General features: G+C 41.7%; 46 protein-coding genes (1 of these 46 running past the window's edge). 16 read left to right on the top strand and 30 right to left on the bottom strand.

From position 1 onward, the window contains the following. Positions 1-488, top strand: partial view of an MlaD family protein gene (locus KFV02_RS07110; RefSeq protein ID WP_252380849.1) — the 3' portion only. The gene continues 1027 nt to the left of window position 1, outside the view; the window shows 488 of its 1515 coding nt (coding positions 1028-1515); its start codon lies beyond the left edge, outside the window; its stop codon occupies positions 486-488. A gap of 605 nt (positions 489-1093) precedes the next feature. Here the strand turns inward: KFV02_RS07110 and rnr are convergent. From rnr to KFV02_RS07095, 3 genes are all read right to left on the bottom strand, one after another. Further along, a complete protein-coding gene (gene rnr, locus KFV02_RS07105; protein ID WP_252380848.1) occupies positions 1094-3208 on the bottom strand; it encodes a ribonuclease R in 2115 nt (704 codons plus the stop codon). A 369-nt stretch (positions 3209-3577) separates the two neighbouring features. Further along, positions 3578-4648 carry a tetraacyldisaccharide 4'-kinase gene (lpxK, locus tag KFV02_RS07100; protein WP_252380847.1) on the bottom strand — a complete coding sequence of 357 codons (1071 nt, stop codon included), beginning with the start codon at positions 4646-4648 and terminating at the stop codon, positions 3578-3580. 47 nt (positions 4649-4695) lie between these two features. Continuing rightward, positions 4696-5403, bottom strand: a complete 708-nt coding sequence (locus KFV02_RS07095; RefSeq protein WP_252380846.1) for a Bax inhibitor-1/YccA family protein — start codon at positions 5401-5403, stop codon at positions 4696-4698. Between the two features lie 124 nt (positions 5404-5527). On the opposite strand from KFV02_RS07095, the gene KFV02_RS07090 reads away from it, so the two are divergent. Next, positions 5528-6520 carry a hypothetical protein gene (locus KFV02_RS07090; RefSeq protein WP_252380845.1) on the top strand — a complete coding sequence of 331 codons (993 nt, stop codon included), beginning with the start codon at positions 5528-5530 and terminating at the stop codon, positions 6518-6520. A 122-nt stretch (positions 6521-6642) separates the two neighbouring features. Here the strand turns inward: KFV02_RS07090 and KFV02_RS07085 are convergent, their stop codons facing one another. The 7 genes from KFV02_RS07085 to KFV02_RS07055 form a co-directional block, all read right to left on the bottom strand. Beyond that, positions 6643-8538, bottom strand: coding sequence for a SurA N-terminal domain-containing protein (locus tag KFV02_RS07085; RefSeq protein WP_252380844.1), 1896 nt, complete (start codon positions 8536-8538; stop codon positions 6643-6645). Between the two features lie 793 nt (positions 8539-9331). After that, the gene (locus tag KFV02_RS07080; RefSeq protein WP_252380843.1) at positions 9332-10756 is read right to left on the bottom strand and encodes a PAS domain-containing protein; all 1425 of its coding nucleotides are present in this window, start codon (positions 10754-10756) and stop codon (positions 9332-9334) included. 78 nt (positions 10757-10834) lie between these two features. Continuing rightward, positions 10835-11083: a hypothetical protein gene (locus tag KFV02_RS07075; protein ID WP_252380842.1), complete on the bottom strand. Its 249-nt coding sequence runs from the start codon at positions 11081-11083 to the stop codon at positions 10835-10837. Further along, positions 11046-12641: a carboxyvinyltransferase gene (locus KFV02_RS07070; RefSeq protein ID WP_252380841.1), complete on the bottom strand. Its 1596-nt coding sequence runs from the start codon at positions 12639-12641 to the stop codon at positions 11046-11048. The genes KFV02_RS07075 and KFV02_RS07070 overlap by 38 nt, the downstream gene beginning before the upstream one ends. Positions 12642-12757: 116 nt before the next feature. Further along, positions 12758-13897, bottom strand: a complete 1140-nt coding sequence (locus tag KFV02_RS07065) for a M20 family metallopeptidase (protein ID WP_252380840.1) — start codon at positions 13895-13897, stop codon at positions 12758-12760. Positions 13898-13954: 57 nt separating this feature from the next. After that, on the bottom strand, positions 13955-15538 hold the full coding sequence (locus tag KFV02_RS07060; RefSeq protein WP_252380839.1) for a KamA family radical SAM protein: 1584 nt from the start codon (positions 15536-15538) through the stop codon (positions 13955-13957). Positions 15539-15782: 244 nt separating this feature from the next. After that, the gene (locus tag KFV02_RS07055; protein ID WP_252380838.1) at positions 15783-17168 is read right to left on the bottom strand and encodes an ATP-grasp domain-containing protein; all 1386 of its coding nucleotides are present in this window, start codon (positions 17166-17168) and stop codon (positions 15783-15785) included. Between the two features lie 700 nt (positions 17169-17868). Between KFV02_RS07055 and KFV02_RS07050 the strand changes: the two genes are divergently transcribed. Then, positions 17869-18312, top strand: coding sequence for a universal stress protein (locus tag KFV02_RS07050; protein ID WP_252380837.1), 444 nt, complete (start codon positions 17869-17871; stop codon positions 18310-18312). A 141-nt stretch (positions 18313-18453) separates the two neighbouring features. Here KFV02_RS07050 and KFV02_RS07045 read toward each other — a convergent pair whose 3' ends face one another. Together KFV02_RS07045 and fdnG are read right to left on the bottom strand one after the other, a co-directional pair. After that, positions 18454-19182, bottom strand: coding sequence for a 4Fe-4S dicluster domain-containing protein (locus tag KFV02_RS07045; RefSeq protein ID WP_252380836.1), 729 nt, complete (start codon positions 19180-19182; stop codon positions 18454-18456). A gap of 11 nt (positions 19183-19193) precedes the next feature. After that, positions 19194-22214 carry a formate dehydrogenase-N subunit alpha gene (fdnG, locus tag KFV02_RS07040; protein ID WP_252380835.1) on the bottom strand — a complete coding sequence of 1007 codons (3021 nt, stop codon included), beginning with the start codon at positions 22212-22214 and terminating at the stop codon, positions 19194-19196. A 693-nt stretch (positions 22215-22907) separates the two neighbouring features. Here fdnG and KFV02_RS07035 point away from each other — a divergent pair. The 8 genes from KFV02_RS07035 (at position 22908) to KFV02_RS06995 (ending at position 33835) form a co-directional block, all read left to right on the top strand. Next, positions 22908-24137 (top strand): ABC transporter substrate-binding protein, encoded by a 1230-nt coding sequence (locus tag KFV02_RS07035; RefSeq protein WP_434800286.1) that lies wholly within the window; start codon positions 22908-22910, stop codon positions 24135-24137. Between the two features lie 43 nt (positions 24138-24180). Further along, positions 24181-26169 carry an ATP-binding protein gene (locus tag KFV02_RS07030; protein WP_252380834.1) on the top strand — a complete coding sequence of 663 codons (1989 nt, stop codon included), beginning with the start codon at positions 24181-24183 and terminating at the stop codon, positions 26167-26169. Between the two features lie 444 nt (positions 26170-26613). Beyond that, the gene (locus KFV02_RS07025; protein WP_252380833.1) at positions 26614-27339 is read left to right on the top strand and encodes a response regulator; all 726 of its coding nucleotides are present in this window, start codon (positions 26614-26616) and stop codon (positions 27337-27339) included. A 116-nt stretch (positions 27340-27455) separates the two neighbouring features. Continuing rightward, a complete protein-coding gene (locus tag KFV02_RS07020) occupies positions 27456-29690 on the top strand; it encodes a vitamin B12-dependent ribonucleotide reductase (RefSeq protein WP_252380832.1) in 2235 nt (744 codons plus the stop codon). Positions 29691-29699: 9 nt separating this feature from the next. Continuing rightward, the gene (locus KFV02_RS07015; RefSeq protein WP_252380831.1) at positions 29700-31022 is read left to right on the top strand and encodes a GAF domain-containing sensor histidine kinase; all 1323 of its coding nucleotides are present in this window, start codon (positions 29700-29702) and stop codon (positions 31020-31022) included. Further along, entirely contained in the window at positions 31012-32160 is a 1149-nt protein-coding gene (locus KFV02_RS11445) for a tetratricopeptide repeat protein (RefSeq protein WP_289510109.1), read from the top strand. Before KFV02_RS07015 ends, KFV02_RS11445 begins: the two co-directional genes overlap by 11 nt. 77 nt (positions 32161-32237) lie before the next feature. Further along, positions 32238-32918 carry a cell division ATP-binding protein FtsE gene (ftsE, locus tag KFV02_RS07000; protein WP_252380830.1) on the top strand — a complete coding sequence of 227 codons (681 nt, stop codon included), beginning with the start codon at positions 32238-32240 and terminating at the stop codon, positions 32916-32918. After that, positions 32918-33835 carry a cell division protein FtsX gene (locus KFV02_RS06995; protein ID WP_252380829.1) on the top strand — a complete coding sequence of 306 codons (918 nt, stop codon included), beginning with the start codon at positions 32918-32920 and terminating at the stop codon, positions 33833-33835. Before ftsE ends, KFV02_RS06995 begins: the two co-directional genes overlap by 1 nt. Positions 33836-33948: 113 nt before the next feature. Here KFV02_RS06995 and KFV02_RS06990 read toward each other — a convergent pair whose 3' ends face one another. Together KFV02_RS06990 and KFV02_RS06985 are read right to left on the bottom strand one after the other, a co-directional pair. Continuing rightward, positions 33949-34299: a DsrE family protein gene (locus tag KFV02_RS06990; protein WP_252380828.1), complete on the bottom strand. Its 351-nt coding sequence runs from the start codon at positions 34297-34299 to the stop codon at positions 33949-33951. A gap of 248 nt (positions 34300-34547) precedes the next feature. Then, positions 34548-35582, bottom strand: a complete 1035-nt coding sequence (locus tag KFV02_RS06985) for a YeiH family protein (RefSeq protein WP_252380827.1) — start codon at positions 35580-35582, stop codon at positions 34548-34550. Between the two features lie 548 nt (positions 35583-36130). On the opposite strand from KFV02_RS06985, the gene KFV02_RS06980 reads away from it, so the two are divergent. Then, positions 36131-37033: a LysR family transcriptional regulator gene (locus tag KFV02_RS06980; RefSeq protein WP_252380826.1), complete on the top strand. Its 903-nt coding sequence runs from the start codon at positions 36131-36133 to the stop codon at positions 37031-37033. 91 nt (positions 37034-37124) lie between these two features. On the opposite strand, the gene KFV02_RS06975 is transcribed toward KFV02_RS06980, so the two are convergent. The 16 genes from KFV02_RS06975 to KFV02_RS06900 form a co-directional block, all read right to left on the bottom strand. Then, on the bottom strand, positions 37125-37766 hold the full coding sequence (locus KFV02_RS06975; protein ID WP_252380825.1) for a DUF599 domain-containing protein: 642 nt from the start codon (positions 37764-37766) through the stop codon (positions 37125-37127). Positions 37767-37994: 228 nt separating this feature from the next. Then, positions 37995-39407 carry an NADH-quinone oxidoreductase subunit N gene (locus tag KFV02_RS06970; RefSeq protein ID WP_252380824.1) on the bottom strand — a complete coding sequence of 471 codons (1413 nt, stop codon included), beginning with the start codon at positions 39405-39407 and terminating at the stop codon, positions 37995-37997. 94 nt (positions 39408-39501) lie between these two features. Then, positions 39502-40965, bottom strand: a complete 1464-nt coding sequence (locus KFV02_RS06965; protein ID WP_252380823.1) for a complex I subunit 4 family protein — start codon at positions 40963-40965, stop codon at positions 39502-39504. Positions 40966-41046: 81 nt separating this feature from the next. Beyond that, entirely contained in the window at positions 41047-42813 is a 1767-nt protein-coding gene (locus tag KFV02_RS06960) for a Na(+)/H(+) antiporter subunit D (protein ID WP_252380822.1), read from the bottom strand. After that, positions 42800-43057: a hypothetical protein gene (locus tag KFV02_RS06955; RefSeq protein ID WP_252380821.1), complete on the bottom strand. Its 258-nt coding sequence runs from the start codon at positions 43055-43057 to the stop codon at positions 42800-42802. The genes KFV02_RS06960 and KFV02_RS06955 overlap by 14 nt, the downstream gene beginning before the upstream one ends. 102 nt (positions 43058-43159) lie before the next feature. Beyond that, a complete protein-coding gene (locus tag KFV02_RS06950; protein ID WP_252380820.1) occupies positions 43160-44644 on the bottom strand; it encodes a monovalent cation/H+ antiporter subunit D family protein in 1485 nt (494 codons plus the stop codon). Between the two features lies 1 nt (position 44645). Continuing rightward, entirely contained in the window at positions 44646-44954 is a 309-nt protein-coding gene (gene nuoK, locus KFV02_RS06945) for an NADH-quinone oxidoreductase subunit NuoK (protein ID WP_252380819.1), read from the bottom strand. 67 nt (positions 44955-45021) lie between these two features. Then, on the bottom strand, positions 45022-45552 hold the full coding sequence (locus tag KFV02_RS06940) for an NADH-quinone oxidoreductase subunit J family protein (protein WP_252380818.1): 531 nt from the start codon (positions 45550-45552) through the stop codon (positions 45022-45024). Between the two features lie 2 nt (positions 45553-45554). After that, positions 45555-46106 (bottom strand): 4Fe-4S dicluster domain-containing protein, encoded by a 552-nt coding sequence (locus tag KFV02_RS06935; protein ID WP_252380817.1) that lies wholly within the window; start codon positions 46104-46106, stop codon positions 45555-45557. 126 nt (positions 46107-46232) lie between these two features. Further along, positions 46233-47201 carry an NADH-quinone oxidoreductase subunit NuoH gene (gene nuoH, locus KFV02_RS06930; protein WP_252380816.1) on the bottom strand — a complete coding sequence of 323 codons (969 nt, stop codon included), beginning with the start codon at positions 47199-47201 and terminating at the stop codon, positions 46233-46235. After that, positions 47198-48355, bottom strand: coding sequence for an NADH-quinone oxidoreductase subunit D (locus KFV02_RS06925; protein WP_252380815.1), 1158 nt, complete (start codon positions 48353-48355; stop codon positions 47198-47200). The genes nuoH and KFV02_RS06925 overlap by 4 nt, the downstream gene beginning before the upstream one ends. 2 nt (positions 48356-48357) lie before the next feature. Continuing rightward, entirely contained in the window at positions 48358-48900 is a 543-nt protein-coding gene (locus tag KFV02_RS06920; RefSeq protein WP_252380814.1) for an NADH-quinone oxidoreductase subunit C, read from the bottom strand. A gap of 2 nt (positions 48901-48902) precedes the next feature. Then, on the bottom strand, positions 48903-49427 hold the full coding sequence (locus KFV02_RS06915; RefSeq protein WP_252380813.1) for an NADH-quinone oxidoreductase subunit B: 525 nt from the start codon (positions 49425-49427) through the stop codon (positions 48903-48905). After that, the gene (locus KFV02_RS06910; RefSeq protein WP_252380812.1) at positions 49403-49783 is read right to left on the bottom strand and encodes an NADH-quinone oxidoreductase subunit A; all 381 of its coding nucleotides are present in this window, start codon (positions 49781-49783) and stop codon (positions 49403-49405) included. Before KFV02_RS06910 ends, KFV02_RS06915 begins: the two co-directional genes overlap by 25 nt. A gap of 487 nt (positions 49784-50270) precedes the next feature. Then, positions 50271-50957, bottom strand: coding sequence for a hypothetical protein (locus KFV02_RS06905; protein WP_252380811.1), 687 nt, complete (start codon positions 50955-50957; stop codon positions 50271-50273). Positions 50958-51057: 100 nt separating this feature from the next. Then, on the bottom strand, positions 51058-52254 hold the full coding sequence (locus KFV02_RS06900; protein ID WP_289510108.1) for a sulfite exporter TauE/SafE family protein: 1197 nt from the start codon (positions 52252-52254) through the stop codon (positions 51058-51060). A 483-nt stretch (positions 52255-52737) separates the two neighbouring features. Between KFV02_RS06900 and KFV02_RS06895 the strand changes: the two genes are divergently transcribed. From KFV02_RS06895 to KFV02_RS06880, 4 genes are all read left to right on the top strand, one after another. Further along, a complete protein-coding gene (locus tag KFV02_RS06895; RefSeq protein ID WP_252380810.1) occupies positions 52738-53511 on the top strand; it encodes a DUF169 domain-containing protein in 774 nt (257 codons plus the stop codon). Positions 53512-53756: 245 nt separating this feature from the next. Then, positions 53757-54233, top strand: a complete 477-nt coding sequence (locus KFV02_RS06890; RefSeq protein ID WP_252380809.1) for a hypothetical protein — start codon at positions 53757-53759, stop codon at positions 54231-54233. Then, complete coding sequence (locus KFV02_RS06885) at positions 54230-55738, top strand: two-component system sensor histidine kinase NtrB (protein WP_252380808.1); 1509 nt, start codon at positions 54230-54232, stop codon at positions 55736-55738. The genes KFV02_RS06890 and KFV02_RS06885 overlap by 4 nt, the downstream gene beginning before the upstream one ends. A gap of 3 nt (positions 55739-55741) precedes the next feature. Then, a complete protein-coding gene (locus tag KFV02_RS06880; RefSeq protein ID WP_252380807.1) occupies positions 55742-57148 on the top strand; it encodes a sigma-54-dependent transcriptional regulator in 1407 nt (468 codons plus the stop codon). Positions 57149-57671 lie beyond the last annotated feature (523 nt).

Below are 57671 nucleotides of genomic sequence, written 5' to 3'. Positions count from 1 at the left end.
AATTGCAGCCGGGAGAGGACAAGTACTATCTATTGTCCATTGTGGATGATCCCAAAGGACGAACCAAGACCACTGATACCTACCGCCGATATCGGGATGATGGTGGTGTCTGGCATACTTATGAGGAAGAAGAAAGTATCACTGAAAAGGATGGGCTGAAATTTTCCGTTCAGATTGCCAAGAGGTGGCATGACCTGGTTATAAGGGGCGGGATTATCGAGTCGTCTGGCGGCTTAGGTCTGGACTATTATCTCTGGGATGACCGTATTCAGCTTTTTATGGATGCCTTTGATTTTTCATCCGATGCTCCGCCTCATCTCAAGGCAGGGGGAAAGCTTTTTTTCTTAAAGAATTTTTACGCTATTGCCGGCATGGATGATTTTATAAGCGATACAGGCGATAGTTCCTTTTTTGCTGGTCTAGGTCTTTACTTTACAGATGAGGATATAAAGTACTTACTATCATCGGTTCCTATACCCCAGAAATAGGGCTGAGTGGATGGGTTGGGACTTAGTGAAACTAAAGCCCGGCCCCCAAACACTAAACTCAAAAAAAAAAGCCTTTAGAGTTTGTTGCCAAACTATACTTAAGAGGGCAAGTTTTCATGATTATTTTCAGTTCTGGTTTCTTTCATGCTGGTGCAAACTCCTGGATCCATCTATAGCTTGCTTGCGGGCAGAGCATAATGGGGGATTTTGGTTAACAAATATTTTATAATGCCTTATTGAGCGATTTTTGATTTAGTTTTGCGTTAAACACATTGGGATAAAAGTAGATTTTGAGCCAGCGATTTTCATTCAATGGGTGAGATTGCCACGGGCAGCTTCGCAGCCCTCGCAATGACAATTTCGCCCCTGTCATTGCGAGCGGAGCAAAGTGGAGCGAAGCAATCTCAAAGTTTGGTCTGCAAAAAATTCGCTCAATTTAGGTTATATAGAATTATGATAAGATTCGCCAAATATCTAGCCGTATCGCCCTAATGCTCTGCTTGTCCTCAAACTTCGCTAAGATAGGTTAGCCAGTCCTTTGCAAGGCATTCAAGTAACCAGAACTTTCAATTGGCGGCCAAAATAGGGTTTGGCTACAAGGCTCTTTAGTCTAGGATGCTTAAGTCCAGTTCCAAGCGGTCAAGGCTGGCTTTTTGCAGGATGACCTCCACTTTCTGACCCAGAGAAAAAGTTTTACCGGTGCGCCTGCCAACAATTTTTTGTTGATCAGGCCAGAAGGTATAATAGTCATCCGCGAGCGAGGACAGCCTGACCAGGCCATCGGCCAGTACGTCTTCCAGTTCCACCCAAAAACCAAAATCAGTCAAGGAAGAGATCACGCCGGTAAAACTTTCCCCCACCCTTGTCATAAGGCTTAAAATAGTTGCTCTTTTCAAGATTTCCCGCTCTGCCTCCATGGCCTTGCGTTCCAGAATACTTAATGATTCTCCCAGTTTTTTTAACTTTTTAGGTTTTTGCTTGGCCGGGATCTGTGAGTTCAGGACTTTTTTAAGGGCCCTGTGTACAGTAAGGTCTGCATAGCGCCTGATGGGAGATGTAAAATGGCAATAGCTTGTAGAGGCCAATCCAAAATGCCCTTCATTGAAGGGAGAATATTTGGCCTGCATCATGGAACGAAGCAGTAGGCGGTTGACCAGAAATTCCAAGTCTGTGTCCTTGGCCTCCTTGAGCAAAATTTGCAAGCTCTTAGGGTCTTTTTCCTTTGGCAGTTTTTGTCCGAGCTGTGTTGAGGCCAGAAGTTTGAATAGGGAATCCAGCTTGTCTTCATCTGGCTGAGGATGAATTCGATATAGAAATAAAATCCCCTTTTCTTCCAAAAAACTGGCCACGGCCTCATTGGCGGCAATCATAAACTCTTCGATGATTTGGTGAGCAAAATTTCTCACCCGCGGCCTGACCTGCAACTGACCGTCCCGAATATTGAAAAGAACTTCCGGTTCAGGTAGGTCAAAATCAATACTCCCCCGTTCTTTCCTGTTTTGAAGAAGAAGACGTGCCAGTTTGGAAGCCTCGTTCAACATAGGTAGAACAGAGGTAATTTCTTTTTGCACTTTTTTGTTCCCCAGTTCCACGGCCTCATGCACCTGAGAGTAAGTCAGCCGGTATTTGCTTTTGATAACCGCTGGATAAAACCGGGCTTTTTTACGTAAGCCTTTTGCAGAAAAGGTCATTTCCGCAACCATGACCAGTCGGGGAACGCGGGGTTTGAGACTGCACAGCCCATTGGAAAGCTTTTCTGGAAACATGGGTTCCACAGAGAGAGGGAAATAATAAGAATTACCTCTTTCCTGGGCTTCTCTGTCCAGAGATGAGCCCAACTGCACATAGTGGGCAACGTCAGCTATGGCTACAAATAGTCTGAATTGACCTCCTTTTTTTTCCACAAAGATTGCATCGTCAAAGTCTTTGGCCTTAGCACCGTCAATGGTTACAAAATCAAGTTGTGTCAGGTCTTGCCGGCCATTAAAATCGTCGTGCACAGGGGAAGAGGGGAGAGCCTCAATTTCATTAATCACCGAAGAGTCAAACTTGGAGGGGATGAGATGGTTTTTTTTGACCAGCTCTTCTTGTACCTTGAGGTCTAATTCCGGCCCTAACTTTTCCGTAAAGATGCCCGACCAAAGTCTTGCTTCCAGTTGTTTGTCCGGCCTGACAACGATTATATCTCCTGGGTTTAATCGCAAATCAGGCTTTGTAATCTCCACAATCAAGGAAAGCTGAAGTTTTAAATCTGTTGGCCGGGTCAGATAGATATTTGGTCCTATTTGCTCTGTAACTTTGACTGTCAATTCCTGAAATTGCCTTTCAAGAATACGTACTACCCTGCCTTCAGGACTTTTACCTTTTTTTTGAGGCAGCAAAGCCACAAGCACCGTGTCTCCATGCCAGGCTCCTTCAAAGTTATTCGGGTGGATATAAACGTCTTTGCGTCTTTTGTCTTCAGGCAAAACAAAGGCTATTCCAGATTTTTGCATTTCAAATTTGCCTTTGATCACAGGTAATTTGTTCACCAAACAATAGGCTCGTCCGGTTTGGATGAGTTTACCCTGATTTACAAGTTCATTCAAAATGGCCCGAATCTTTTTTTTGTCCTGTTTTCTGAAGGCTAAGGTTTTATAGAGTTCATTGCGGGTCAGAGGTTTGTCTGATTTTTTAAAAAGTTTAATGATGCTACGAAAATCAATTTTGTTTTTGGCCATATTTAAGTATCCTTTATTTTAAAGTTTGAAAGAGTATGTCTTTTTTGTCATACTGTAAAATATACAACTGCAAGAAATCAATTTTTTCAGCTTGTGTCTGCCACGAGAACGGGAGTTAATTTTTGTAAGTGTATATTTACAAGATGTTTCTTAAGTTTTTTCAATAAGATAATATTTTTCTTAATCATGATAACACAATTTTGTTTAAATTTTTGCCATTTGATTCTTATTTAATTTTCAATACGTCCTTTCGCTAACCTGAGCGACCTAATGGTAGGTACTCTCTATATTTTTTTTGTTCAACTAATATTATGCTTCAACACTACATTTAAATCTTCTTCTCCCTTAACCTTTTGTCCTTTTTATCTTTTAATCCTGCCTTGATATTTTTTTTAGTAAAATTTGTTCAAAACGTTGCTCGTCTTCTGTATCAAACTGGACTTCTATTTCCAGGGCAAGGAGGTGTGGGTAGGTGAATTTTTTCAACTTAAGTGCGTCTTTTGTAGTACAAACTATGTGTTTGATTTTGTCGTTGTGAGCTAGCTGAAGAATATGCTCAAAGTCTTTTTTTTCAAAATGATGGTGGTCTGGAAAAAAAAGATGGTTCTTGGGTGGATAACCTAGGAAATGAGTGATGGTGGATAGGACTTTTTTTGGATTGGCAATGCCAGTGACCAGGATATATGGCTCGTTGTTTAAATGAGGATGTCTTGTCTGTGTATTTAAGTTGATAAGTGCACGGGGACAAATGCGGAAGTAGAAAATAGGCTTGTTAAAAGGGGTCAGTTTCCGGGCTACATAAGTTGCCAGTGTCTGCCTATCTCTGTTCCAGGTATTGATCAAAAATATATCCGCCCGGTTAAGAGCTGTTTTTGGTTCTCGCCAGGGACCGGCCGGTATGACTTTATTCCAGTGAATCAAGAAATCATTAGGGGAAAAAAGAACCAGATTCAGATGCCGGTGAAGCTTCTGGTGTTGAAAACCGTCATCCAGTATGAATAGGTCAGGGTCTAGATTCGCAATAGCCCATTTACCTGCTCTGGTTCGGTTTGGATCGACCACAACCTTAGCCTGGGCATGAGACGCGGCAAGAAGTAGTGGTTCATCTCCGCAGGTTTTAGGGTCATCATTTACCTGGACCAGATGTGGATAGACCGGGGGGCTAGCTTTATAGCCGCGAGTGAGGATGACGGGACGCAGATTATACTTGAGAGATAATTTAAGGAGATATTGACAAAAAGGAGTCTTTCCTGTCCCGCCCCAGGAGATATTTCCCACAGAAATGCAGGGTATAGGAGGGTTCCAAGTATGGGTGGAGTGGGCCCAATAAGTAGACCTTAGGCGCATACCAAGCCCATAAAGTAGACTGATGGGCCATAAAGCAGGACAGAGTTTTTTTTGCCAGGAAATCAAGTCAGACATGATTATAAGCCAGGCCACGAGCCCATCCTGGTAGGATAAGGATGCGTGACCTGGCTCCAAAAAAGTTAGTCGCGGGATTGCCCAAAAAAGCGGAGAAGCATGAGAAAAAGGTTGATAAAATCAAGATAGAGTGTCAGTGCACCCAGGATTGTGCCCCTGCGCATGGCCAGTGAATCATCCAGGGGGGCGCTTTCACCCATCACTTTTAATTTTTGAGTGTCATAGGCAGTTAGGCCAACAAAGATAATGACGCCGATACCGCTGATGACAAAGTGTACTGCCGGGCTCTTTAAAAAGATATTTACGATGGAAGTCAGAATGATGCCCACCAGTCCCATGAATAAAAAGCTGCCCCACGAGGTAAGGTCTTTTTTAGTGGTCAATCCATAAATACTCATGGCTGCAAACATACCGGCACAAACCACAAAAGTTGAAGCAATGGATGTGGCCGTGTAAATTAAAAGAACAGCTGAAAGAGTAATTCCATTAAGACCACTGTAGACGAGAAATAAAGATGTGGCGGCTGATGCTGACAAGCGGGTAATTCCTCCGCTGATGCCGACTACAAGCAGGAGTTCCCCAATAATCAACCCCCAAAAGAGCAGGGGATTGCCAAAAATAGCCTGAATAAGAATTGGGGATGAGGCTACGAAATAGGCTACCAGGGCTGTTAGCCCCAAACCTATGGCCATCCATTGGTAAACCCCGCGCATGAATACATTGAGCACTTCAGTCCGCACTTTAGGGGTGGAATAGGTGCGAAAATCTGCCATTGTTTCCTCCTAAATTAAAGGTTGTTGCCTGATTTATTTTTTACTATGTACATTTATAGCTGACCTGTCAAATTGTAAATAAAGTGCAAATAAATTCAATTTGTTAGTAAAGGGTGGTAGTATAATGTCAAATATCTCTGTGCAAAAGTTTAGTTTGAAGCAACTTTTGGTCCAATTCCCACCGGCAATAGCCGCATTGGTTTTAAGTGTGGATACATGGCTTAAGCACAGCCAAAAAACAAGTCTGTGTACTTCCCAATCCTGTCAGATAGTGAGTGAGTATGTTCGTTTTGGCGATACTTTTTTGATCGTGCTCGGCGCCTTGTTTTTTTGGTTATTGTGGCTTCTCCTTTTTTTTGCCTGCCGTTATGATAAAAAATGGTTGTGGGGCGCAAGTTTTACTTTATTGCTCGGTAGTTTGGCTTTTGATGGAGGTCTGCTCGGCTTTCAATTTATGGCGCTTAAGGAGCGCTGTGCTTTGTGTATCGGCGTGGGCCTGGCACTATTTTTTTGCCTGGTATTTTTCGCCTGGTTCAGACGTTCACTGGCTATCGCTGTTTTGGGATTTGCTGTGTGGGTCGGAGGGTTTACAGCTAACTCGGTACTCAAGTTTTCTCCCAAAACTCCGCAATTGAGTGAACTTACGGTTTTTTCTTGGCCTGGCAAAGAAACCAGAGATTGGCCTAAATTTTATTTGTTTTTTAGTCTGCACTGTGATCATTGTAGCAAATTAATGGCTAATCTTGCTATTAATAACCCAACTGCCTTTAAATGGCATTTAAATCCTCTGGATGCTAAACCGTCAGATCTGCAAAGAATCGCACATATTCTAGCTGCGGAAAAAGAGACTAAGAATCTATTTCTGGAGATACTGCGTATAGAAAGCTTAGAGCAGGTTGAACCAATTTCAGTCCCTGAAGGTCTTGAGGAAAAGATTAAGAATGTACGAGATTATTTTAGGGGCCATGGTTATAAGGGTGTGCCGCTGTTGATCATTGATGAGAATCCGGGCAGGAGAGTAGTACTGAGCGGTGAAAGATACATCCTAAATTACCTGAAGAAAAAGGGTATTGTCGTAACAAGCATTGTGTTTCCAAGAAAAGAGTTAAGTGACTAGACAATGGCCAGGCAGTATTTTTTATCTAGACACAAAAAAAGGGGCATATTTATGCCCCTTTTTTTGTGTCTAGATAATGTTATTCTTTATTTTACCCCGCGCATGGCGGGACAAAGTATGACTTAGTATTCCAGGATTTTTGGGTTAACAATTTCAATTTTTGCCTTATTGCGAAGGTCGGTTATGAAGGCTTGGAAAAGTTGTTGTTCCTGGATACGGGCATAAGATGCCAGCCAGAATTTCTTTTCCTTGGCAAAGTCCTCCTCTTTGGGGAGGATATGTTCTTTGGCCTGGGCCAGTATATAGCCACTTGGCAATTCATAGGCTTTGGACAACCAAGTACCAGGTTCGACCTGAAAGAGGTCTTCTACCAGTTCAGGATTAAAGCCCAGTTTAGGAATAAAGCCTCTCCGGCCAAAAGGTTCACTTGTTTTAATTTTATCTTTGAAACCCGGAGCAGGCTTGTCTTTGGCTGCCAGAATTTTAGCGAGGGCATCCTCAGCTTCTTGTTTGGCAAGAGCCATGGCCCCTTGTTTAGTCAGAAGCTGGACAATTTCGTCCTTTACTTGCTCCAGAGGTTTTGCCTGGGCAGGTTTCTCATCTAATTTTTGGGCCAGGACATAGCCATCTTCAAGCATGATCGGGGTCTGGGTAACTTCGCCTGTCTGAAGCTTAAAGAGCTTATCTATAGCAGATGGAGGTAAACCTAGGCCCAGAGGCCCTTGCTTACGGGTAAAGAAACCTGATTCCTCGACGCTCAGGTTGAATTTCTTGGCAGCAGTTTTAAGGTCGGAACCGGTGACCACCAGTTCCAAAACATTGTCCAAAAGGTCTGCAATCTTATCGGCTGCCTTTTCCTGGCCAATAGTCTCCTTAATTTCTGCTTTAACCTCTTCCAGAGGCTTAGTCCCGGGAGCTTTATAGTCATCCACTTTAATCAAGTGCAGGCCAAACCTGGTGCGTACCGGTTCACTGATCTGACCTGGTTTTAAGTCAAAAGCGGCCTCCTCAAATTTTTTAACCATCTGACCTCGGCCAAACCAACCCAGCTCTCCTCCGCGTACACTGCTTGGTCCCTGAGAATATTTTTTTGCCAGTTCCTCAAATGTTTTCCCTTTTTTTAACTCAGCCTGAATGCGAGCAATTTTTTTCTTTGCAGCCTGGACTTTTTCTTCTGGAGCATCGGGGTTCAATTTTATCAAAATATGCTTGGCCTTGACCATCTCTTCTTGTTTAAACTGCTCTTTGTGTGCCTGGTAATAATTTTTTACTTCCTGATCAGAGATATTTTCTTTATCAGCCAAGGCATTTGGGGTTAATTCCAGATAGGCGATTTTAATCTTTGCCGGCTCCATAAACTCGTTTTTGTGCTGGTCATAGTAAGTTTCCACGGCTTTTTGTTCCGGCTTGACCTTGTCCTTAAAGTCCAGCCAGTTGAACTGAATGTAGTTTATAGTCATTTGCTCGCGGGCAAAATTAAAAAATTCGCGTACCTCCTCATCGGACGGAGTGGTGGGCAGGGCAATATAGTCCTGAACTTTTTGCATGAGCAGATTGTGAGCGTAGTCCTCTTCAAACTGGGCCGGTGTCAGGCTGTTGGCCTTTAGAACCTCCTGATAACGGCTAGGATCAAATTGTTTGTTTTCATTCAAAAAGACCGGAATTTGACTGATTTCATATCTTAGTTCTGCCGGGGTGATAGTTAATCCCCATTCTTTAGCCTTTTGAGTCAGCAGTTCAGCATTGATGAGTTGATTCAACACTTGTTCTTTGAAGCGCATGTTTTTCAAAGCTTCATCTGTTAAGTTGGGATTTTGCTGGCGCATGGCCCGGACACTGCTTTCATAAGCCCGGACGAAATCTTGAACGAGGATGGGTTTATCGTTGACCAAGGCCAAGGTGGAAGCTCTGTTGCTGCGAAAACTACCCACTCCCCAAAAAATAAATACGACCACAATTAACCCAAAAAGTAATTTTATAGCCCAGGACTGAGCATTTTGACGTATCTTATCTAACATTGCTACTCCTTTTTTTGTATATCTTTTGATAAGTATGGACCTGTATAAGGTTCAATTTTGTCCTGCTTTAACCAGGACTTAAATTGTGCATTTTTTTGCAGGCTAAAGTTTGAGATTGCTTCGCCGCTTCGTTCAGGCTCGCTTCTCGCAATCTCAGCAGTTGGATGAAAATCGTTAGTAAAAATGTATTTATTTCTATGTGTTTAACGTAAAACTAACTTAAAAATCTTAAAAATCGTTCAATTTAGTCAAGGCTAAATGCTAAACAATAAATGTCAAACTTTTAAACATGTTAAGGTCTAAAAAAAATCAGAAGTGTAATCGTATCTTTTTATTACGCGTTTTTGTTTGCTTGAACCTTAAAGTTCACGAATTAATGGGCAGTAAACTAATTTTTAAATTCCAGCAAGTCAGAGTTTCCCATGTTTCATGGTCTAGTCTAACTCGGACTGTATGGTGACAGTCAAACCCCTCCTTAGGCGAGCTCAGTGACACTTGTTGAAAGAGATGAGTAAGTTTTTATGACCTCAACTTTCTAAGTTAATTTGCGAGCGCATTTTCTTCCATTGTGTAGTAATTTGAGGATGTTAATCGTGTCAGAGTTGAGTTTATGATATCAAAATATGTAACGGTGAATAACTTGGCCATACCTTTGTGGGGTGTTAAATGTGAAGTATCCAGGACGATTTTATGAGTCTGTGGCCAAACCCCATTTTGACTACCAGATTAGAAATCAGGAGTAGGAAAAAATTATGAAAATTTGTCCCCTTAAGTAAGGATTGGCTACAATCTCTTATTCAATTTGTTTGGTTTCGAAACTTGAAAGATCATCTGAGGATTCTTCCAAGTCCAAAATTTGGGTATCCAAATATTTTTGGACTTTGAATTGGGTAATATTTTGTAGTTTACGGTAAATTTTGAAGACACGTTCACTTTCGGTGGTAATTATCTTCTGGTGACGCCTGATACGTTCTACATCAGTCGCTTCGGTGCGCGCTAGGAGTTGGGCGGAGTTAACTATAGCTGTTAGAGGTTGAGCCAGTTCGTGACTGATAGCTCCGGACATGGCCAGGGCAGCATTGAGTCTATCCCGTGTTTCTTCAGCACTGATATTACGCAGAATCCAGATCAAGCCACTGTTTTTATTTTGTTCATCCGGTATGATAATACAGGTTACATCCCATTGTTTACTGTTTAGGTCTAGTGTAAATTTTTGGGCGAGATCGCGTGTTAATACGTCTTTCTGAAGGGTGGAAAGATGTTCGGATATCTGATTTTTGGCTTCCGGGATGAGGTCAAAGACATTCTCAGCCTTCTCATTGCCAGTAAACGGAATAAAATCATTTTCCGCGGCCTTGTTGGTAAAAAAGATATCTCCTTTGAGATTGGTGTGGATAAGAGGAAAAGGCAACCTGAGCAGGATATTTTGCATGATTTCTTGTTGATTGCGCAGCTGATTTTTTAAAAGAACCAGGGAATTAACATCATGGATCAGCTGGAAAGCCCCCAACACCTTGTCGTTTCTCACTATGCGCATGGCAGTGATCTGATAATAGCCTTGAATGCGGGAACGGAGAGGGATAAACCCCGATACTTGGATGCCATTGGGGAAGGATTTAATATTTGTATCCTGTTCGTTGAAAATTTGGCGGATTACATCGGGATCAAGACTTTCTAAAATCAATTGACCAACCAAGGGGCGATGATAAGGATAAAATATAATGCCGACCTTTTTTTTACCCAAAACATCCTTGGCCTTGACCCCTGTCATTTGTTCACAATGTTCGTTCCAATAAATAACTCGACCCTGGCGGTCATAGACGATGATGGCAAAGGGCAATGCATGAACGACTTGCTCTAAAAAAATGTTTTTGTCCAAGGCTTTTTGCTTATGGACTGATTTGGCTAAAAATAGAGTGTGCAGCAGCTGGCCGGGAATATTTTCAGAAAGGTCTACGTCGCTGGGCAGGTTTCGGCGGAGTTCCTGTTTGAGGGCCGGATCGTGATCGAGGTTGATGATAGAGTCTATCTGGTGTTGAGCTAACATATCCTGCCAATCGAAATAGTGCGGGATGTCCAGCTCAATGGATTGTCCGTCAGTAGTGGTTACAGATACAAGACGACCCAACTGTTCCCATTCTCTCTTGTTTTTAAAGAAACTTCTGGCCATGTAAGCCACTTTTTTACTGGGCCCAATCAAAGCAAACTTTGGTGTCATTGTAAGCTGATTTTGGTTATTTATTCATTAAAAGCGGCCAACTCTTATTCAAGTAACCAAATGTTGTTCAATTGCTTTTTAAATTTCATAAGTTAAACGGTTGATTTTTTTGCGGCGCAGATCGATTTCGACTTCTAGGCGCAATTTTTCTTGCTGCAGGGAAAATATCTGTTCGGGAAAAAATTTGCCTGTCTTAGGATCTTCTTGACTCCTTAGTTCAATAAGTTTTTGTAAGCATTCTTTTTTTTGCTTTTCCAATTCTTTGATTTCATTATTTAAGGCTTCAATTTCACGAGACAATGAATCGCCTTCGACCTGGTTGGTCATTTTTCTCTCCTGCACTAGTTGGTGTTATTTGATTTTGCGGGTCCGGTAGATTTTGAAATATTTTCCAGAAGTCTGGCCAGATAGCGGTTAAACTGCCAGGATTAGCCAGACAAACACCCTTGAAAATAAATGAACTCAGTGCATAGCCTAATGTCCAGTATGGGTCAGGGCTATGCCAGAGTTCTTTTCTGGGACCCTTGTCTTGAAAGTTGATTTCCAGACGACTTGGGTAGAGATTAAAATCTAAATTTAGAAATTTTAACAGGTCTATAGCAAATTCGGCCTGCTCAGTGTCGGTAGGGATAAATATGGTGGCCGAGCTTTTAAAGGAAAGTAGCAAAGGCAGAGCAAGGGGAGCGAGTTCAGGGTAGTCGCTTATGTCAATAAAACATTCAGCAGGTCTGTGAGCTGGGATGGCAGCAATCTGATCTGCTGAAGTCGTAAGCTTCAGACCAGCCTGTCCAAGTAGATTGTAAATGGCCGTAGCAAGTGAACTGTCTTTTGGCCAATGCCCCCGAAGTGTTACCTCTCCGCCAGCAAAGAGTGGTAGAGCCAGTAGATAGGCACTAAGAATGGGATCCAATTGCAAATGAAAATTTTTTAAAAGTTCCGGACGACCTGGGTGAATGGTTAGACTCTGCTCGCTAAGTAAAGTTTTTATGCCCCAGCTTTGCATAACTCTTTGGGTTTGTTTGACCTTTTCGAGCTGAACCCCATGTGAAAAGTTAATGGTCAAGGGACTGGAATAGGTGCATGCTGCTAAAGCAAGGGCCAGGACAAAATCCGGGTCAACAGCCTCTGGCAGGGTGATTTGGCCTGGAATTTTCCCGCTGACTTCTAGTTTGGCAGGGAGAGAGAAGCTTTGAGGGTAGGTAGAACTTAGCCTGGCTCCCAATTGGGGCAGGATGTCCTGGATAGGTTTTAAATTCAGGATCTTGAGGTTAGATGCACTGGTAAATTTTGTTACTCCGGCTTCACCTAAGCTTAGACAGAGCAAAAGATAAAAATTGAATGCATTTTGGCCTACAAAGATGGATTTGTTGGCACAGGTTAAGGTAGCAGGCTCTGAACTAAAAATTTTGTCTTTCCATGTAAGTCTAGCTCCACACTGGTTTAAAGCTTTAATTAATTCGATGAGAGAGTCGTTGATGGGGAAATTGTCTATGTGTACAGGTTTGTCTGCCAAGCCGGCCAAAAAAGTGCATATCCTGGCTTGAAAAATATCTCTTGGGCCATCTATGTGGACATTTAGTGGCTTTTTGGTGGGGTATAGACAAAAAGGTTTGTCTGAAAATTTTTTCTTCTCAGCCTGGCCATAGCTAAGGCTATTTAAAATAGTAAACAATTGGCGGTAAGCCCTCTGGTTTTCCCCTTTGAAATGATTTTTCCATAATGACCAGAGCCTTTTCTCCAGACCAGAATCCACTAGGCTTTTATTTTTCTCCATTCTTTTTTGAGCAATTTTGCCCAAAAGACGAGTTCTTTTGTTGATCAGGACGGCCAGCTTTTGCTCTGTCTGCTCTAACTCTTCGTTCAAACTCAATTTATATTTATCCATTTTCCTCTTCTATTTTTAAGGTTTCATTCTCCGATTTTGATGTAAAAAATAAGATAGCAATTTTGTCGGAATTATTTTTCGATGGTTGCTAACCTGTGATTGTTTACAACTAAATTTTAAACTTCGTGCAAAGATAGGGTTTTTGCTTTAGCCTTTTCACCCAGGCCAAAGTGAAGGAGGATGTTGGTAAATAATATTGCTCTTTCAACAAAGCTATCGACAATCATATATTCATCAGAGCTATGATCTGCATCTCCAACTGGTCCTAGGCCGTCAATAACAGGAATTCCTGCTTGGGCGATAAAGTTTGCATCGGATACGCCACTGCGGAACTCTTCCCAAATGGTAATGTTCATGCCGTGGGCAATGCGTTGAATTTCAGAGAACAACAGTTTGTTCTGTTTTGTTTGTTCCATAGGTGGACGTGAAGAAAGAATTTTATATTTGGTTTGTGTGCCATTAATGACACTGCGTGCACAAATGGCGTCTAGATCTTGTTTAATTTTACGTTCATCCGTTTTTTTATTAAACCTGATATCCAGATAGGCAGAAGCCATTTCGGGAACAGTGTTTGGCCCTATGCCTCCCTCTATCTGGCCCACGTTTACAGTTATTCCAAGATCATAATCATTCAATTGTTCGAGCGCAATAACTTTGTGCGCGAGTTCTAAAATAGCGCTTTTTTTGCCAGTATGGGCAAAGCCGGCGTGCCCCGCCTTGCCTTTGACGTCTATGCGGACATTCATTTTAGCTTTTCTTCCCGTAACGACCTCGCCGTTTAGCCCTCCACATTCAAGAACAAAGGCCAGAGAACTTTGCCGGGCTTCGGAAATTATTAGTTGTTTTGATTTAGGAGACCCGATCTCTTCATCTGAATTAAAGATAAAGGTTATTGGGATGTCGTGCAAGACTCCAAGGTGATGAAGGGCTTTGAGGGCAAATATGCCGACTACTAGTCCTCCTTTCATGTCGATCACGCCAGGCCCATTTATGAGCTTGGCTCCATGTTTGTGTTCAAAACAATTGAATTCTTTATCAGGAGGAAATACAGTATCTGTGTGACCACAAATTAATATTTTTTGTGGATCTTTTTTTACTGTAGATGCTGTTAAATTGTCTCCTAAATCAGAGTTTTCATATCTTTTAAAATGTAGATTTAAACCTGATAATTCAGATATAATTTCATCTACTACTCTATCTACACCCGGTTTGTTGTAAGTCCAGCTGTTAGTCAGTACTATTTTTTCAAGGAACATAAGCATTTTCTGCTTATGTTCCTTGAAAAATTCCACAATTATTTTGTTTGTCATATGTTATTTATTGTATTTTGCGAATGCGAAATTGTCATTATCTTCATATATATTTGCATCTGCATCAGGATATTTTACTTCTTCGCCGCTCCATGGTTTTTTCAAGATTAGGTCGTTATTGTCACGTCCGATCACATTGCTTCTGTGAAGAGGTATTTTGCCTCCGGCTGTAGCTATATATCTCGGAATAGCATCGCCGGATATGTTTCCGTACATACTTTCAATAATATCTCGACCTTTTTCTATAGGCACTCTGAGGTGAATAAATTGTGGGTTGCGGTAACTACAATTAAAGACATAATATGGACGAACATATGCTTCATGTATTGTCTCGCAAAGTTTCCACATTTTTACTTTTGAATCGTTTATCCCACGCAGTAACACTGCTTGATTGAGTACAGCACTTACTCTCTTAGAGATTTGTTTAAATGCTTCTTTGGAGACAGGAGTTATCTCCTGTGCGGTATTAATCTGAGTCACTACACGAATCGGCTTGATATCATTGCTTTCTTCAAGTATATCAAGTAGTTCTGTATCGATTCTCTGTGGGGTGGTTACTGGAATACGGGTGCCAAGTCGTTTAACTTTTACATGATCAATGGAGTCTAATTCATTTAGTATCCAGCGAATATATTCGTTGGGCAGAACAAATGAATCTCCTCCAGTTATTAAGACATCTCGGATAAAGCTATTTTTCTTGATGTACTCAAAGGCTTCTCGGTATGCTTCTTTACTGTAGATACGGTCTTTTTTGCCAATATGTGCTATTCTTAAACAATGTGTGCAATACATGGCGCATATATTGGTAGCTTTGATGGTCACAACTCTGGGATAAAACTGGTCAATTAGCCTGGCTGGAGAGTGGTCAGCTGCCACTGGAGGGATTTCTACCCCTGCATTGTCAACCATTTCTCCGGTCGGGACGGACTGGAGAAGCACTGGGTCATTAATTCGGCCAGGCATGATAAGGCTCGCATAATATGGGGTCAGTCTCATACGGTAGTGCTTGGTAACGCGGGCAATATCTTTGATAGCTTTTTCGGGAAGGTCTAGTATTTGGGCTAAGGTTTCAAAATCTTCAATGGCATATCTGAGCTGGCCTTTAAAAGTATTCCAATCGTCGTCACTAATGCCTAAAACCTTTTTTATTTTTTGAATATTTTTTTCTATATCTGGCCAAAGTTCAATTCCACTAGGAGCTTCTTTATCCTTTACCTGTAAGTATTCTTGAATTCTTGAGTTGGCGGCCTGAACAATAGGAAGAGCTCTGCCTACGCGCCCCCCAATACTCACTTCATGTTCATCTATTTGCTCATGTTTTTTGGCTAATTTTAATAGATCATTTTTAGATATCCCGAACTCATCAGGCGAGATACCGTGTTCCTTTTTTGTTTTTCTTAAAATTTCAAAAAGTTTTATAATTGGCGTTGTTAAATTTTTTTGCTGGGCAACTTCTAATAAAGAAAGAACTTCCTTTTTTAGATCGTCTGGTACGGTGCCCATCGCACTGCCTGGAGCATAAAGTTCCTCAAACAACTCTTTAGTATAATCATCTAGGCTGGGATCATTTACCTCTAAATTAGACATTGATTTCCTCCTGACTGTAGCCCCGCAAAAAAAGAGTTTTTTACAGGGGAATACTGAATGTTATATGTTAAATTATTTTAAAATATCAGCACAGATTTTTTGCATGCGCATCGAAAACTAATGCTCATGAAAAGAATCAAACTTTGCATGGTGGACTAAGACTATTCGACAATCAATAATTTTAACGTGGTTATGAGTTGTGGAGTCCGGACCTTAAACTTCAGCGCATATCTAGTTTACTTTTTTAGATTTTAAATGTCTCTTTAACTGTATACTTTAGAAAGCGCTTGCCATACTCTATACCGCTTAACATGTCTTCACGGTTATTCGCCACAGAAACGATTCTTCCTAAAAAGGTTCCGGATTTGATAATAAAATCATTTCCAATATGTTCCATTATAATAAAATCTTTCTTTAACTCTTTGTTAGCAACTTTTTTAAAAATTTCTCTTTCGTTTGGATCCTGGGGTATATATCCGTCAGTTGTAGCAACGTTGTTGATTTTCATATTATATGTGCCCCAGTATATATTATCTGTTTTGTCTTTTAATTCAATTGTATTGCTTGGAAACCTATTTTCCTTCACAGCATAATATTCTAACTCCGGCAACATGGGAGAACCTTTGGGTAATAGTTGTTCAAGTGTACAACAAAATTCCATTGTTGTCCCTTGTTTTCTTGAGTTAATTTCCATAAAATATATATTATTATCAACCACTATATAATCGCATCCATATATACCTCGATATCCCAATTTTCCAATTTGTTGACCCACCTTGACAGTATACTCTTTTAACTTTTTAATTATTTCATCTGGTAGGACTGAAGGGTATGTGGAGCCAACGAACCTATTCCCATCTACTATACACTGATCAGCTACACCTGCAATATATACATCATTTTCATTCGCAACTATTGCGAGGACAGTAGGGTCATATTCATGTGGGATATATCTTGAAATAAGATATGTTGCGTTTTGGTCGTTAAATTTTCTTAGAATATCTTGTCTTGTGCTAGTTACAGCGCTGCAAGAACCAGCTGCGCTATACTCTTGGCTGATAAAAATGCCATCTTCCCATTCACTCCGCATTTTTTTTGCTTTAGCCAGGAGGTCTTCTAGCCCTTGACAAATGTCAAAGTCCGGCATGGGAACGATTTTGTTAAATGTCTTGTATTGAAAAATTTTGTTATTAAGCTTATGAGCAATATTACTTTTGGGTCCCAGAACAGATACCCCGTCAATTTGATCCAGAGTCATTTCGGGCAGGCTCTCATACATATAAATATATAAGTGATTTTGCTGTGTTAAGATTTTTTGTATTAAGTCTTGTACAAAATCATTATTTGATACTTCTTTCATAAATTGTTTGGCATCGATTCGGCAGCATACCTTTTTCCCGGTTTTCTCCAAGTGTTTTTCAGCTTCTGGGTTTATTACAATTAGATTCTTATAATAGTACTGATCAAAAAAATCAGAAACTATAGCGATAAAATCAATTTTTTTATTGTACAGTTTTTGAAAAAAATCTTTTAAGAAAAAATTTAACCCATAAGATTTAAGCTCGCCAATATAAAGAAAGTAATATGTATCAGATTTAATTTTAATGTTAGAATAAATTGTTTTGCTCATCACATTTCCTATGTTTTAATAGTTTTTATAAAATAGAAATTTAAAAAAGTTTGCGGATAAATAATCATAAAAAAATATCTATATAATATCAGCACCAAAAATAAATATCTACTATGTGATGTTTCTTAAGATGCAAGGAAGGTGCTCTTGCCTTCAAGCTTTGTGCTGCAAAAGAAAATTTAGAGGTCAGAAAAAACGGGGGGGACAACATCTGGCAGAGTAGTCCTTTTAGAAATTTGTCTTTACTAAAAGATTTGCTATGGCATTGACTTTTAAAATAATGACAGCTAATTTTTAGTTATGTGGTTTGTATGCGTCACTAGATTTACTTGATGAACAGTGTCACATAATTTTGAGAAAGTAAACATTGAATTAAGTTGCGATAAAACAGATCTTTTGCCTTTTATGGATATGTCCACAGGAAAAGTTAGCATAACGCAAATAGTATCATTACAGAAATGGAAAATTACAAAAATGTGTGCTAACCTTTTCAGAAAGTTGTAAAATTATATTTATTGCTCATTAAAGTCAAGATGGTTCAGATATGTTATTTTGGTTGTTAAAAAATAATTTAATTGTTCTTTAGTGGAGGGTTTGTTGCGCCTTTGCCATAGGGCTTTATAAACAATTGATAGAAAATTCACAGGTTTACAATGTAGTTTTTTAAAAGCTTTAATTATAAAACAATAGGGGTAAAGTAATGGGAATCTATAAGCACATTTTGGTTATGACAGATTTTTCACTGGACTCAGAACATGCTGTAAAAGTTTCTGCTCAGATGGCATTGTTTTTTAAGTCAAATTTAACAATACTGCATGTTGCTCATGATGAAAGTCAATTTTCTCTGTTTATTAATAAAAGTGATTATGCACAGATAAAGGAGAAAATAGATGAAGAAATAAATGATAATTTCAAACAATTGGAAATAAAAATTCCTGAATTGAGAGAAGTGCAGTATACTAAAAAAGTAAGGCGTGGGATTCCTTATGTTGAAGGACTTTTAGAAATTGAAAGTGGCGATTACGATCTCGTAGTAGTAGGTTCTCATGGTCTAAGTGGCATTAAGACGTTTTTTTATGGAAGTACTTCAGAAAAAATAGTAAGACGTTCCCCTGTAGCTGTGCATATAACACGACTTAAATAGAGATTTGTTTGCCCTATATTTAGGTCCCATGGTGAAATTGAATTCATTATAGGTTAGCAAATAAAAGAGGCGCCTTTTAAGGCGCCTCTTTTACGCTAGCTGGGCCAGTGTTCTGGCCCTGGAGGAGGGTAATCCAGTTGCCTAGCCGCGCATGTTTTTGAACGGACGAAAGAATTTCGCCAGCGCTTGCTTTCGGCTCATAACCGGCGGCAAGGACAAACCAGCTACAGCGAATTCATGGTAGTTTACCGGTTTGGTCTGAAAGAGGTAAATGACTCGTACAGACTCCGGATCACCTAGTACTGCATCGGGATAGTATTTTTTGACCTTGCTCAGTCTTTTTTTAGCCAGAGCAAGCATTTCTTCCCGGTCGCCAAAGTTCATGGCTCCGGTAGGACAGGTTTGCACGCAAGCGGGCAAGAGTCCGTTGTGTACTCTGTCCAGACACATATCACACTTGGACATGATTTTGGAGTTTTCATCCTGTCTGGGGATGTCATAGGGACAGGCCCCGCGGATCTCCTCAATATCCAGTTTTTTGGTACGTTCGGTAAATATTACTGCACCGGTCAGCTCGTCCTGCAAAATAGCCTGCTCATCATACATGTCAGCAGTCATTTTGCAGGGTGGTTCGACACAGTGGCGGCATTGTTCAGGAAAGAAGAGCCAGTCTTTAATCTCTCCTTTTTCGACAACCTCTTTCATGCGCACCAATTTATATGTGATGTAGGACAAGTCTTTGGGGTTCTGATGTGAGCCCCAATTGTATGTCTCTTCTGCCGGCAATTTATGCCATTGCTTACAGGCAACCTGGCATCCCCGGCAGGCAGTACAACGAGTGAGATCTATAAAAAAGGTTTTTCCGTCCATAAGCTACCTCCTTATTTTTTGCGAACATTAACCATAAAGGCTTTGGTTTCCGGGATGCCAGTGTTTGGATCGCCCACTGACGGAGTGAGGATATTGGCCGCATCACCACCATCTTTAGGATGTACCCAGCCATAATGCCAGGGTATACCTACCTGATGTACAGTTTTGCCCATGATTTTAAACGGCCGCAGTCTGGAGGTAACTATGGCCACTGCTTCCAGTTTGCCTCTTTCGTTTTCTACGATAACCTTGTCACCATTTTTAATTCCGCGTTCTTTGGCCAGTTCAGGGTCCATTTCGACAAAAAGTTGTGGCTCAGCTTCCAAGAGCCAGGGTTGCCATCTGGTCATAACTCCGGTTTGCCAGTGCTCGGTAACGCGGTAAGTGCTGCAGACAAACGGATACCTTGGATCAGCTGAAGTCAATTTCTCTAAATCACCCTTGAACGTGAGAGCGGCTGGATTGTTGAATTGCTTAGAGAAAGGATGTGATTTAACAGGGCTCTCCAAAGGTTCATAATACTCTGGGAATGGACCATCAGCCCTGCCCGGGCCAAAGATTTGACCGTGGCCATGTTTGCGCATGATAAATGCGTACTTGGTTCCTGGCTTCCATCCTCCGTCAGGTACATCGCCAACCCATTTCTGGCCATTCCAGGCAATGACAGGTTTTTGTGGTGCATAGGGACGTCCTTTAAGATCAACTGATGCTCTATTGTACAGGATTCTGCGGTTGACCGGCCAGCACCATGACCAGTTGGGGAAAAGGCCAATCTTAGCCTGCTCAGGTGTTTGGGTTTTATCGCGTCGGGCAGCCATGTTACCTTTTTCTGTGTATGAGCCACAATACAGCCAGTTGCCGGAACAGGTAGAGCCGTCAGCCTGGAGATAAGCAAAGCTTGGCACTAATGTACCGGCTTTGAAGGTTTTGCCTTTAACTGTCACATCTTTGAGGAAGTAGCCATTGATAATTTTCGCTATCCGATGCGGATCGTATACGTTCTTTTCATTGACCCATTTTTCTGAGCTCAAGTTGAGGATAGGTTCAGGATAAACTCCTCCTTCGGTCTGGTACAGGTGTTTTATCCGCTCAAACAGTTCGCAGATGATATCTCCATCCGGTTTGGAATCACCAAGGGGTTTGGCTGCAGCGTAGCGCCATTGCATCCAGCGGCCCGAATTGGTGATAGAACCTTCCTTTTCCACGGAAACCGCACAGGGCAAGAAAAAGACTTCTGTCTTTACCTTTTTGGGATCCATGCCCGGTCCTTTCCAGAAGGACGCGGTCTCGTTGTCAAAGATATTGACCACAACCATCCAATCCAATTGGCTTAATGCCTTGCGGGCCTTGTTTGAATTGGCCAGACCTGCAGCTGGGTTTTGTCCCCAGGCGAAGAAGCCCTTTATTTTACCTCTCAGCATTTCATCAAAGATGACCATGAAGGAGGCATTTTGACCATCATCCAATTTAGGCAGCCAGTGGTAGGCTTCATGAACATCAGCGTCCATATACATGGATTTGATCAGGCTGGCTGAGTATTTAGGATAATTTTGCCACCAATTGGCACTCTTCGGATCATTGCTCTTTGGTGTATATTTATTGTTGTACGCATCCAGTGTCGGTTGAGAGGCTTTGGGCGTTTTCAAATAGCCAGGCAAAATATGGTATAGCAAGCAATGGTCAGTGGAGCCCTGTACATTAGATTCGCCGCGCAAGGCATTAACACCTCCGCCAGCAACACCTATATTGCCCAGGAGGAGTTGAATTATGGCCATGGCACGGATATTTTGCACACCCACAGTGTGCTGGGTCCAGCCCATGGCGTACATAATGGTTCCGGACTTGTCTGGTTTTCCTGTGGCTGTGAAAGCCTTGTAAATTTCCAGGACTTTTTCTTTGGGCATACCTGTCACTTCGGATACGCGATCCAAAGTGTATCGTTTAAAGTGTTTCCTTAAGAGCTGGAATACACAGCGGCTGCTTCTGAGTTTAGGATCTTTTTTGGGATTGCCGTGTTTATCCAGTTCAAACGCCCAGTAGGACTTGTCATATTTTCCGGTTTTAGGATCAAATCCGGAAAATAGGCCATCTTTAAATTTAAATTTTCGGTTTACTATAAAAGATGCGTTGGTATAGTTGACCACATATTCTTTAAAATAAAGATCGTTATCCAGGATGTACTTAATCATACCACCTAAAAAAGCGATATCTGTCCCGGAACGAATAGGTCCGTAGATGTCTGCTTTACTGGAAGTTCTGGTGAAGCGTGGGTCAACATGGATGAGTTTGGCGCCTTTGTCTTTGGCCTTCATCACCCATTTAAAAGAGATGGGATGGTTTTCTGCGGCATTGCTGCCCATGATAAGGATGCAATCACTGTTTTTTATGTCGATCCAGTGATTGGTCATAGCACCGCGTCCGAACGACTCTGCCAGAGCCGCTACAGTGGCGCTGTGTCAGATACGCGCCTGGTGTTCAATAGCCACCAGGCCAAGGCTTCTGAGCATGGCTTGGTAGATCCAGCATTCTTCATTGTCCATGGCTGCTGAACCTACAGAGGCAAGACCGTCACAGCGGTTTACTTCTTGTCCTTTGGAATTATAGCGAACAAAGGTTTTATCCCTGGTTTCTTTAATTTTGCGGGCAATGCGATCCAATGCCCAGTCCCAGGATTTTTCTTCCCAGTGTTCACTGCCGGGAGCTCGGTACAAGACCTTGGTTAAACGGTTTTCATTCTCTGCAAGCTGGTAAATGGAAGCGCCTTTGGCACAAAGAGCACCTTCGTTGATGGGATGGTCAGGGTCGCCTTCAACGTTAATTACCCGCCCAGGACCCTCTTTTGAAGAGTGGACAATAAGACCACATCCTACAGCGCAATAGCAGCAAATGGAAGTGCTTTCTTTGGCCCACCTAAGTTTTAACAGCTGGGCACGAGCAGCTGTAGGCTTTAAATCGAAACCCAAGCCGCCAAATGCGGTTGCTGCTGTGGCCGCTGCTGAAAGTTTGATAAACTCTCTTCGACCTAGTTTCATAATCCCTCCTTAGTTTAAGTTGGACTAACTGCCTCTAATCTCCCGGTTTAAGAATATGAGGAGAGCAATCCCCGCAGGCCTTTGATGTTCGAGCCAAAGGTCGTAACCGCTTATCTTGATAATGGGTTTAAGCCTTAAGTGTTTGACCTGGTCCAATAGAGTTTTTAAACTCAGGCCCAACCCAGAAAAGGGCAAGTCTGCAAAGATTTTCTCCCCAAAACATGATTTTACCATGGTACCCTTTTGGGGTATGTAAAAAGAAAAAGTCAAAGCTTTGCAGCTTTTGCAAGATTTGGCACAAGATTGGATAAACCGGGGCGAGATTTGTTGAAGGGAAAAATTAAAAAATTTAAGAGTTAGAAAGTCCTTAAGCTTTGAGCTGTATTAAGTAGTAAGGTTTGATCAAAAGGGTCCTCCTAAGAGATAAAACGGAGAAATGGCAGGTTTGAACTATTTAATGGATTTTTAAGATAAAAACCAAAAAATAAATACATTATAATTTACAATTAAAACAATAAGTTATGTAAAAATAATGGTGTTAAATCTTGAGTTTTATTCGCTTTCTGTTCAGGAGCTTCGACAGTAAAAATTGTATTATAAAAAGATACTTATTGCATAGCTGATATATGTTTGTTTGTGTATAGTTTTAGGTGTGTCAGGCAAGAATGCAAAACTTAAGAGGATATTAAAAAAATGTTTTTAAATAAGTATATTTTTTTATCCATTTATTTATTATTTATGATTTCTTGTGCCCCTGAACAGGAGGTAGTTGCCAACGGGGATGTAGTGATGGGGGTGACAGATAAAGAGATAGTTTTGGGCTCATCTTTGGCTTTAAAGGGACATGCCAGTTATTTGGGAATACAGACTTTGCGCGGGGCAAAATGTTATATTAACTATGTTAACGAAAACGGAGGAGTTTTTGGGCGTAAAATCAGGATAATAGCCTATGATGATAGTTATGATCCACCTAAGTGTCTTGCTAATACCCAGCGTCTGCTGATTAATGATAAGGTTTTTGCCCTTTTTTGTTACGTTGGAACACCGACGACGATAAAAGTTCTGCCTATGATTGAAGAGGCCAGGATACCTTTAATAGGCATGTTCACAGGGGCTAATGCTCTGAGAGAACCTTTTAATCCATATTTAATCAATATCCGTGCCTCGTACTATCAGGAAACCAGGGAGGCAGTGCGTCATCTTGTTCAAGATCTAAACTTACAACGGATAGCGGTGTTTTATCAGTATGATGCCTACGGGTTTGATGGGTTGACCGGTACGGAATTGGCTTTAAAGAGTTTTGGTCTGACACCGGTAGCCAGGGGGTCATATGTACGAGGCACCATGGATATTGATGAGGCCTTTAACAAGATTTTGTCATCTCGTGCGCAGGCTGTTGTTATGATTGGTACTTATGATCCTTGCGCCAAGTTTATTCAATTGGCCCAGGTAATGGATTACCATCCGGTTTTTTATAATCTTTCTTTTGTAGGGGCAGAGGAATTGGCCAGAAAACTTAAAGGAAGTAAGGAAATTGTGCTTATGTCGCAGGTGGTTCCGCCTCCCACGTCTTGTGAAGATGTTGCTGATGAAAATTTACCCAACTATATTAATCTGTTAAAAAAGTATTTCCCTAATGATAGGCCGAATTATGTGGGATTTGAAGGATATATCAATGCTAAGGTGCTAGTAGAAGGACTTCGCAGGGCTGGTCGGAATTTAACCAGGACAAAACTGATTAAGGCTATAGAGTCTATTAAAAATTTTTCCTTGGAAGGCGATATCGATGTCCATTTTGGCGTTCATGATCACCAGGGCATGGACAATATTTATTTTACACGTCTTGAAAATGATGAGTTTGTCTTGATTGAGGATTGGAGTGATATAAAGAAAAAATACAATGAGTTGACTTTAGCTGATTAGATAGAATTGATTAAGTTGGGAAATTTAACCGAGATGGAACAAAATGTTAGATGTACGAGAGAAGTTCAAAGATTTATCCCTGAAAAATAAGATTTTTTTTTCCATTATTTTAGTTATTTTGATTATCAGTATAGCTATTGCCTTACTGGCTAGATGGATTTTGGTTTCGAGTCTAACCAAAGAACTTGAAACCCGAGGTGTGGCTATTGCTCACAGTATAGCTGAGCGCGGGGGCGGGTTTATTCTGGACAAAAACTATCCTCGTCTTCTGGCTTTAATCTTTGATGAGGCCAAACTTAGGGAACGTAAGCAATTAATTAACTATATTTTTATTACGGACCAGGAAAATGAGGTTATTTCCCATACTTTCACCCATCCTTTTCCTGAGAAATTGAGGCGGATAAATCCCCTGGGGGAAAAGGAACAAAGCGTGCGCCTGGTGGAGGTTCATCATAAGATGACTTACGATATAGCGGTTCCTGTCAAGGAAGGAATCTATCGGATCGGCACTGTACATGTGGGCTTGAATAAAGCCCATATTGACAGGTTGATCTCCAAGTTACGTATAACTTTTCTGGGGTTTATTTCACTGGTTATTGTATTCATATTTTGGCTTAGTCATAGATTGGCTTTAACCATAACCCAGCCGGTGAGTAAATTGACCAGGATCGCTGACACTTTAAGTCGGGGAGATTTTGACGTCGCTCTGGATATGGGAGATGCAGATTTGAAATGGGATGTTTCTAAATGCCCGGCTTATACTGATACTAATATGCCATGCTGGCATTTGGATCAGGCCAAGCTGCTGGAGGGTGAGGGTGAGAAGAAACTTAGACAATGCAAGCAGTGTTTATTTTATCGTAAAAGGCAAGGGGATGAACTGGTACAGCTAAGGGATTCATTTATAAATATGGTCTGGAGCATTCGTTTGTACCGCAAACGACTTCAGGAGTCAGAAGCCAAGTATCGCTCATTATTTGCCAGTGGCCCGGATCCTATTTTTGTTGTCCAGGCAGATGATTATACTATTCTTGATGCCAATCCAAGGGCTGAAGAGGTGTATGAATTTCCCAAAGACGAACTTTTAGGGCGATCTTTTGAACGTCTCTGGCCAGAGTGTCTACAGGTTTTTACCGGGGAAGAAGATAGATTTATGCATAATGGATATTTATATCGAGCCAAAGTCATCAATTACAAAAAAGGCGGGAGGCCATTTTTTGTCAGCATCCATGCCTGTCCTATCAGCTATGCCGGAAAGCAGGGTATCATTCTGGCTTGCGTTGACGTTACTGAAATGATCGAAAAGGACGCCCAATTGATTCAGGCAAGTAAAATGAAGACCCTGGGCGAGATGTCCGCGGGCATAGCTCATGAACTAAATCAACCCTTAAATGCCATCAAAATGGGCAGTGAGTTTTTAGCTTTAGCCGTACAAGAAGACTTGCCTGTAGATAAAGAAAAGTTTTTGAGTGTGGTAACCGAATTGAGTAAACAGGTGGACAGAGCTTCGGAGATAATAAATAATCTTCGTGCGTTTAGTCGTAAATCGTCGTTGATCAGAGAAAAGGTCAGTGTTAATGATGCCATTTTAGGGGTTCTATCTATCTTAAAACAGCAGCTTAAACTGCAAAATGTTGACTTTGATCTAAGGCTTAATGATGATCTGTGTCTAATTATGGCTCACAGTAACCGTTTGCAACAGGTATTTTTCAACCTAATTACCAATGCACGGGATGCTATTTTGGAGCAAGCCAAAACAAAAGACTATCCTTATAAAGGAATGATCAGGATCGCTACTTTTGAAAAGCAAGACCGGGTGGTAGTGCGCATCGAGGATAACGGGATCGGTATACCTGAGTCAGTCATGGATAAAATATTCGAGCCTTTTTACACGACCAAGGAGAGTGGCCAGGGCATGGGACTGGGTTTGGCCATTACTTATGGTATTGTTAAAGACTATGAAGGGAAGATCGACATAGAAAGTGTAGTTGGCCAAGGGACTAGTATAGAAGTCAGTTTCCCCACGGCATAATCTGTTGCCAAAAGCTTATATCGAGTTTTATTGGGTTGAAACAGAATGCTATATTTGTGCGTCTTTAAGAGTCTGTGGGCAAACCTTACTTAAGAGGACAATTTTTCATAATTTTTTCCAAGCCTGATTTCTTTCATGCTGGTGCAAATGCCTGGACCCATCTATAGCTTGCTTGCGGGCAGAGCATAATGGGACGTTTAGGATAAATGAATATTCTTTTTATTGTCGATAGTTATGGCAAATAGTCCCAGATATTTAGCTTTGTCGCCCCGATGCTCTGCTTATCTGCAAGCTTCGTCAAGATGGGTTACCCAGCCCTTTGCAATGCTTTCAAGAAACCAGGATTTCTAATCTGGTAGTTAAAATGGGGTTTGGCTACAGACTCTTAAGTAAATGTCCTTAGGCTTAAGTTATGAACGTTACAATTAAGAATTCAGGTGAGGTATGCAAGACAAGGAAAAAATTTTAGTTATAGATGATGAGGAACCAACTCTGAATATGTTTGAGCTTTTTTTGCAGGCCTATGGGTTTGAGGTAGTTACTGCAACCAGCGGAGAACAGGGGCTGGAGTTGTTTAAATCCTGTCACCCAGCCATTGTCTTAACAGATATAAAAATGCCAGGCATGGATGGCTTGCAGGTATTAAAAAAAATTAAAGAGATGAGGCCCGGGACAGAGGTTATTGTCATTACAGGCCATGGGGATATGGATTTGGCCATCAGGGCTTTAAATCTGGATGCTACGGATTTTATAAACAAGCCCATTGGTCGGGAAAATCTGGAGAAGGCGCTTGCCAGGGCTAGGGAAAGGATTGCTCTTTCTAAAGCCAAGCAAAAAGAGATTACCTTAAAAATTGAAAATGGCAAGGCTATTATAAATATATGTGGCCATGTTAATGCCTTATCAGCCTCAATTTTAAATGATACTTTTCAGAATTCTCTTCTGAACAATGTGCAAAAATTAGTGTATGTTTTTAAAAAAAGTACAACTATTAACGGAGCAGGCATTGCTGCACTTTCAGAAATTTTTACCCAGGCCAGGAAAAAGGGGTTGGAAATTTTTGTAGTTAATTTGCCAGAAAATTTTCAAAAAGTGTTTCAAGTGTTGGGTCTAAACAAAAAGGTCTGCATGGTAGACAAAATTGAACACATAGATAAAAATAAGCACTAGTAAAAGACTAAAAGGGTAGAAATGTGAGAGTTTTATGGTAGTTGGTTAATGTTTTATAGTTTTTTGAGTTAGAACTTTACCCTTTTAAATTTTAATAAATATAAGCGAGGAGACAAATGGATAAACTTAAAGTTCCAACTGATTTGCCTGAACCACTACTGAGTCCTAATGCCAAGATTGTCCTTACTAAAAGATATTTACGCAAAGGACCTGACGGAGAGCCGGTGGAAGACTTTAAGGGTCTTTTTTGGCGTGTGGCTTATAGTATCGCCCGGGAGGAAGAAAAGTATGAAAAGTCTCCGTTCAAGGTCGATGAGCTAGCCAGAATTTTTTATCACTTAATGGTGGAGTTTAAGTTTTTACCAAATTCCCCCACGCTTATGAATGCTGGCACCAAACTCGGCCAATTAGCTGCCTGTTTTGTCCTGCCCGTAGGGGATTCAATGGAGGAGATATTCGATGCCATAAAGTATGCAGCATTGATCCATAAATCAGGAGGCGGGACAGGTTTTTCTTTTTCCAGGTTAAGACCCAAGGATAGCCGGGTTGGCTCCACAGGGGGCATTGCCTCAGGACCTCTTTCTTTCTTAAAGATTTTCAACACCGCTACAGAACAGGTGAAGCAAGGTGGAACCCGCCGGGGAGCAAACATGGGCATTTTGCGTGTGGACCATCCAGATATTCTGGATTTTATCAAGGCTAAGGAAAGGGATGGCGAGTTAAATAATTTTAATCTTTCTGTGGCGTTGACTGAGAGGTTTATGCAGGCTGTGGAAAATGATGAGGAGTACGAGCTGGTTGCTCCCCATACCGGCCAAGTGAAGAAGAAGCTTAGGGCGCGGGAGGTATTTTCTCTTTTAGTTCAAAAGGCATGGGAAAGCGGTGATCCCGGGATCATCTTTCTTGATCGCATCAATAGGGACAACCCGACCCCAAAACAAGGTGAAATAGAGAGTACAAATCCATGTGGAGAGCAGCCGCTTCTTCCCTATGAAGCCTGCAACCTGGGTTCTATCAACTTGACCAAATTTTATGCCAGTGATGCCGAGGACGGTATTGACTGGGAGAGATTGAAAGAAGTTGTGCATTTGAGTGTGCGTTTCCTGGATAATGTTATTGACGCCTCTAAATATCCCTTGCCTATTATTACCGAGACCGTACACAAAAATCGTAAAATAGGTCTGGGGGTCATGGGCTGGGCCGACCTCTTATTTCAATTGGGCATTCCTTATAATAGTCAAAAGGCCCTGAATCTGGCGGAAAAGGTCATGAATTTTATTCAGAAAGAATCTAGATCGGCATCTAAAACTTTGGCCATGGAGCGGGGTCCGTTTCCTGCCTATGCTGACTCGGTCTATGCCGAGCAAAACTTCGGACCTTATCGTAATGCGACCACTACTACCATTGCCCCCACGGGAACGCTGTCCATTATTGCCGGTTGCTCGTCAGGTATTGAACCCTTGTTTGCCCTAAGCTTTGTCCGTCAGGTTATGGATGGAGAGAGACTGCTTGAGGTTAATCCATATTTTGAGCAGGCCATAAAAGAGGCCCAAAGTTACACTCCTAAGCTTATGGAGGAGATTAGCCAGAAGGGTAGTATTCAACACATGGACTTTCTGGATCAGAATTTGCGGGAAGTTTTTGTCACGGCCATGGATATTGAGCCGGAATATCATTTGAAGATGCAGGCTGCGTTCCAAAAGTATACTGATAATGCAGTGTCAAAGACTGTAAATCTGCCCAATTCAGCTACTCAGGAAGATATCTGGAGAATTTACTGGCTGGCCTATGAATTGGGATGCAAAGGAGTTACTGTCTATCGCGATGGCTCTAAGAGTACGCAAGTTCTCAGTACTGGCGAGGGAGCTAAAAAGGAAGAGGAAAAAGATAGTCAGTCCCGCGTGCGTGAGCGGCCAGAAGTAGTTTATGGGTTTACGCAGAAGGTAAAAACCGGATTGGGGGATTTATATCTAACCGTCAATGAAGTGGATGGTAAGCCATTTGAGGTGTTTGCCACTATTGGCCGCTCAGGACGGTCCATCACGGCCAAGGCCGAGGCCATCGGCCGTCTGGTTTCTCTGGCGCTTCGATCAGGCATTGATGTCCGTGATGTAGTTAAGCAACTTAAAGGCATTGGTGGTGAACACCCTGTGTTTCAGAAGAAAGGTTTGCTGTTGTCTATTCCGGACGCGGTGGCCTGGGTTTTGGAGAACAGATATCTCCAGGGTGATATGGTAGACGCGGATGACAAGAGCCTGGATAGACCCAAGTGTCCGGAGTGTGGTCAGAAACTTTATTTTCAGGAAGGCTGTTTTGTGTGTCACGCCTGTGGTTACACGAAATGTGGTTAGGTTGCTTTAATGCAAGTGGATCAGGATCGAGATCGATGCAAACTGGAGTTTATCCGTAGGGTAATAAATGTCTTAACTGATTCCAGGTTAAGATTGACCCAGAAGTTGGACCAGAGCCTGGCCTTGATTCTCAAGAAGATTTCGGCCAGGCAGGGGTCCATTATGCTTCTGGACAAGGAGCACAATCAATTACTGATCCTTGCTGCGACCAAAAAGGACATAATTGGCAAGAGCCAACCAATTGATCGCAGAGCCATCTCAGGATATGTATTCGAATCTGGCCAGCCTCTTTTGATTGAAGATATCAATAAAGATCCTCGATTTAAGCCTGCAGTCTCCAGGTCAAAGAATTACCGCACCGATTCTTTGCTTTGTGTTCCCCTAATTTCCCAACGTCAGGATGTTATTGGCGTGATCAATGCCTCTGATCGCTTGGATGATACTTCCTTTTCCCAAAGCGATCTTGGTTTGTTGATAGATTTTGCTGCCTATCTTTCCCCCCTGGTGGAGAATTCTTATTTGCTACACAAGCTAAAAGAAGAGAGGGAGAAGTATAAAAGTCTGGCCCAGGAGTTGGAGTTAAAGCAAAAAGAACTTATGATTACTTACACAGAACGCTCTGAATTGGTCCAGATGGTGGTACACGACTTTAAAAGCCCTATTTCGGCAGTTATTTCTAATTTGGATTTGTTGAAATATATGGGTTTAAGAGAGGACCAAGATCCTATTGTGAATACGGCTATGGAGGGTGCGGAGAAACTTTTAGAAATGATTAATGAATTTCTGGAGGTAGCCAAGTTAGATCAGTGGCAGGAAGGCAAAGGAAAATTAGAACCTGTAGCTCTTGCTCCGATTGTTAGACAGGAGGTAGAGGGAATAGACCCTATAGCCAGGGTCAAGGGGATTGATATCCAAATTACTAATAAAGAAGATGTCTTGGTGTTAGGTGATCCAACCCTTCTAAGCCATCTTTTGCAAAATCTTTTGTCCAATGCAGTGAAGTATACTCCGCAGGAAGGAAAAGCACGTGTTTTTTGGGAGGTCCAAACAGGCAAACGCAGGACGGATAGGCATGATAGAATTGTAAAACTTTGCGTTCAGGATAACGGTCCTGGTGTACCTGATGAACTAAAAAAAGTTATTTTTAATCGATTTACAAGGGCAAAGAGCCACAAGAATATTCAAGGTACAGGTATTGGCCTTTTTATTTGTAGTCGTATTGCAAATCTGTTGGGGGGGAAGATCTGGGTAGAGGATGTGAAAGGTGCTCAGGCCAAAGGAAGTCGTTTTTGTGTAACTTTATATGCTTTGGAGAATGGCCATGCTCGATAAGGGAAAACCAGTATTAGTAGCGGATGATATTCAGCCGGCGAGAGAGACTATGGTTAATATCTTACGGGTGCTGGGGTTTAAAAACATCGTTCAGGCAGCCAATGGTGAGGAAGCTTGGGAGCTTTTGCAAGACAATCCAGATGTTGAACTTATTATTTCGGATTGGAAGATGCCTAGAATGGACGGGGTTGAATTTTTGCGTAAACTACGCAGAGACTCAAGATGGCAGGATGTTCCTTTTTTATTTGTAACTTCAAAGAGTGAAAGGGAAGATGTCGCCCTGGCCTCGGATTTGGGAATAAGCGGTTATTTGGTTAAGCCCGTAACCATCGGTTCTTTTATTGAGAAGTTGAAGAAATTGGACCAAGACAGTTCGCAAAATGTTTGGAAGGAAGCATTTAAAGGTGCACGGAGATTAGGAGGGGAAGGAAAATTTGACGAGGCAGAACACAAGCTTAGGGAGTTGATAGAGGAGTTTCCTGCGTTAGAACCACGAATTTATCTTGAAATCGCCCACCTATATGCTCAAAAAGAAAATTGGTATGAGGCGGAAAAGATGGCGGCCAATGCCTTGACGGTTAATCCTCTTATGGTCAGGGCATGGTTTTTCAAAGCCCAAATGCAAGGAAAACAAAAGAGATGGGAAGAGGCTATTGAGACCGCAAAGCAGGCTTTGGAAATAAGTCCTAAGAATACGGAATACATCTTGTTTATTGGAGAGGCCTATTTAAATATAAACGACCTGACCAAGGCCAGAGAATATTTTATAATGGCTATAAATAACGATCCCAAGGATAATGAACTAAAAGAGATTATCTGGAATACATATCTAAAATATGACCTTGTTCAGGAAGTGCAGGCAGATTTTGGCCCTCTTTTGTTTACTTCATTGACTGTCGATACCTTGAATAATTTTGCATTGGCCCTGCGTAGACAGGGAAGCCCTCAAGATGCTTTGGACGTATATAAGCTTGCTCTGAAAAAAGAGCCAGAGAATCAAAAGATATTATATAATATTTCAGTGGCTTATCTAAACGTCAACCGGACCGATAGCGCTATAAAGTATTTGCAAAAGGCAGTTCAAATAAACCCCGAATTCCACCAAGCTCAAGAACTGCTTGATAAATTGTCCTCTTAAGTAAGGTTTGGCCACAGACTCGAGTATAGAGAGTTGAACTTAAGTGTGATGGCATTGATTTTCGATTCGTGAAAAAAATGATTCAAGTTAAGCATTTATCTTATAATTTTGGGCGTTATTGGGCGTTGAAAAATATTTCCTTTGAGTTAGACAAAGGGGATTTTCTTTTTCTTACAGGCCCTTCAGGAGCAGGAAAAACCACTTTATTGCGTATCCTCCATGGTAGCTTGCCTGTTACAAGAGGGCATGTGCAGGTGGCTGGTTTTGACCTGAAAAAACTGCCAGTTCGTAAGCACTATCTTCTGCGTCGACGGGTGAGCATTGTTTTTCAAGACTTTAAGATTTTGACTCGCAAGACTGTCTGGGACAATGTGGCTTTGCCCCTGCAGGTTAGAGGCATGTCGAGAATGCACATCCAAAAAAGGGTTAGAGCAGTGCTTAGGAGCCTGCGCCTTGATCATAAGGCAGAGTGTCTTGGCCAGGAATTGTCCGGAGGTGAACAGCAACGGGTGGCTGTAGCCAGAGCTATAGTGGTCAATCCCAGGGTTCTTTTGGCTGATGAGCCAACGGGCAACTTGGATAAGGATCTGGCCTGGCAGCTTCTGGAAGTATTTCATCAATTTCATATTCATGGAACAACGATAGTTTTTGCCACACACAATGAAGAAATTATAGCCAGCAACCCGCAGTCCAAAGTGTTGAAGCTCTATCAAGGGCAGATTGTAGAGGCCAGTTGGGCTTTGGAGGAGAAGACATAATGCGCATCATTGGTCACCTCTTGGTTCGGGGCATTAAAAATTTGGCTGAGAATAAAGGGGCGCAGTTCTTGACCATAGGCGCAGTCACTCTGGTGGCCTTTTTGTGCGGTTTTTTTATGCTCGTGTTATTTAATTTTCAGCACATAATCGGATCAACTCAAAACAAAGTCCAATTTCAAATCTACTGGGAAAGGGGGATGCCTTTATCCGAGGTGCACAAAGTTTGGGATCAAATCGCATCCTGGACTGTGGTTAAGTCGATCAAGACATTTACTCCTGAGCAGGCCTTGCAAATGCTGACTCAAACCTTTTCAGATGATGAGAGCAGCTCAAGCAGTGAGTACGTTAGTCTTTTGGCTGATAATAATCCTCTTCCACCAACTGCTTTGGTGGAAGTAGAGTTATCGGCTCATAGTGACGCTGGCAGGAGCGAGGGTGCTGATCAGGCCAAGACCCTTCTGGACAGGTTAAAGAGTTTGCCGGGGGTGGACAGGGTGAACTTTAATCCTTTGCAAGTTGATCTGGCCAGAACCTGGCTAAAAATAGTACATGTAGTGGTTTGGCCTTTGATTGTGTTTTTGTTGTCTTTAATGGGGATGGTAGTAGGCAATACTTTGCGTCTATTTCACTTAAGCCATCAGGAAGAAGTGGAGATTTTAAACTTGATCGGGGCAAGCAGAGCCTACATCCAACTCCCCATACTTATTGCCGGTGCCCTTCAGAGTCTGATTGGTGGCGGTCTGGCGTTGATTATGCTGAAGTTAACGCATTTGGTAGCACAAAAAATGCTTTATGTGCCCCCTTTCTGGCTAAAGATTAGTTTTTTACCCTTGCCTTATGTAGGGATTTTTTTGGCGGTGCTGATTTTGGTGGGAATAATTAGTGGGCTGTTAGCTGGACAGAGTTCGTATTCGTAAGCGGAATAAATGGAGCTCAAGGTAGTTAGAGATTTTTGTTGTGCCTTTTTTAAGATAACCCTGCTCTGATCCTACAGGTCGAGCAGGGTTCTAAAGCGGGCAAGAGTTCAAGCTTAGGGTTTAATGTAGGCACATCCCTCAGCCTGTAGCCTGATCAACTCCATGACACCTGCCGGTACCACTTCGCATTGTTTGAAAAGCTCTTCCCGGTCAATATCCAGGTTGCGGAGTGAGTTATTACAGACAAAAAATCGAACACCTGCCTTAGATAGTTCTTCGATACGGGAGGCGTGCTGCCTGGCTTGTTCACGCTGAAATAACCTGACCGCAACACCGTTAGCTACCAGATAAATACTGGCATCTTCAGCGGGGACCTCTTTTAGAAGGTTAGTGATGTTGTTAAGAGCCATAATGAGCCTGTCCTCTTCATCCCAATCCAGATGGAAAACGACTTTGACTTCCATAGGTTTCCTCCTTTTTTAAAGCCAGGGTGAGGCTGGCAGAGCCCCACCCGTTTGCACTGGTTAATTTATAGAATTTTGGGCCTATTTCTCGAAAGTCTTTAACAGTTTTTATTTGGTATAGATAGTTTAAACTTGCTGTGTAATTTGTTTGTAAATCCAGAACATTCCTTCCCGGCTAAGCTGGTTCGACATTTATGCGTTGCGATTAAGTTAAATGAAGTCGTTTTTAGGAAACGGTGTAAAAAAGTTTAAAAAATCGCAACTACATTTTTTGTTATAAAATATCCTCCAAAAATCAACCATAAAAACATAATAAGGGCCAAATAAATAGGTTTTAGTCCGACTCCTTTAAATTTTCTGAAACTCGTTTCCATGCCCAGAGCACTCATTGCCATTGTCAGGGCAAATGTATCAAGATCATTAATGGTCTTGACCGCGGCTTTTGGAAGGATATTTAAAGAATTAAATCCTGCGACCATAACAAATATAATAGCAAACCATGGAATAGAAATCTTTGTTTTTTTGTCGCCTTTAATGTTATGATTTTGTTTTGCTAGCCAAATACTAAGAATGATTAAAAGTGGTGCTATCATCATAACCCTCATCATTTTTACAATGACCGCATTGTTGGAGGTTATATCTGAGATAGCATTTCCTGCAGCAACAGTATGAGCTACTTCGTGTAGTGTTCCACCAATATATATTCCAAAAGTTTTTAAATCCATATTCAAAAAGTTTGCTTTATACAGGGTAGGATATAGAAACATAGCAATAGTACCAAACAATATAACTGTTGAGACTGCTATTGCACTTTTGTAAGGTTCTGATTTCAAAACCGGTTCCGTAGCAAGGACAGCTGCTGCACCACAAACAGAACTACCAGCAGCTGTTAATATTGCAATATCTTTGTCAAGCTTAAATAATTTAATGCCAAGATATGAGCCTAATATAAAAGTTGTCGTAACCATAGTAATGCTGACAACCAGTCCTGGTAGTCCAATTGTGATGATATCTTGGAATGTAATTCTAAACCCATAAAGCATTATAGCCACTCTAAGAAGTACTTTGGTTGAAAATAAAATCCCAGGCACCCAGGCCTCTGGGAGTTTGTTTCTTAAAGTATTCGCATAAATCATGCCCAAGACGATGCCGATAATTAAGGGGCTGATGCCAAGGTGCCTGAAACCGGGGAGTTCTGACAAATATAGTGCCGCGATTGCAAACAGGGCGACAAACCACACCCCATTTAAAGTGTTAGCTCTGTTTTTTGCGCTAAATGCCATAATTTTTCTCCTTTTATCTTTTGTCTTGCGAGCCTGTGGCCGAACCTTTTTTTCAACTTAACTTCCATAAGTTGTTCTAGTCTTTAGTACCAGCATGAAAGAAACCAAGAATTTCACTCAGCGGGCAAAATAGGGTTTGGCCATAGACTCTTGCGACGTCGCTTTTGTTTGGGTGGATACTGTCTCGGCATTTAATAAGTCAAATATATTAAATTGTATAAAATCATCAAAAAAATTGAACAAAGATTCAAGTTGCGACATGGAAGCAAAAAAACGCCTTCAAAGGGTGGAGCCGATGCCTGCACTTTGGTTGAGTGAGGTGGGGGGGACTGGCCATGTTTTGCGCAGGAATGCCATAAATGTTAATTTTAAATTCTTTGACATGAAATTATCTAGGAGCTAATTTTGGTCATGAGCCAAGGCATTGTTAAAATTGGCAAGCTAAACTAGTGTGTGAGGTCTCCCCGAGTTCTTTTCTGCTTGTGTCTTGTATAGGGGGGCTACAAACAAAACGATTGAGTTAACCATCAAGAGAATGCAGAATAAAAATGACTCTGAGAGAATTAGAACTTTTTTTGGCTTTGGCTAAAAATCCTCATCTAACTAAGGTTGCAAAAGAAAATTGGCTAAGCCAATCAGCCGTTTCAATGGCAATTAAATCCTTGGAGTGTAAACTAGGAGAAAAACTATTTGATAGGATAAATAAGAGGCTGATTTTAAATGAGAAGGGGCGAATGTTTTATCAAGAGGTTGAGCCTCTTGTATTGAGCTTAAAAGAAGCTGAAAATTTTTTTAAAAAAGAGAAATTAAGTGGACACTTAAAGATTGGAGCAAGTAATACGATTGCTGATTATATCTTGCCGCAAATTATTTATAGTTTTTTAGACAACTTTAGAGAGGTAAAGATAGATATTGAAACAGGTAATAGCAATGATATCGTCTATCTTATAGAAAAAGGAAGGGTTGATATAGGATTTGTAGAAGGGGAATTTAACAGTGACTATATTAAAAAAGAAATTTTAGGGGAAGATGAGTTAGTGGTGCTAACAGGGGATAAAAAATTAGCATCAAAAAAAGAGTATCATATTGATGAGCTACTCAAGAAAAAATGGATTATGAGAGAAAAGGGATCCGGAACAAGGGAGATTTTTTTTAAATATTTAGGTGAATATGCAAAGGAACTGAATATTTTTATGGAGTTGGATCATACAGAAGCAATAAAATTGGTTCTTAACAGTAGAGATTGCCTTAGTTGTCTCTCAAGATTTAGTGTAAAAGAAGAATGCATTAACAAGAAATTGTTTAAGTTAAGTATAAAAGGTGTTAGCTTTAAAAGATTATTTTACCTAATTTGTCATCAGAATAAATATCAGAGTTATTTATTAAAAGAGTTTATTTTGTTTGTTAAGAAAGAGTTTAGGACAGTAATATCAGCTGCTGAAATCGCATAATCCTATTTAAAAAAGTATTTTAGGGGAATAGTTTCAACCATGTCTAAACTAATCTTTTTGAACCTGTTTAAACCTTTGTAAGTGTTTAAAATTAACATGACTTAAGCTGAAGGTCTCTATATACAGCAAATAATACAGTTATAGCAATGACAACAAATATGAAAGATAATGTGTTAATCATCCATACCAGTAATAATAAACTGTACATTAGCCCCCTACTTCCAAGTGTATAATATCCGCATCCACTGTTTAGCAGAGCGCCAATATATTTTGGTGCTGGCTCTCCTGTATATTTCATTATTGTCTCCGGACGAGTCATAACCATCATCGCTACATGTCTATAATATCTTAAGGCAGATACTAAAAAAATAAAAGAAGCCGACAAGATTCCAACCATAAATAAAATTTTAAATTCAAATAAATTAAAATTCCAAATTTGCAGATTTTTCTCAATCTTGTCTATATTTAAAAGAAGATTTAAGAGCGCTCCAATGAAAATAAGTGTTGATGATGCAAGAAAATTACACACCATAATGACGTCTCGGATAGCTTGTATGATAACTATGTGATTGTCCTTGGCTATCATGTGTTCGATGCCATCTTCTCTAAATTTATTTACGTAGGATTTTACAGTTCTTTGTGGACATTTTCTAAGGAGAAACAAGTAAAAACCATGATAACCAACATAGCATAGAAGGAAGACTATTAGTGCGATGATGTCAATCAATTCCATATTATGGAAGCTCCTGGGAATTTGTTGAATGTCAACTAGAAATTAATTTGGCGTGACCATATTTGTTCAAGGCTGAGAACAATTGAGCGGTCTTGTTTGTCAAAGATGAGTTTACTTCTGTATTCGATACACTAAACATGCTCTCGGATAGTTTTGAACCAAACTTCGTAAACCGATCTTTATACGAGATATGTAAAAGACTGGCTTTTTTAGTGGCCACTATATTCTTTACGAGAGAATAAAGTGACTGGTTTTCATCAGCCAGTTGAAAATATCCTGAGGGACCAGCCCCAAATAAAGAACACCGATGGACAAAAGTAGAGCCAGAGCAGTACTCGAGGGAGAAAGGGTGAATTTTAAGGGAGCTACTTCCTTTACTGTATAGGCATGGCGGACAAGGTTTAGATAATAGTAAATCGCAATAGCGGTATTAACAGCTCCGACAATGACCAGCCAATTAAAGTTTTGCCCCCAGGCAGAGGTAAGTAAAAATAGTTTTCCAGTAAATCCGGCCGTAGGAGGGAGACCCACCAGGGCAAAGGCAGCTACAGCCAGGGTAAAGGCCAGGGCAGGAGAAGAGTGATACATGCCATTTAGGTCGTCAACATAGATATTGCGTCCCGATGATGATAGGCGGGTGATAACCCAGAAGATGGTCAGGTTCATAAGCATGTACACCAGGCCATAAAAGGCTGCTGCTGACAGGCCATAGGCTGTGCCGGAAACAAGCCCAAGCATGATGTATCCTGCGTGTGAGACACTGGAATAACCAAGTAATCTTTTTATGTCTTTTTGGCTTAAAGCGGCCAGGTTCCCTATTGTCATGGACAGGGCAGCAAAGATGGCTATTATTGTTTTTACCTCAAGTCCGGGCATCAGGGCCATGATTCTAATTAAGACCACAATTGCTCCTAATTTAGGCATTGTGGCTGCAAAGGCCGCTGTTTCATTGCTTGTGCCCTGATAGACGTCAGGACACCAGAAGTGGAATGGGAACAAAGCCAGTTTGTATAAAAATGCCAGCAAAAAAAGCCCAAAACCAATAAGGGCCATGGGATTTTCTGCCCATGACCAGCTCATCCCAGCCAAGGCGTGTATAAAGGTAGTTTGCTGTCCGGCAATAATATAGGATATACCGTATAGTCCCAGGGCTGTAGCCACGGCTCCGAAAAGGACATACTTTATACCTGCTTCAGCCGCCTTGGCGTCTTTGTTTCTTAAAGGAATAAGTACATATAGACTATATGAGGCTAATTCCAGTGCAACGTAGATGGAAAAGAGTTCCACGGTGCTGGCAAGAATTAGGAGCCCAAAAGTGCTTAAGGTCATAAAGAAGAAGTAATCGGCAAAGTGTTCGCGTTTTATGGTTTTGTTTTGACTTGCATTGGCCGTGCAAATGGCAAAGCCTAAGAAAATGACAAACTTAAAAAACTGAGAAAGACCATCTATTTTGTAGGTGTTGTAGAGCATATATCCATTTTGACCAAAAGAAATTATGCTCACAAAAACTCCAGCAAAGGCAGCATAAGGCAACCATTTTGTTTTACTTTTTAAACTGTTGGTTATGCTTTGGACAAACAGGATACAAATTATGGCCAAAAGATAAAGTTCAGGTAAAAGAAATTGCACTTTAAAGTTCAAGGCCGTGCTCCTTATTAGTTTATCAGTTTATTGGCTGAATAGTTAAAAGGATTATTGGTTTTTTGGTCAATCATTCAATTACTCAAAAGCTCAACTATCTAACCAATACATGGTTTAGGATTTTGGCCAGGGAGGCATCCATTGTTTTTAGAGCCAGGCCTGGGGCCAGGCCAAGGTAAATGACCAGAATAGCCAGAGGAAGGAGGTATATCCATTCTCTTAAGCTTAAGTCATTCCAGTCCTGGCCTTTGGCTGCACTAGGTTCACCCCAGGCAAGTTTTTGTAAAAGTCTTAACATATAGGCAGCGGCTAAAAGCGCACCTGGAATAGCTAACAGTCCCAGGAGCATATTCTTTTTAAAGGTACCGATGAGGACCAATGCCTCTCCTACGAAACTGTTGGTTCCGGGAAAGGCCAGGGAAGACAGGGAAAACAGTCCGAAGAAAAACAGGTACGCGGGTAAGAATTTACCCAGGCCCTGGTTGGCAGATATTTCCCGGCTATGGCTGCGTTCATAAATGGCTCCGACAAGCATAAACAGGCCTCCGGTGGTGATGCCGTGGTTGAGCATCTGCATAAGGGCCCCTTCTGCGCCGCGTAAGTTGAAAATAAAAATGCCCAAAGTGACAAAACCCATATGGGCTACAGAAGAGTAGGCAATCAGTTTTTTCATGTCTTTTTGTCCCAGAGCCACCAGTCCACCATAGATGATGGAAGCAATGGATATGGCTATCATCATGGGCGCGAAATAGACACTGGCTGCGGGAGTCAGGGAGAGGCAGAAACGCAAGAATCCGTATGTTCCCATTTTAAGAAGTACTGAGGCCAGAAGAACAGAACCAGCGGTTGGGGCCTGGACATGGGCTGCTGGAAGCCAGGTGTGGAAGGGAAACATGGGTACTTTGATGGCAAAGGCAATGGCCATGGCCAGAAAAGCCCAGAATTGGAACCTGAAGGGATAGTCTTTGGCTATCAGTTCAGGGATAGAGAAGGTACCAGCTTGTTTGTAAAAGGCAATCATGGCCACTAAAAGCAAGGTACTTCCGGCCAACGTATAGATAAAGAATTTAATTGATGCGTATTTGCGTTCTGGGCCACCCCATACAGCAATGAGAAGGAACATGGGTACAAGCATGGCCTCCCAGAAGATGTAAAAAAGGACAAAGTCTAGGGCCACAAACACGCCAATACAGGCAGAGGTCATAAGTAGCAGACAGATATGAAACTCTTTGATTCTTTTGCCGATATAGGTCCAGGAACAGAGTACGCATAGAGGAAGGAGGATAATTGTTAACAGAACCATGAGATAGCTTATACCATCAACGCCCAGGTGGTAGTTAATTTGCCACTGGGTTATCCATGGATGAAATTCCTGAAACTGAAACGCACTTGAGCCGAGTTTAAACTTGAGTAAGGGCAAGGCCAGGATTATTTCTATGATCCCAAAGATGAGAGTAAGAACGCGGACCCACTTTTCTTTTTGAACAAAAACCAGGATCAACACGCCAACCAAAGGATAGGCAATAAGGCTGGTCAAAACAGGCCAGGTAGAGTTCATAAGCTTTATGCTCCGTTAATGCGTTTATGTTTAAAAAGTATAAGGCTAAAGAGACTATTAACCTTAAAAGTTACATGTTTTCTACACAAAGAATACCAGCGCAAAGATTATCAAGGCTATAAAGACCGCTGTAGCCAGGTAGTCCTGGATGTTACCTGTCTGGAAACGAGTGATATTTTTGCCCAGGCGCATTACGGAAATAGCAGTGCCGTCAACAGCACGGTCAATATCTTCGCGGTCAAAAAGGGCAGCGCCTTTAGCGGTTCCCATAAGTCCCCTTAAACCTATCCGGGCATAAACTTCTGTCCAGATATTATCCACAGCTTCAACCGGACGCCGGCAAAAGGCCAGAAAGGCTCGGCCAAATAAGCGGTAAAAATAGTCGAAATCCAGGTTGATCTTGGCCTCGGGGGTAAGTTTTTTGCGTAAAATATAAAAACCGAGCCCGGTAAACGCCAAGAGCTGCAAGCTTTGCAAGATGTGCCACGGGGTATATGGGACATACTCCACTTCAAATGGGAGCAGATGATATAAGAAATTTGGATAAACACCAATAAAGAAGCATAAGAAACTGGAGAGGAACATGGCCACATACATATTTTTAGGGATAGGTTTTAACTTAACGTCAGCATTTTTGGGACCAAAGAAGGCGAAATAGGGAAGTTTTAGACCTACAGAGAGGAATGTTCCCACGGCAGCCAATTCTAGTCCTAGAGCCAGCCACGTATGATGGGCTTCAGCTGCGCCGGCAATGACCATGGTTTTGCTCACAAACCCGGAGAACAATGGAAAGCCAGAAATGGAAACCGCGCCGATCATGTAACCGATAAAGACCAAGGGGAGCTTGCCAATTAGCCCGCCGAGTTCGCTCAATTTGGCCGTGCCCGCAGCATAGAGAAGTGTTCCAGCCCCCATGAATAAAAGGCCTTTGTACAGGATATGGGCATAGGCGTGGGCACAGGCACCATTTATGGTCATGGTCGTACCTATACCAATCCCGGCCACCATGTAGCCCACCTGGGAGACTATATGATAGGCCAGGATGCGGCGGGCATTGTTTTCAATGGTTGCATAGCAGACGCCATAAATGGCCATGATTGTTCCGGCGTAAGCAAGAATCTCAAAACCTCCAAAGGCTCTGGCCAGGACATAAACAGCTGTCTTGGTGGTAAAGGCGCTCATAAACACTGCGCCCGTGATGGTTGCTTCCGGGTAGGCATCAGGGAGCCAGGCGTGTAACGGCACAATAGCGGCATTAACAGCAAAACCAATCAAAACCAGATAATCGTAAATAGTGGCCTGATGTGGATCAATTGGCCCAAAATCGAAATTGCCGACCATTTTGTATCTTAGGAGTAGCCCAGCCAAAAGGAAGAGGCCTCCTAATGTGTGGAAGATAAAGTAGCGAAATCCTGCATCAATGGATTTTTGGACCCGGTTTAACCAGACCAGGAACGTGGAGGCCACAGCCATAAGTTCCCAGAATATAAACAAGGTCAGGTAGTCACCGGCAAAGGTGGCCCCGAATGCACCTGCCACATACATGGCCGCTGCAATGTGTTGGGCCTTGTCCTTGAGATGCATGGCAAAGATAAAGCCGATAATGGACTGGATAGCAAAGACATGGGCAAAAACAATGGCTAGTTCATCTACCCTGCCCAAGGTCAAATGAACACCCAGGTAGTCAAATTGGAGATATTGCCCATTTTGCATAAACAAAACAGTCAATATGGCCAGTATGCCTGGTATAGGCAAAAGATATTTAAAGCTACTTCCTCGCCAGAAGCAAAGTATAAGGCTTAGGCCAATAAAGTATAAACTGGGATGGATAAAGCTAGTTGTGGTCATAAAAATCCTCGTCTTTGCCTAAAAAAGTGTGTGCAGCGCCTTTGCAGATTTTTGTTAAGGCGATGGTCGCTATGGTTCCAAACAGGGCCCAGAACCCAGGGATTTTTTCCAATTCGAAATGAGGATGATGGGGAATGATTAATATGTTTAGAGCAACTAGAGTAAACAAGATGGCGTAGAATATTTTTCCCAAAAAAGAGGCATTTTCTCTGGCTTTGAGAAAGAGTTTACCCAAATTAGACATTGGTTCCCTCTGTTTAAGTTGGTTTTGTTGGTTAAAGTTTGTAAACCATCAGCCATGAGCTATCCTGCCTTTGGCGCAACCTTCGGCGAGGCTATGAGTCAATTAACCTCCACCAAAGATGCGGATGAATTGTAGGAACGGCTCAGGATAAAGGCCCAAGAGGACTGAGATAATCGCTGTAAGGGTCAGGGGAATGACCATGGTCAGCGGGGCTTCTTTGATCTCTGCAATATTTACTTCCGGCTTAGGTTGTTCAAAAAAAGCTTTATACACTATGGGGCCAAAATAGCCGGCATTTAAAGCTGTACTTAGAAGAAGGGCCGCAAGTAATATAACCCTGTTTATGTCCACTGCCCCATTGATCAGATACCATTTACTGACAAATCCGCATACTGGCGGCACGCCAATCATGCTTAGAGAGGCTATGGCAAAGGCGCCAAAGGTCCATGGCATTTTTCTGCCCAGGCCAGACATAAGGCTGATTTTTTTTAAATGGGTGGCTACATAAATGGCACCAGCAGCAAAAAATAGAGTGATTTTACTAAAGGCATGGTGTGCGATATGGGCCAACCCTCCGGTTATGGCCATGGGAGTGAGCATGGCCACACCGATAATGATATACGAAAGCTGACTGACAGTTGAGTAGGCCAGCCGTGCTTTAAGGTCGTCTTTGGTCAGGGCGATGACAGAAGCTATGACAATGGTAAATGCTGCCAGATAGGCCGTTGGAATGCCTAAGTTTAAGGCATCCATAGTCTGGATACCAAAGCCGGAAAGGATGACTCGGCTGATAGAAAAGACACCAGCCTTAACTACTGCCACAGCGTGCAGAAGGGCAGAAACAGGAGTTGGTGCAACCATGGCTGAAGGCAGCCAGTTGTGCAGGGGCATGATGGCTGCCTTGGCCAAGCCGGCTATAAACAAAATATAGGTTATAGTGACCCAAAAAGGATCAGCACTGGGTGGAAAAATACCCTGGACCATATCGCCTAGGTGAAAGTCTAGGGTCCCTGCCAGGACATAGGTCATAATCATGGCAGGAAGCAAAAAGAGTTTAGATGTACCCATTAAATAGACGATGTATTTTCTGGCTCCTATATAGGCATCTTCATCCTGATGGTGGGCCACAAGGGGGTAGGTGAAAACAGTAATGATTTCGTAAAATAGGTACAGGGTAAAGATGTTCGCACTGAAAGCTACGCCAATGGCTCCAAAAATGGCTACAGCAAAACAGAAATAATATCTGGTCTGGGCGTGTTCTTTTAAAGAACGCATGTAGCCGATGTTATAACTGGTGGCAAAAATCCATAGAAAAGATGCAACGACAGCAAAAATAAGACTTAAGCCATCTACACAGAACTTGACCGTGATTCCTGGCAAAAGCTCAAATAGCTGAAAGAGATAGATGTGACCGGCAAGTACTTTAGGGACCAAGGATAATACTGAAAGAAAAGTGGCAGAGGCAGCAACCAAAGAGACGGCTTCGCGTAAGTTTATATTTTTTCTAAGTAGCCAGATAAAAAATGGAGCCACAAGGGTAATTCCCAAAGGCAAAAGAATAACGGCAGAGGCGATGAATTTAGTCATTTTATCCCCGTAAGCTGGTTAGTTTCCTGAGTTCTACACTGCCAAACCTTTTAGAGACAACCAAAATAATGGCCAGGATCAAAGTGGCTTCAGCAGCCGCAATGCCCATGACCAAGAGGGTACCAATCTGGCCCAATTCATTGGCTGTATCCGTGAGTTGCGTTGCAGCCATAATACTTAGACCAGCACCATTGAGCATGAGTTCTATGGACAAAAGCATGCCCACTAGAGTTCTTCTCCAGACAAGGCCAAAAAGACCAATACAGAGTAAGAATACAGCAGTTAGTTGATAGATGAGCAATGGAGTCATTTTCTTCCCTCGTTATTACGCTTACGCTGTTTTTAATGATTTAACAGCACTCCTCTTTTCAGGTAATTTAGTCCTCAGTCTCCAGCCCTGCTTGGGGTATCCTTTTCTCAAAACCCAGAAGGACCGCGCCGGCCATGGCTACAAAAAGGACCAGGGAGATAAGCTCAAATGGTAAAGCATACGGACCTAATAAAAAACGCCCTAAAAATTTTACACTGGTTTCCTGCGGGGTAAGATTACCTGGTGGCGCTGTCCGGATTACTGCCAACCCCAGAAAAATAGCCGGTGCTAATGATGCCATAACAGCGTATTTTACTTTCCCCCTGCGTTTCTTCTGTCCTTCTTCACCTGTACTTGAGGCCTGAGTGAGCATAATGGCAAAGAAAATAAGTACACTTACCGCACCTACATAGATCAGGATTTGCATCAGACCGATAAAGGGGGCTGCCATTAAAAAATAAAGTCCGGCCACGCCAAACAAGGTCATAATAAGTCCTGTTAATGCCCGGACCAAACTTTTGGCAAGTATGGTAATAAAACCTCCACATAAAATGAGGGCCAAATGTCCGATTAAAACTACATAGGCCAGGGTTAGCATCTCTAATTTTCCTCCTTGGCTATCTGGCTTTGACTGCGCATTCTGGCCAGAAGATCAATTTCAAATTCTTTAGGTGAGACGCCAGCAAGATAAACGTTTTTTGAAAAACGCAGACCGCCTAGAGGGCAACTTTGGGCGCATAATCCGCATAGACTACAGTAATTGTAATTTAATTCAAAAGCCTCCAGTACCCTTTTTGTTTTAGGTTTTTTGGGCGACGCCGCTTTCTGATTGTTCTGTACGGGTTCTTGTGAAGCAGAATCCTCTTTTTTAGCTGAAGGAGCTGGTTCCGTAACCTTCTTTACGTGCAAAGTTATACAGTTAGAGGGACAGATTTTGGCGCAGGTCCCACAAGCTATGCATATAGGATTAAAAGGGTCGTTTTTTTTGGGCACAAGTTCAACATGGCCGCGGTAGCCATCCAAGGTGTCAACGGTTTCACGTGGATAATGCACAGTTAGCTGAGGCTGGAAAAAATTTTTCCCGGTTACTTTAAGACCAACAACAAGGCTCCACAAGTCCGTAAAAGTTTGTTTTATTTTTTTGACCATCATTCTTTCGCGATTTGTGTTTTGTTTGAATTTGTTAGGCTATTTTATGGTTATATATATTTAGAGATTTTGGTTTATGGACTTACATCGCATTTTTTCTTTAGTCTCGCTTGATTATCCAGGATTTTTTCACAGTTTGATTACCAATGCTGTGAACAATAGATTTACCAAAGACAAAGGAATGAGCCACTTCCAGCAAATATTTAACAATTGATCAAAACGAACCCGGGGATAAGTCCATCTAAGCCACATCATAACAATGAGCAGGGCATAAACTTTGAGTAAAAACCACCACCAACCAGAGGCAAGAGGTCCATTAAAACCTCCCAAAAAGAGAATAGAGGCCATGGCGCAGGCCACAATCATGTAGGAGTATTCAGCCAGGAAAAATAGTCCAAAGCCCATGCCTGAATACTCGGTGTGGAACCCAGCCGTAAGTTCGCTTTCAGCTTCCGGCAGGTCAAAAGGAGCTCTGTTGGTTTCTGCCAGGATACAGACAAAAAAGATAATGAAGGCCAGGGGCTGATAAACTATATACCATTGCCAGGGCCATGCTCCTTGGGAAGTGGATATTTCATAGAGGTTAAGACTGCCACTAAGCATCATGATAGGCAAAATTGAAAGGAGCAGGGGGATTTCATAAGCTACAGACTGAGAAATATCCCTGGCTGCCCCCAAGAGAGACCATTTGTTCTGGGAACTCCATCCGGCCAGACACAAGGCCAGGACATTTAATCCTGTAAAAGCTAAAATTAAAACTAAACCTGCATTAATATTGATATTCGTAAGGGTTGGCCCAAAGGGTATGGGTAAAAAGCAGACAATGGCCGGAGCAAAGGAAATAATGGGCGCGGCCCAGTAAAGCACTGCATCAGCACCTTTTGGCGTGATTAGTTGCTTACCAACAAGTTTAACAGCGTCAGCCAGCGGCTGTAAAATTCCATGTGGCCCGACTTCAAAGGGACCTGGACGCCTTTGAACATGTCCGGCGATTTTTCTTTCCAGGTAAACTAAGACCAGACCATTAAGACCAACAAAGGCCAGAATGGCCACAAGGCCGATCAGGATTTGGATCAAAGGCATGGGTAGATTTATCATCGGTCAATCTCCGGGATAACAAGGTCCAGACTACCTAAAATGGACACTGCATCGGCCAGAAGCGTACCTCTGGCTACATCTCTAAAAAGGCTTAAATTCGAAAAGCTAGGTGAGCGTAGCTTGAGTCGATATGGATTTTTTGAGCCGTCGCTCACCAGGTGGATGCCAATTTTTCCTCTTGCACCTTCGACAGCAAAATATACTTCGCCCTTTGGAGGTTTGAGAATTTTGGGTACCTTGGGATGAATATAGTCCCCTCCCGGCAGGCTATCCAGTGCCTGTTCAATAATGCGCAGACTCTGCTCCATTTCATCCATGCGCACCAGATATCTGGCGAAAGCGTCTCTAGTATTGTAGACAGGAATTTCAAAATCAAAGCGATCATAGACAGAATATGGTTCAGCTCGGCGTACGTCATAGGATTTTCCTGAACCCCGCAAGACCGGGCCGGTGGCCCCATATTTACGGCAGGTCTCTAAACTAATATGACCGATGTCTTCTACTCTTTTGCGCAAGATTATGTTGTCTGTGACCAGATCTTTATACATGGGAAAGCGCGAACGCATGTATTTACAGAACTCTTTGGTGTCATCGATAAACTTCTGGTCAATATCAGCGCTTACTCCCCCAAAACGATAGTAACAATAGGTAAGTCTTGAGCCGGTTATCCTTTGCAAAATGTCCATGACAATTTCGCGATCAGCAAAAGCGTACATAATGGGAGTAAAAGCACCCAAGTCTAAAAGATAGGCCCCCCACCACAAGAGATGGGAGTTTATACGGTTTAGTTCGCAGGTAATAACCCGAATATACTCGGCCCGTTCAGGGACTTCTAGCCCCATGAGCTTTTCCACCGCACCTACATAGGCCCAATTCCAGGCCAGGGCATGTAGATAATCTACACGGCCCATGTTAGGCAGATATTGGACATAGGTTTTCACCTCTGCCATCTTTTCCTGCATGCGGTGAACGTACCCTAAAACCGGCTCAGCCCTTAAAATGTATTCGCCATCTATTTCCAAGATGATCCGCAAAACACCATGGGTAGATGGGTGTTGCGGACCCATGTTTAAAATAAGCTTGTCTTCTTCTGGTGTGGGCTGAAATTTACGGGTATAAAAATCTCCGCTGGTATCGAGCTTAAGATCGAGCATTGCTATTCTTCTTTGCTTTTAGATTTTGAGCATTGTAAAATATATTCCATAAATTCCTCATCCTGGGGAGAAGTCAAAACATTTTCGGGATCAGGTAGAAGTTGTTTTAAATCTTTTTTTTCTTTCTCCTTTTTAAGTAGAGGGGGGTTATCTATTTCCGGGGGCAAAAGCAGGGGAATAAGATTGGAATGTCCTTTAAACCTGATGCCAAAGAAATCATAACACTCTCTTTCATGCCAGTCTGCGCCTGGAAAGATACGAGCAATAGAATCAGCTTCTTTTTTATCTTCACTAATTATGGTCCGTAAGACAATTCTCCCTGGATTATCCCAGTGATCAAAATGATAAACCAGTTCAAAGCCTTCCTTCACGTGAACGCAAGAAACATCTTCCAGAAAATAACCAAGCTCATCCAACTTTTTCGCTGCAAAAATCAGCTTGTTTGGGGAAAGACAAAAACTTCGGATATGCCCGGCACGCTCATCACTGCAATTAGCCTGGCTACAGGCGTCAGTCTCTTTTAGTTGACTTAAGTCGGCACTCATGGCTATTCTCCTTTAGGCTTTGGCCACCATCTCTTGCCCGTGATCTTTTCCTGCAATTTGAAAAGACCTTCTAAAAGACCTTCTGGTCTTGGCGGGCATCCTGGCACATAGACATCCACCGGAATAAGTTTGTCCACTCCTTCCACAATGCCGTACTGTCCTTCAAAATAAAATGGGCCTCCTGAGATGGCGCAATTGCCCATAGCAATAACATACCTGGGTGCAGGCATCTGTTCATACAGCCTGACCACCATGGGAGCCATTTTTTTTGACACCGTTCCGGCAACAATCATCAGATCCGACTGCCTCGGGGAAGGTCTGAACACTTCTGCTCCAAACCGTGCAATATCAAACCTGGCCATGCCCACAGCCATCATTTCAATGGCGCAACAGGCCAGACCAAAGGTCATGGGCCATAAAGACATGGCTCGACAAATATCCACGAACTTTTGGGCCAGCTCAATGTTGATAAAGGGGGCGTCTACCTGCGTCTGAGCATAGATTAAACTTTGATCCGCCTGGGCCATGTAAAAACTCCTTTTTTCCAGAAATAAATAATAGCAGCAAATAGAATAAATACAAAAATTAGTATCTCAAAAAAAGGTATAAAACCGACACTTTCTGGATAGAATACAGCTACGGGAAAAAGATACAGTACATCGACATCGAATGCCAGAAACAACAGCGCATAAAAATAATAGTTGATACCAAATCTAACCCATGCTGTTCCATGCGGACGCATACCACACTCATAGGGTAGAAACAACTCTGATGATCTTGCTTTGGGCGAGATTAGTAAAGACCCAAAGATTGGTACTGTAGCAAAAATAATCCCAGCTATAAAGAAAATAAGAATAGCTAATTGTATCCATGAAACTATCATCTTAATCTCCGCTGATTTTTAGGTTAGTCATCTGGTAGATTGAATAGGATTTATTGGCACAATTTGTAAATTTATATTTGAACATAATTATATTACAATAAAAATTTATAATTATTAGGTCTTGGTGAAGGATATGTGTCTCAAATATATATTATTTAAAATGGCTAACATATTTGAAAGACCTAGTCGATACCTTTGCTAAAAAAAATTAATAATTCTTAGTTTTAATGTTTGTAACCAAGCGAAATGTTTGGATATTTTTTTAAATACTGAACGATGGCATAAATTTTGAGGCTTGTGCTACTTTTTTTAAGTTAGTGTTACAGCGGTTTGGCTTTAATGTCAAATTCAAAGTCATAAAATTGATATTTTTAGCTGGAAAAATGTATATATAAGGTTACAGAACAAGTTATCTATTCTGCTAGGTGCCAAAGATTTTCTTGCTCCTAACTCAAAATAAAATATGTGGTTCACCTTTTTCTAAATTCTAAAACTGAAATTTTGAGTTAATGGCCAGATTTATTTTGTTGCTAGGCATACTCCTGTTCCTGCTCTTTGCTTGTGCTATTTTTTTATCTTCTGCCTTTTTTAATAATTCTGCAAAACTTTTCAATTTTGTTCTTTCTTGCACATAGCCAGCAAGCATGACCTCAATCTTTTTAAAGTATGGTAGATATGGCTTGAGTTGGGCGAATATGATCCGGGCCAAGATGTAAAGGAGAATGAAGATAGTTGTATACCCAGCTGTTTGGCCTAGATATGGTAGAGACACGGGCAGTGGGAGCTCTATGTTTTGGAAACGGTACTGCATCCACCCCAGAGCAAAGGGTACGGGCCACAGAGATGCTGCTGCATAAGCTAAGGAAATAAAAAAGACTTTCCCGAAAATATTATTGGCCTGATCATTACATGATTTGTAAGCTTCTTTATCTCCGGCTTCAATGGCCTCGACGGAAAGGTTGTTCCACTTGATGAGTTCGTTATTGAGACCTTCTACATACTCTCGATTGGCAAGAAAGGCCAGGGAAATGGAAAATTCACCTATAATGACAGTAGCAAAGGCTACCAGAAATGTACCGACAAAAAAAGCAATTATCGGGTCAGGTAAAAAACGATAAAAAAGGATGAAGCCAGAATCCAGGATTTGATAAAGTTTAAGTTCCCAGGTGGACATTTATGCTCCTTGATTTTTGTGGTTCTTAACTCGTATTTTGTGTATTTCTTGGTTTGTAGAAGAGAGACAGGAAAAAATAAGTCTCTCTTCCTAAAAGATTTTAATAAGGGGGCACAATGCTGTAACCTAAAAACCCCTTTGAGGTGTACCGGAGTCCAACATAGATGGCCAACACGACAAAAAGGCGTTTGAGCCAGATATCCGGGATATATTTTTGGGTCCTGGGACCGATCATAGAGCCGATAAAGATACCTATCAGCTCAGCACCAATTAAAGGCCAGTAAACAGTCGCGCCTTTCAAGACGATGTAGGTGAAAATACCAACAATCATCTTGATGAGGACGATGAAAGCAGATGTACCTGCCACAATGAACATGGGCAGCCTGACAATGTCGGTCATGAAAGGAACGAGGAGGAAACCGCCGCCAATACCCAAGAATACTGCGATGATGGCTATACAAAAACCACCTAAGGCTGCCAGGATGGGGCTAAACTTGAACTCCACGCCTAAGAAGGAGAAGATACATTCATTTAGAGTAAACTTGATCAGTTTTACGCCTTCTGATTTAGCCCCTTCTTTCTTGGCAGATTCTTCAAAGCGTTTGGCAGCTTCTTTGGCAGCTTTATTTTTGGAACGGGCCTTGGCAGTGGTACCATACCACATAAAACCAGCTACGGCGAAAACAGCCAGACCAAAGTAACCAATGTAAGATTTTAGGCTGATTTTACCTGCTGTCAGTTCCGCAATTCCAACTGCACCGCCAACCGCGCCTATGGCCATGGCAATGGCCAGCGGGGCAACAATTCGTTTCATCTTCCAGTAGTTCCAACTGGAAACGCCGCCGCTCAGTCCCACCAGGAACATATTGGATACGCGGATGGTATCGGTTAAAAATTTATTCAGAGCAACGTTAGTTTTTTTGAAGCTCTTGGCATAATTGGCCAGTCCAAAAATGGTAATATGCCCAACTCCGGCCATGATGCCACCAAAAGCGCCTACTGTTGAAAAAATCCAGCCTACCCAGATGGCCCACAGAAAACCTAAAATAAGGTTGGGACTGGGTGCGCCGGGAATGCCCAGGTATCCTCTTGGGGCGTCGGGGTTGATACAGCCATTGGCAGCCTCACCTATGCATTTTGGGGTTTTTGCGATGAGCTCACCTAACTTGCCGCTCAAACCCAGATTATCGCCTACTAAAGCGGTGTCAGCCGCGTTCAGGCTGAGGAAAGCTCCCCAGCCCAGCACAATGGTTAGTAAAAAAATAAAGAGAATCTTCTTATTGATAATTTGTTTCATAATCCCTCCTTATAATTCATTTCTTTATTAAACTGCTAGTTGCTCTTATTATGCCTTCTTATAATATCACCTCCTTTATCTAAGAGCTTAGTCCTTCTTTAGCTCCGACCCCATGAGCAAATCACATGCCATATCCATTTTATTCTTTTTGTGATCTGTAGGCTCGCTAAGATCTTAAAAGGACAGGGATTTAAAAGTGGTTAGGATGATTTTCAGGAAGGGATTGATAAGGATAAATTGTGCAATTTTTTATTTGCGGTGCAATATTTTTCTTGCACCTCAAAGCCACGCCTGTAACTGGTTAATCAATACAAAGATGAGTGTGAGATAACGAAATCGTTAGAAGCTTTTCAGATAGCGGCAAACAGCTAGCGGTGCTTTGATTTGGATTAAGAAAAATGGCACATAGTTTGCTTAGAGTGTTTCGCTTGCCTGCCTTTTTAAATCTTTAAGGTGTTGTAAAATTATATATGAGGAGGGATTATGGATTATAATGAAATTCGTAAAGAATTGATCTGGAATGTTAGATTGGATTTTGATCCTGTAGGTATCAGGTTTATCTATGATGAATCTGAAATTCCTAAACTGTTTGTTACCCATAAAGCAAAGGCAAAAATTACATACTGCCAATTTTTGACTGCTGTAAGACAACAAAGAATGTCTTTTTTTATGGAACCAGGAAAACTTTTATGTCAAAATGCTTATCCAGTTTTTGGTTTTAGAGAACTTGAGAAAGAAGCAGATACTAAGCGACATATGAAATATTTAATGGATGAAGAGCTTGCATGGGATGCTGTACAACAAAAGGCAAAGCTTAAAAAGGGTTGCAAAGGTATTTATATGGCACCAATTGACTTTTATGATCGCATTGAATTGGATCCTGATATTGTTTTCATGATCTGCACTCCTTATCAAGCATATCATATATTAAACGATTATATGGGAGCTATGAGAAGACCAAATCTGACTTTCTTTCATACTCCGAATTCTGCTGTTTGTTCTGGAAGTGTATGGGCTTATAACAATAATACAGCTAATATGACCACCATGTGTGCAGGTTCCAAGACATCTGGTAAGACTGAAATGGGATATGTGAATGTTTTTATTCCGGGTGAACATATTGGGCCTCTGGTTGAGCGTCAGAAACAAAGATGTGAACAAGGGCAGGGCGCTTCACTTCTGGGTAAAGGCGCTCAGCCATGGCCAGGACTGGATGTTTGTAAGGGGTGTCCTTTGCTTAAATTTGAGGAGCTTTAACGCAAAGACAATAAAAATTGTACCTGGCTTAAGAAATTGTAAAAATTCTTACAGCCCGGGACAAATTTGCAAGGGTAGAGAACAGGGGATAAAAGATTTTTGGAGAGGGCTGTTGTAACCTGTCTCTACTCTTGCTATAGTCTGAAGCTAGAACCTAAAAGCACGGCTTCAGGCTTTAATTTTTTTGACTTTTGTTAATAAATGGTTGATTAAATCCTAAATTTTTAAGCTCTAAGCACTGTAACATGTTTAAATTATTGTCTTATTTGTTTTTGGTTTTACTTTTCATGCAATCTGAGGTGGCCCATGCTACCCAGGTGCATGCAGCTCCAGAGGGCCTTTATGTGCATCAACTGGCCCATTCTTTCTTTATCCTTTCTTTAGGAACATTTATTTACTGGTTGCGTGAAAGGGGATTGACGCGCGATAAGGGGTGGCGTCTCCTTCAATATTGTGCTTTGTGCTTTATTCTCTGGAATCTTGATGCGATCATTGCTCATTACCTGGAAAGCCGTGAAGGATTGTTTCGGATCGTTCAAGAAGGCGGGTTCTTTGCCCGGATAGAGCCTAATCCAGGTCATGAATGGGCTACCTTATTGTTTTACTTTTCAAAAATGGACCATCTCTTTTGCGTTCCAGGTATTATCTTTCTTTATGCGGCACTTCGTTATTTACTCGGAAACGGTCCAAAATCCTTTCTTGACATTAGGAAAAATCAATGAGCCTACCTATATCTCCTATATGGGTAATTGATTTTCTCGGTTCTTCTTTAATGATTTTCTTTTCCTTTTTGTGTGTGCACCTGGCAACGCGTCTTCGAAATCAAGATAAAGAAAATGCAGTATGGACCTATCTTTTATGGATTGCTTGGGCTCTGGCTGCTTTTGCCATTTCTCGCGGTGTAGGGCATATTGCCAAGCGTCTTTTGCTTCTTAGCGGCAATCAGCAAATGTGGATGATGCTGCGTCCGTACAGTGGAGCCTTTAACACGATAACTTTTGTTGTCGTGGCATCCATTACCTTGTTTTTTGAGCGGGTTTGGAAGATAAACCAAACAATTTTAAGGGATAAACAGGCACTACAAGACAGTCATGAACAAATTCTTTATCTCAACCGCCACCTGGAAGAGCTGGTTGATGAACGAACTCAGGAACTGTTCATATCAGAAAACAAATATCGGCGTATATTTGAGTCTTCCAGAGATATGATTCTGGTTTCAGATCGACATGGCCGGATAGTTGAAATTAACCCCGCGGGAATTAACTTGCTTGGTCTTACCCGGGAGGCAATTCAAAAAGAGAGGATTTCCTTTAAACAATTTTTTCGTAAGCCAGAACATTGGGATAGCCTGGTAGACCAGTTGTTAAACCGGGGGTATGTAAGCGATGGAGAAGTAGAACTTATCGGGGCAAAAGGAGGCCCTGTTCATGTCTTGCTTAGTGGTAGTGTAGAATGTCTTCTTACGGACAAAAAAGAATTTTTTCATTTTTTGGTTAAAGACATCACTCAAAGAAAAGCTATGGAACAACAATTACTCCAGGCAGACAAACTTGCTTCTATCGGTCATTTAGCTGCTGGTGTGGCCCATGAGATAAACAACCCGTTGAATATTATCCTGGGGTATACACAATTGCTAATTCGCCATGAACCTGAAGGAACAGAGCGTTACCTTGATCTGCGCATCATTGAAAAACATGCACGTACATGTAAAACCATTGTTGAAGATTTGTTGAACTTTTCCCGGAGCACAAGAACCAGGAAAACAAAAGTATCCCTGCATGAGTGCATCGAAGAAGTTATAAATGTTGTACGACAACAATTTGAATTGGATAATATTTGTATTTCTACTTCGTTTGATCCAAATGTTCCGTTTATGATTTTAGATGGCGAAAAAATGAAACAGGTATTTATGAATCTTTTTATGAATGCCAAACATGCCATTGGAAAGAGTGGCGAGATCACTGTTAGTACCCACTATGACCCCCGCAAAGGAGATGTACAGATTCGAGTAGTGGATACAGGCTGTGGGATTGAGCCTCATAATTTGTCGAAGATTTTCGATCCTTTTTTTACCACAAAGAGCACGGGAGAGGGTACTGGGCTTGGTCTCTCTGTTAGTTATGGCATTGTCAAAGAACACGGGGGCGAGATACTAGTTGAAAGCGAGCTCGGTAAAGGAAGTGTATTTATCGTTCGTTTACCTGTAATAGATTGCGATAGGCAATAAAAGATGACTAGCCAAGAAACTATTTTAATCGTTGATGACGAACCAGACCTTTTGCGGTTGTTAAAACGCAGCTTGCATGAAGACCTTGGATGCCAGGTAGAAACAGCTATCTCTGGTCCGGAAGCCTTGAAGCTTTTAAAAGAGGTAGTAATTGATGTTGCTCTAATTGATATGAAAATGCCGAACATGGATGGTTTGGACCTTTTGGCGCTGATTCTTGAAGACCATCCCTGGATGACTGTAGTCATGATGACTGCGCATGGATGTATAGAACTTGCTGTGGAAGCAATAAAAAGTGGTGCATATGATTTTATTACCAAGCCATTTGATACGGAAGCTATTGCTTTTACTTTGCAAAAGGCTTTGGAGCGCAGTAAGTTGCTTCGAGAAAATTTGCGTCTTCAAAGAGACCTTCGAGGGCGTCAGCCTTTTCATAATCTTGTAGGCAACAGCTCCAAAATGCAGCGCCTGTATGAACTCATTCAGATGGTTGCTTCTACTGATGTTACTGTTTTAATCACCGGTGAGTCAGGAACAGGCAAGGATCTGGTAGCTCGGGCAATTCACGCGTTGAGTAAACGGCACAATCATCCTTTTGTTGCTGTTAATTGCCCCACTGTTCCGGAAAATATTCTGGAAAGTGAACTCTTTGGCTATAAAAAGGGAGCTTTTACCCATGCTACACATAATCGGATAGGTTTGTTCCAGGAAGCCCATCGTGGCACTATCTTTTTAGATGAAATCGGAGATATCAGTGCCAGTATTCAGACTAAATTGTTGCGGGTGCTTCAGGAAAAAACCATCAAGCCTCTTGGGGATACCAAGACTGTGCATGTGGATGTTCGTGTGATCGCCTCAACCAACCGCAATCTGCAAGAGAATATAAAACAGGGCAAGTTTCGTGAAGATCTTTATTACCGATTAAATGTAGTCCCGATTGTGCTTCCGCCGCTTAGGGAGCGCCGGGAAGATATTCCCCTGCTTGTGGATCATTTTTTGAAAAAGCACGGTAGAGAGCTTGATCGTCCGGGCAAACGTGTTTCACCGGAATTAATGGAAATATTTCTTGAAAATGAGTGGGAAGGTAATGTCCGGGAATTGGAAAATGTAGTAATTCGGGGAATACTTTTTTCACCTGAAGAGGAAATTCGTCCCGAACATATAGGATTAAAGTCTAAAAAAACTACCACTGGAACATTTGATTTCAATACGTTGCCTGATTTACCTTACAAAGAAGCCAAAGAAGATGTGCTTAATCGCTTTCACCATGCATATATTAGCAGGCTCTTGAGTACTACAGAGGGCAATGTCACCCAGGCCGCGCGAATGTGTGGTCTGGAGCGTCAAGCCTTACAACAGATAATGCGTCGTTATGGAATCAATGCCGAACCATTTCGCAGACGTGATTAGTGAAGAGGATCGAGTCTGAATAGATACCCTTATGAGTCTGTGGCCGAACTTTTTTATCAGCTTAATTTCCATGGTTTATTCTAGTCCTGGTTTCTTTCATGCTGGTACAATGACTTGAGCCTGTTCTCAAAATCTGCTTGCGGACAGAGCATAATGGTGGGATACTCAACTTTCTGACATGATTAACATCCTAAAATTACTGCACAATTGAAGGGTGCATTTTCTGAAATGCATTACAAACGGGTTGGATAACACATCTTGGCGAAGATTGCGGAAGTGCTGTGCATAGGGAGGTTATTCCATCGAACTTTCGAAACCCATCATAACAACAGAAAAGGCATTAAGTAACATTCTATTGACCAACCCCATTATGCACAGCCCGCAAACAAGTCTTAGATGTGTCCAAGTCTTTGTTAGCATTGAAGAAAATGCGCTCGCAAATTAACTCAGCAACTGTGTTTTTTGTCAATAGTTAATGGTTAAAATTTATTGGTTAGTTTATTTTGTTTTCAAGAACAATTTT

The sequence above is a fragment of the Desulfovulcanus ferrireducens genome (assembly GCF_018704065.1).
Lineage (GTDB): Bacteria > Desulfobacterota > Desulfovibrionia > Desulfovibrionales > Desulfonatronovibrionaceae > Desulfovulcanus > Desulfovulcanus ferrireducens.
Note: the sequence above shows the minus strand (reverse complement) of the source record. Positions and strands in the feature narration are given on the sequence as shown.

What these genes read in the sequence shown, in the direction of transcription:
- KFV02_RS06990 (WP_252380828.1), bottom strand. Translation starts at nt 34,299, where the DNA reads ATGGAAGTCAAAGTCGTTTTCCATCTGGATTGGGATGAAGAGGACAGG.
- KFV02_RS07065 (WP_252380840.1), bottom strand. Translation starts at nt 13,897, where the DNA reads ATGTTCCTTGAAAAAATAGTACTGACTAACAGCTGGACTTACAACAAA.
- KFV02_RS07060 (WP_252380839.1), bottom strand. Translation starts at nt 15,538, where the DNA reads ATGTCTAATTTAGAGGTAAATGATCCCAGCCTAGATGATTATACTAAA.
- KFV02_RS06955 (WP_252380821.1), bottom strand. Translation starts at nt 43,057, where the DNA reads ATGTCTAATTTGGGTAAACTCTTTCTCAAAGCCAGAGAAAATGCCTCT.
- KFV02_RS07085 (WP_252380844.1), bottom strand. Translation starts at nt 8,538, where the DNA reads ATGTTAGATAAGATACGTCAAAATGCTCAGTCCTGGGCTATAAAATTA.
- KFV02_RS07070 (WP_252380841.1), bottom strand. Translation starts at nt 12,641, where the DNA reads ATGGATAAATATAAATTGAGTTTGAACGAAGAGTTAGAGCAGACAGAG.
- KFV02_RS06935 (WP_252380817.1), bottom strand. Translation starts at nt 46,106, where the DNA reads ATGATGGTCAAAAAAATAAAACAAACTTTTACGGACTTGTGGAGCCTT.
- KFV02_RS07045 (WP_252380836.1), bottom strand. Translation starts at nt 19,182, where the DNA reads ATGGACGGAAAAACCTTTTTTATAGATCTCACTCGTTGTACTGCCTGC.
- KFV02_RS07050 (WP_252380837.1), top strand. Translation starts at nt 17,869, where the DNA reads ATGGGAATCTATAAGCACATTTTGGTTATGACAGATTTTTCACTGGAC.
- KFV02_RS07080 (WP_252380843.1), bottom strand. Translation starts at nt 10,756, where the DNA reads ATGACACCAAAGTTTGCTTTGATTGGGCCCAGTAAAAAAGTGGCTTAC.
- KFV02_RS07020 (WP_252380832.1), top strand. Translation starts at nt 27,456, where the DNA reads ATGGATAAACTTAAAGTTCCAACTGATTTGCCTGAACCACTACTGAGT.
- rnr (WP_252380848.1), bottom strand. Translation starts at nt 3,208, where the DNA reads ATGGCCAAAAACAAAATTGATTTTCGTAGCATCATTAAACTTTTTAAA.
- KFV02_RS06885 (WP_252380808.1), top strand. Translation starts at nt 54,230, where the DNA reads ATGAGCCTACCTATATCTCCTATATGGGTAATTGATTTTCTCGGTTCT.
- nuoH (WP_252380816.1), bottom strand. Translation starts at nt 47,201, where the DNA reads ATGATAAATCTACCCATGCCTTTGATCCAAATCCTGATCGGCCTTGTG.
- KFV02_RS06920 (WP_252380814.1), bottom strand. Translation starts at nt 48,900, where the DNA reads ATGAGTGCCGACTTAAGTCAACTAAAAGAGACTGACGCCTGTAGCCAG.
- KFV02_RS07090 (WP_252380845.1), top strand. Translation starts at nt 5,528, where the DNA reads ATGTCAAATATCTCTGTGCAAAAGTTTAGTTTGAAGCAACTTTTGGTC.
- KFV02_RS06890 (WP_252380809.1), top strand. Translation starts at nt 53,757, where the DNA reads ATGTTTAAATTATTGTCTTATTTGTTTTTGGTTTTACTTTTCATGCAA.
- KFV02_RS06985 (WP_252380827.1), bottom strand. Translation starts at nt 35,582, where the DNA reads ATGGCATTTAGCGCAAAAAACAGAGCTAACACTTTAAATGGGGTGTGG.
- KFV02_RS06915 (WP_252380813.1), bottom strand. Translation starts at nt 49,427, where the DNA reads ATGGCCCAGGCGGATCAAAGTTTAATCTATGCTCAGACGCAGGTAGAC.
- KFV02_RS06950 (WP_252380820.1), bottom strand. Translation starts at nt 44,644, where the DNA reads ATGACTAAATTCATCGCCTCTGCCGTTATTCTTTTGCCTTTGGGAATT.
- KFV02_RS06925 (WP_252380815.1), bottom strand. Translation starts at nt 48,355, where the DNA reads ATGCTCGATCTTAAGCTCGATACCAGCGGAGATTTTTATACCCGTAAA.
- KFV02_RS06975 (WP_252380825.1), bottom strand. Translation starts at nt 37,766, where the DNA reads ATGGAATTGATTGACATCATCGCACTAATAGTCTTCCTTCTATGCTAT.
- ftsE (WP_252380830.1), top strand. Translation starts at nt 32,238, where the DNA reads ATGATTCAAGTTAAGCATTTATCTTATAATTTTGGGCGTTATTGGGCG.
- KFV02_RS07015 (WP_252380831.1), top strand. Translation starts at nt 29,700, where the DNA reads ATGCAAGTGGATCAGGATCGAGATCGATGCAAACTGGAGTTTATCCGT.
- KFV02_RS07035 (WP_434800286.1), top strand. Translation starts at nt 22,908, where the DNA reads ATGTTTTTAAATAAGTATATTTTTTTATCCATTTATTTATTATTTATG.
- KFV02_RS06940 (WP_252380818.1), bottom strand. Translation starts at nt 45,552, where the DNA reads ATGCTAACCCTGGCCTATGTAGTTTTAATCGGACATTTGGCCCTCATT.
- KFV02_RS07030 (WP_252380834.1), top strand. Translation starts at nt 24,181, where the DNA reads ATGTTAGATGTACGAGAGAAGTTCAAAGATTTATCCCTGAAAAATAAG.
- KFV02_RS06980 (WP_252380826.1), top strand. Translation starts at nt 36,131, where the DNA reads ATGACTCTGAGAGAATTAGAACTTTTTTTGGCTTTGGCTAAAAATCCT.
- KFV02_RS11445 (WP_289510109.1), top strand. Translation starts at nt 31,012, where the DNA reads ATGCTCGATAAGGGAAAACCAGTATTAGTAGCGGATGATATTCAGCCG.
- KFV02_RS06895 (WP_252380810.1), top strand. Translation starts at nt 52,738, where the DNA reads ATGGATTATAATGAAATTCGTAAAGAATTGATCTGGAATGTTAGATTG.
- KFV02_RS06960 (WP_252380822.1), bottom strand. Translation starts at nt 42,813, where the DNA reads ATGACCACAACTAGCTTTATCCATCCCAGTTTATACTTTATTGGCCTA.
- KFV02_RS07075 (WP_252380842.1), bottom strand. Translation starts at nt 11,083, where the DNA reads ATGACCAACCAGGTCGAAGGCGATTCATTGTCTCGTGAAATTGAAGCC.
- KFV02_RS06910 (WP_252380812.1), bottom strand. Translation starts at nt 49,783, where the DNA reads ATGATAGTTTCATGGATACAATTAGCTATTCTTATTTTCTTTATAGCT.
- nuoK (WP_252380819.1), bottom strand. Translation starts at nt 44,954, where the DNA reads ATGACTCCATTGCTCATCTATCAACTAACTGCTGTATTCTTACTCTGT.
- KFV02_RS06880 (WP_252380807.1), top strand. Translation starts at nt 55,742, where the DNA reads ATGACTAGCCAAGAAACTATTTTAATCGTTGATGACGAACCAGACCTT.
- KFV02_RS07095 (WP_252380846.1), bottom strand. Translation starts at nt 5,403, where the DNA reads ATGGCAGATTTTCGCACCTATTCCACCCCTAAAGTGCGGACTGAAGTG.
- KFV02_RS07025 (WP_252380833.1), top strand. Translation starts at nt 26,614, where the DNA reads ATGCAAGACAAGGAAAAAATTTTAGTTATAGATGATGAGGAACCAACT.
- KFV02_RS06995 (WP_252380829.1), top strand. Translation starts at nt 32,918, where the DNA reads ATGCGCATCATTGGTCACCTCTTGGTTCGGGGCATTAAAAATTTGGCT.
- KFV02_RS06965 (WP_252380823.1), bottom strand. Translation starts at nt 40,965, where the DNA reads ATGAACTCTACCTGGCCTGTTTTGACCAGCCTTATTGCCTATCCTTTG.
- KFV02_RS06905 (WP_252380811.1), bottom strand. Translation starts at nt 50,957, where the DNA reads ATGTCCACCTGGGAACTTAAACTTTATCAAATCCTGGATTCTGGCTTC.
- KFV02_RS06900 (WP_289510108.1), bottom strand. Translation starts at nt 52,254, where the DNA reads ATGAAACAAATTATCAATAAGAAGATTCTCTTTATTTTTTTACTAACC.
- KFV02_RS07055 (WP_252380838.1), bottom strand. Translation starts at nt 17,168, where the DNA reads ATGAGCAAAACAATTTATTCTAACATTAAAATTAAATCTGATACATAT.